This is a genomic window from Allosphingosinicella sp., from assembly GCF_036387615.1.
Classification (GTDB): Bacteria; Pseudomonadota; Alphaproteobacteria; order Sphingomonadales; family Sphingomonadaceae; genus Allosphingosinicella.
The window spans coordinates 1-57,479 of record NZ_DASVTH010000057.1 but is presented as its reverse complement, the minus strand read 5'-3'; the positions used below and the strand labels follow the sequence as shown (position 1 = coordinate 57,479).

Below are 57,479 nucleotides of genomic sequence, written 5' to 3'. Positions count from 1 at the left end.
GCTCGACCCTTGGGCACTTAGAACTGACCGGGACGGCCCGGTGCCGCCGAATATGCCAGCCAAGACGATGAACTACGCGCCGCACGTTAATCTTATTTAAGCTTCTGCAGGATTATTAACCATTGCAGCGCTGATCCGAGCTTCGACCTGAAGCGGCTCACTGCCCCGGGGGTCTGATCGAACCCATCGATCACCCCATGGGAAGCTTAGCTACGTGTGTACCCTCGCCGCTGCGCGGGGGACGTCACGCCTAAAGACGCGGCGGCGAACGAGGTTAGCTATGTTCAAGGTGAGCGTGACGACAGCTGCGTTGCTGACATTGAGTCAGGCTGCGCTAGCACAGCAGGCGCCAAGTGCGGGTACCCAGTTACAGCAAATTCCGCCCCAGCCCCTTCCTCGGAAGGCCGAGCCCGGGATCACGGTAGAGCGGTCGACCTCTCCCTCGGAACCCATTGAGGGCGGCGCCACGGTCCGGGTGGCTTCGCTGCGCATCACGGGCAACACCCTCTTCAGCGAACGCGAGTTGATCGCTGCCGCCAATGTGGTTCCCGGCACCGAGCTTACTCTGTTCGAATTACGCAAGTCCGCTGCAAGGATCTCCGATTACTACAACAGCCGGGGCTATTTTCTCGCCCAGGCATATCTGCCGGCGCAGGACATCAAGGATGGAGCGGTGACCGTTGCCGTTGTCGAAGGCAATTACGGCAAGCTCAATGTGCGCAACAGGGCCAAACTCTCCGACCGAGTGACGACCGACATTCTGAGCGGGCTCGACACCGGGTCCCCGGTCGCGAACGCGCCGCTCGAACGGCGTCTCCTGCTGCTGTCCGACATTCCGGGAGTAGTCGTGAAATCGACGCTCGCGCCCGGCGCGCTGCTGGGCACGTCCGACCTCATCGTCGACATTGCTCCGGGCCGCCGCGTCACCGGCAGCGTCGAGGCGGACAATGCGGGCAATCGCTACACCGGCAATTACCGCGCCGGGGGCTCGGTCAACCTCAACAACCCAACCGGGCTGGGCGATCTTCTCAGCCTTCGCCTGCTCGTTTCAGAAGGTGGTCTGGCGTACGGCCGCGCCTCGTATCAGGCTCTCGTCGGCGACGGAGCCGTAGGGTTGGCTTACACCCACTTGCGCTACGAGCTCGGACGCGAATTCGAGAGCCTCGACGCGGACGGCAGCGCCGACATCTTCAGCGTTTTTGGCAGCTATCCGCTGGTGAGATCGCGCGGCGCCAACTTCTATGCGCTCGCCGGCGTCGATGTGAAACTGCTCGAGGACAGGATCGGCCTGGTTTCGGCCGAGTCGGACAAGCAGGTCGAAGTCGCGACCCTTGGCTTCAGCGGCGACTCCCGCGACGATCTCGGTGGCGGCGGCTGGAATACCTTCTCCGGCGGCGTGTCGGTCGGCAATCTCGACATCCAGAACCCGGCGGAACGCGCGGCTGACGCGCTCACTGCGCGCAGCGATGGGGGCTTCGGCAAGCTCCAGGGCAGCGTTGCTCGCCTGCAAACGTTGAGCGGGCCACTCTCGCTTTACGCTTCGCTGCGTGGGCAACTCGCCTTCGACAATCTCGACAGTTCCGAGAAACTGCAGCTGGGCGGCGCTTATGGCGTGCGCGCCTATCCAGAGGGCGAGGCTTACGGCGATCAGGGTTATATCGGAACGATCGAAGCGCGGCTGATGCTGGCCCCATGGGCGGCGGCGCTGCCCGGCCAGCTCCAGCTGATCGGCTTCGTCGACGCAGGTGAAGTCGACTATTCCGAGGACCCCTGGTTCGCTGGGTCGAACCACGCCAGTCGCAGCGGCTTCGGCGCGGGCCTCACCTGGTTCGGCCCGCACGATCTGGTCCTCCGGGGTAGCTACGCCCACAAGCTGGGCGATGCGGAAACGACCTCGGGGCCCGACAAGCCCGGCCGCGCCTGGTTCCAAATCTCCAAGCTGTTCTGATGGCCCGATCAGCAAAATCGCGGCTCACGCCGCTTCCGATGAAGAAGGACGCCATCATGAACAGCAAGTATGAAACCGGAACGCCTCCCCCAGCCAGCGGCCCCCGTTGGAGGAGAGCCTTGTCCGCTTCCACGGCCATCGGTCGGCTGGCGAGCCTGGCCGTTCTTGGAATGGCGGCCTCTGCGGCCGCACAGGCGCAGAACCTCCCGACCGGCGGCTCCGTATCGTCCGGCAGCGCCACGGTGTCTGCGGGCTCGAACGGCCTCACGATTAATCAGACGAGCCAGAATGTCGCCCTGAATTGGCAGACCTTCTCGATCGGCGCCGACAACAACGTCACGTTCGTTCAGCCCAACAGCAAGTCGGTCGCCCTGAACCGCGTGCTTGGCGCCGATCCCTCGGTCATCCTTGGAGGCCTCACCGCCAACGGCAAGGTGTTCCTGATCAACCCGAACGGCATCCTGTTCGGGAAAGGCGCAAACGTGAACGTGGGCGGCCTGGTCGCCTCGACGCTCGGCATCTCCGACGCCGACTTCATGGCCGGCCGCTACGCCTTCTCCGGAAGCGGGGGCGCGGTGCTCAACCAAGGCTCGATCAACGCCGACGGCGGCTATGTCGCTTTGCTTGGGGCGAGCGTCAGCAACCAGGGCGTGATCCAGGCCAATTTCGGCACCGTCGCGCTTGCAGCGGGCGAAGCGATCACGCTCGACGTGGCCGGTGACGGGCTGCTCAACGTCGCGATCGACAAGGGCGCCGTCAGCGCCTTGGTCGAAAATGGCGGCCTCCTCCGCGCCGACGGCGGCCGCGTCCTGATGACCGCACAGGCAGCCGGCGCGCTGCTCCGGACCGTCGTCAACAACAGCGGCATCATCGAGGCTCGCACGCTCGAAAACCGCAACGGCACGATCATGTTGCTGGGCGACATGCAGAGCGGCACGATGAACGTGAGCGGCGTGCTCGACGCCAGTGCCGTCCAGGGCGGCGACGGCGGCTTTATCGAAACGTCGTCCGCCACCGTGAACATCATCGACGGCGTCAAGGTCACCACGGCCGCGCCGCTCGGTCAGACCGGCACCTGGCTGATCGATCCGCAGGACTTCACCGTCGCTGCGACCGGCGGCAACATCTCGGGCGCCACGCTTTCCGCTCAGCTCGTGACCAGCAGCGTGGTCATCAGCACCCTCGCCTCTGCAGGAGACAATACGGGCGGCGCCGGCGACATCCACGTCAATGATGCGGTTGCCTGGACGGCATCCGGCGCGCCGACGACCCTGACGCTGAACGCGGTTCGGGACGTCAACATCAACGCCGCGATCACCGCCACCAACGGCAATGTCGTGGCGTGCTGCGGCCGCGACGTGAACGTCAATGCGCCGATCACGACCACCAACGGCAGCGTGCTGCTCAACGCCGGCCAGAATGTGAACGTCTTTCACGCGATCACGACCACCGACGGCAACATCGCCCTGTGCGCGGGTCACGACGTCCACATCGATGCCAAGGTCACGCTCACCCGGGGCACGACCATACCGGCTCAGAGCCTTGGTCTCCCGGTGGGTCTGACTCTGATCGCCGGTGCTGACGGGACGGGACCAGGCGTCGGCGGGGGAACGATCATCTTCGCTCCCCTCGCGCCTCCTATCACGGTCACGGTGGCGCCGGTTACGATCAACTACAATCCGGTATCCTATTCCGCGCCCACGGATTTCGGCACCAAGTTCGTTCTGACCGAGGGCGCCTCGCTCACCCAACGCATGCTGTTGTTCCCGAAGGGAGACAAGGTCTTCGACGGCACGACCAGCACTACCCTGGCGGGCTTCAATACCAATGCGGTTTCGGGCGTCCCCACCGGCGTCACGCTGGTGGCAGGCGCGGGCGCGACCGCTGCCTTCGACAGCAGCGCCGCCGGGTCGGGCATCGGGATCAGCTACTCTGGCTACAGCCTCGCCGGGCCGAACGCCGATCGATATGCGCTGGCGAGTTTCTGCTGCGCCGCCGGCTTCAACACCACGGGAACGATCACGCCAGCCGCGGCGCCTCCTCCTCCTCCTCCCGTCGTCGCGCCGCCGCCGGTCGTTGCGCCGCCGCCTGTAGTCGTGCCGCCGCCGGTGGTCGCGCCGCCAGTCGTTGTGGCGCCGCCGGTTGTGGTGGCGCCGCCGGTTGTGGTTGAACCGCCGGTGGTTGTGCCCCCGCCGGTGATCGCGCCACCCCCCCCGCCTCCGGTTGCAGAACCGCCTCCTGTCGTGACGCCACCGCCCGTCGTAGCGCCCCCGCCCGTGGTGGCCCCGCCTTTTGTCGCGCCGCCTCCCGTGATTGTGGCGCCCCCGCCAGTGGTCGTCGCGCCGCCCCCTCCGGAGGTTGTGACGCCGCCGCCGGTGGTCGTCCCGCCTCCACCCGTCGCGGCGCCTCCGCCCGTGGTCGTCGCCCCACCGCCGGCCGTAGTGCCGCCCGTGGTGACGCCCGCGCCGGTGGTCGTGCCTGCCCCGGTAGTAACCCCGCCCGTCATCCCGCCCGCCGCGCCCCCGGCCGCCGCGCCGCCCGTCGCTACGGTGCTGGTGCCCCTGATGCAAGCACCCGCAGCGCCGGTCGCCGCGCCCCTTGCCCCGCAGCTTGCGGTGATCGGTGGCGGAGTTCGGATGCCGACCCTTCAATTGGCCGCGATCGAGGAGCTCGACCGCCCGATCGAGCGGGCAAGCAGCGAGGTTGGGAAGAATGCTTTTCTTCCCGTAGCGCAGCCGGTTCAGCCGGCGCCCAGCCCGGTGGTCCCGGTTTATCCGCGCAAGCAGGCTCGTCATTAAACGCCAAGTGCCGGCCGCGCTCAGGACAGGAGTGTTTCTCCTCGTCCTGGCCGCTGCCGGCCTGGGCTCGTCTCCAGCCGTCGCGGCTGGAGCTCCGCCTCGGGCACACGCCCCCGCAGCTCAATGGGCTGCAGACTTCGATGGCGAAGCCGCATCTCCGGTCGTGCGGGAGCTGCTGCACTGGATCGCCACCTCCGCCGACAATCGTGCCCTGCCGTTCATGGTGATCGACAAGCTGAACGCGAAAGTCTTCGTGTTCGATCGCCAAGGAAAGCTGCAAGGTGCCACAGCCTCGCTGCTCGGCTTGGGTCGCGGCGACGACAGTGCCCCCGGGATCGGGCAGCGCAAGCTGGCGACGATTAGCCCCGAGGATCGGACCACGCCGGCCGGGCGCTTCGAGGCAGCGCTGGGGCATGATTTCGAGCAGGATATCCTCTGGATCGATTATGACGCGGCGCTCTCCCTTCACCGCGTGATCGCCGGAAATCCCAAGGAGCGCCGGCACCAGCGGCTTGCATCGCCATCGCCGCTCGACAACCGAATTTCATACGGGTGCATCAACGTGCCGGCGAAATTCTACGATGCCATAGTTGTTCCGGCTTTCACCGGGACAGTCGGCATCGTCTACATACTGCCCGAAACAAAGCCGCTCGGAGCAGTTTTCGCCATTCGTTGAATCAGCCCTCCGGGCGGAGGTTCAATCTCGGCCTGCGGCGATCTCGCGCTTCAGCAGCGCCAACCTTCGGCGCAAGGTCGGGTGAGTTCGTGCTCCGGGCGCGGACGGGCTGGCCCCGGCTACATCGGTGAGAAATTCGCCGGCGCCGGTGAGATCATAACCTGCCGCCCTGGCCAGCCTCACGGCAAGCCGGTCGGCTTCTTCCTCAGCTTTCTGCGTCCCTCGGGCCGCAGCGCCCGAGGGGAGGAAAAGCCTGCCTTGCCGATCGGGAGCGGAAGCCAGCCGCCGCCCATGATGAAGAAGATTATGCGCGAGCTCATGGGCGATCACCAAAGCGAGGTCGTCATCGTCCCTGCACCGCCGAAGAATGCCCACACTGACCACCACTCGCTCCCCGTCTGCCCAGGCATTCACGACATCAGCCGGGAGAAGTTCCACATTCGCTGGACAGCCGCGATCGGCGAGGAATCGCACGTCATGTTCGCCGCGCGAGCTGCGGACGCGAAGGACGATCTCACCGTTCTCCAATGCCTGAGCGATCATCCGCTCGGCGCGCTCGACAGGGGCGCGGCTCGGGCTCAGCGGGGCTGCCGCGTTCGCCGCCAGGGCCTGTCCGTTGATGGCGATCAGGCGGTCGTCGGCCGCGAGGCCGGCCCTTGCCGCCGGGCTGCCTTCCACCACCGCCATCACGTTCACATTCGCGCCGAGGCCAAAATGGCGAGCCGCTTCCTGGCGATCGGCCGCTCCATATTGCTCCAGACTGTGCAGGATGAGACCGTGCTGCGGGGCGAGGATATCCGCGCACCTGGCCGCGTTGGCGAGCGAGAGTCTGTACGCCACGCTCGCCACTCGCAAATCCTGCGTCCGGAGGGACTCAAATCGCGCAGGAGAGGATTGGCTGGCCGCTATCGCGGAAGCTCCCCAGGCGACACATAGCGCCAACGCAGGAGCGAACCACGAGAGGGGGCGGGCCCTGAGGCACGTATTGGCTGAACTCATTCCGCTGATTAGGACCGATTCGTAGCGGCCGGGAACCTGCAAAGGGTGCCTGCCCCGGATCGTGTCGGCCCGGCACATGGGCGATCCTGCTCGTTAATCAGCTCAGAATTGTTCGCTGTCGCGACAACGGCCGAGTGGGAGCGGATAAATTACAGCCGATCCCGAGCGGAGACGGCCGGCTTAGGCTACCTGCCAGCCCTGCCCCGGCGGCTTCCTCATCGCGCAAGCACAGCTCGTGCATGTGCTGACGAACTGGCCGAACTCCCAGTGGCTGGCGCGCAGGTCGGCCGTATGCCGCCCGAAGAACTTGTGGAACAGAGCCGCCGGCCCTCTCGCAGCAGCGTTGCTCAATGTATCGTGCCCGGTGAAGGGGGGCTGGAAGCCTCGAGCGCACGGTCCCGATACACTGCGGCGGCTTTCAGGTGGCCAGCGCTTTCGGCGGGATCTGTCGCTTGGCCGGCGAGATATACGGCCCCTTGCTCGAGAGCGGCATAGTAGGCGCCATCGTGCCAGTCGCTTATCGGTGGGTTGATGCGAAGTTTGCCGTGAAGGCCGGCGCGATGTCCATCGATCGGCTGGGCTTCTGAGCTCTTTGCCTTCTCTGCCACGGCCAAGGACAGCCTCTTGCGGCCGAGCCAGTTTGAACGTTCCATCGGTGATCACCTTCTCCAAGCGAGAGCACCAGCAGTGTCTCTCAGTCACGGGACGCTTGCGAAAGGATCAGGTGATGAGCCCTGTTTGCACGGATGGAGCGAACTAGCGACCCAATTGTGCTGAGATGCTGGTGAAACGGGGCTGAGTAGCGGCCGTCTGGCTCGTGAGCCTTGAGGATCGGGGCAGTGATTACGAAAACCACTGCCCCGCCCTCGATACGCTACGGAAGGGGCTCGCCGGGGCCGGTGCTTGGCATACAGCGCCAACTCAGCGCCGGCCGGAGCGAGCGAGACTGCTATGGGAGACTTTGCGTGTTCCGGGCCTTAACGAGTGCGACAGCGCTCGTTCATCGCTTTGGAAACGGCCTTTCCACTGCTGCTTCAACAGGAACGATGCCGATTCGCCTTTCTCGCCAGCAAACAAAACTATTCTGGTTTGGTCCGCAGATGAGCCTTGCGACGCTGGAGAACCCGCTGAGCTTTGGAATTGATCTCCGTGGACTGCTGCAGTTCCTCCCGCAGCGCATCCTCCTTTGCTGAGATTTCGGCGATCTCCGTTTCAGGATTGTGTGTCATGTTAGCTCCACTTGGATTGGCGGCGCCTGCCCTGGCGCGAACGTCCAGCCTCACACCAGGCGGCAGGCACCGCTGGATTCAGTCATCTTCGTCATCGTTTCTGTCGCCTTGCTCAGTGCGGGACTCATCGTCATCGTCGCCCTGAGGAGCTCCACAAGCTGAAAGAGTGAGCAGCGCAACGGCTGCGGTGGCGACCAGGATCTTCATCTTCTGCTCCTCCTCGACTGCGCAGCGCAGCCTGTGCTTAGGTCGGTAGAGTCTCGAGAGTGCGGGCCTCGAATGCCGCAAGCGCTATGTCCATGCGATCGATCACAGACTGGAAGAAGCTGGCGTGCTCCTTTGTCACGTCCACATCCGCTGCAACATCCGAGCGGTCGAAGTAGGTATCGCCACCCTCATTGATGCTCGCCAACAGGCGCACCGCGTCGTGACGAGTTTGGCGGCAGGCCTCGATGGCCCGACGATCAATATCCGTAAGCAGAGTTCCGATGACATCGCCTCCGTGCGTTTCGCTAGGCGTACAGGAAGCGATATGCTCGCGATAGGTGGCCTCGTAACCAGAGGACGATTGCCAGGATACGCGACCGGTAATCGAAGCACCGAAGTTTTCCAAAACGGTTAAATGAACCTTGGCCCTGATCGCCGTTCAGGAATATCAAAGGTCGCGACGCGCTTACTTCCCGAAGACGCAGTGCGTCAAAGGAGCAGACGATGAAGAAGATCACTTTGAGCGTGGCCGTGATTTCAGCGCTGGCCGCCTCCGCACCGGCCGCCGCGCAATATTCCGGCACCGGTTACGAGGCCGGCGCTGATGCGAACGGCAATATCGCCGCCCGCGTCGGGCAGCTGCGGATGCGCTTGCAAGCAGGCGTCCAGAGCGGAACGATCAGCCGGCAGGAAGCGGGACCGCTTCGCCAGCAGCTCCAACAGCTGAGCCAACTGGAGCGGCAGTATAGCGTGAACGGAATTAGCGGTCGTGAGCGAGCCGACCTCCAGCAACGCTTACGCACCTTGCGCCAGCAGCTACGGGTGGCGGACGGCGGCAACCAGCGATGGGACCGTGACAACAGCGAAGACGGCTACGACCGTAACGGCCAATACAGCCGTAGCGCCGATTACGGGCGCGACGGCCGATATGGCCAGTATGACCGGAACGACCGCGTCGACGGCAACAATGACGGCTATGACGATCGCGATTACGCCCGCGACGGCCGCTGGGATGACGACCGGCAGGGCGACGATTATCGTCAACCCGTGCAGCGCGGCGGCCTTGCCGGCGTGGTGGATGCTCTGATGGGCGGCCGTGGGCTCCGGGTCGGCCAGCGGGCGTCCGAGAACCTCTACGGCGTACCGAGCGAATATCGCGGCCAATATCGCGATGGCAATGGCGCCTATTATCGCTCGGACGGTCGGCAGATCTACCAGATCGACGCGCGCACCGACACCGTGGTGCGGGTATTCCCGATGGGTCGCTAATCCGGCTCACCCTCAGCAATCAGTGAAGGAGGAGTGCCCCGGCTCGCGCGCCGGGGCGCCTCGATCCTTTCGAATTTGGGCTGTTCAAGCATGAGTGATGACCCGGCTCAGCGGGGTCGAGGGGCTGATCCGCAGCACAGGGGGCGACAAGAATCACGAAGAGGCGATGGACCAGCCGAATAAGAAGGAGGCCTCTTAGAGCAGGTGCCTGCCGGCACAGTATCCCGGACGATCTTCTTAAGTCTCGTCCTCGTCCGTTTCGTCCGCGTTCCACTCCTCGATGGCTTCTGCGCGGGAGGTGCTTCTCGTCTCAGCAACGGCGTCCAGCTCGTCGGCCCGAGTCTCCCACGCGGAAGCGCTGCGCTCGAGGCGGAGACGGCCATTCTCCGTGTCCATCGCTTCAGCCCGTACGCGGTCCTGCACCGCATGATTCCTGCACGCTGCCGGAGAGTCTTGGTCGCTTTTCATGCCGCTTCGCCTTGAGTTGGACAGTGAGCACCAGGTCTGTTTATCACGCGATGCGGGCGGCCGGCGAACTCGGCGGGCGCGCAGCGCGGTTGCGCCTGCGGCCAGGAGAACAGGGCTCGGGACATCGCACTCCAGAAGGGTTTGCTGAAGATGTCGACCATAGCAAGCGTGCGGAGCGCCTCACCCATGTCGGCGTGCTCGCCGCTCACCCTGCGGCTTTCCTCGTCGTCGGCGGCTACGTAGCGCTTTGGTTTGTGCTTGAACGAGAGACGCTCGACCTGCACGGCCTTGCCACGATCGCTACTTGGGTCATGACCCTATTCATACAACGAGCAACTCACAGGGACACTCAGGCGATGCATGCCAAGCTCGACGAGTTGGTCTACTCCCACCAAGGCGCCCGCAACGAGGTCAGCAATATCGATCAGCTAGAGCCGGAGGAGGTTGAGGTGCAGCGCGGCGCGTCCGGCCCTGCATCAGAGCGCGGGACCTTCTGATCCGGATGGCAAACGCGACCGTCGACCAGCACCGGAAATCGACGTGAACGATGGTCACCGGGGAGTGCCGGTCCACCCGGATTATACCAGTGCGATCGGACTGGCTGTTTTCTCCTTTGCAAGCCTGGAATGGAACGCCGTTTGGTGCTGCGAGCGCATCGAGCCTGGAAGTGTAGACAGCCTCGAGGATCGTACGGCCGGCCGCGTTGCCGACACGCTCCTCCACCTCGTGAAGGGGCTCAAGCCTTCCAAAGAGCAGCTCGAGCTTGAACAAGCCGCAGCCGACTTTCGCTTTCTGGTTGGCACCCGGAACAACCTGGTTCACGCCAAGCCGGGCACGGCCGCCGATGGCGCCCATGTTCTACTCAGGCATGGTGATCAGTGGACGCTCGCAGAACTCATCCGTGTGGCCGCTGCCTTTGAAGCATGCAGCACCCGCTTGAACCGCGCATCGCGGCGATTGTTTGGTGATCAGCCCGACTGATCGGGCATCCCGATCTCCGCCATCGGCTGAAAACCGACATTCATCCACAGGAGCTGGCGGTCCGCTCTTTAAGCGCTCATCGAAGCTTCTGACGGTCCGACAGTGGCGTCTAGCTGTCATTCGTTATCCGTGAACGAATGGCCGGAACCCCCCAACCTGGTGACAGAAAGCGGACCGGCTGGTTCCCACCACCTTGGGACAAGTGGCTGACTAGCTGCTGCTGACCCCCTTGGGCCCATCCCGGACGACGCATCGCGGCGTCGAAATGTCTGCCTATCTCAGTTGGGCCGCTGACAGGGACATATGCGTTCCGACCACCTGCCTGAGGATCGAGGCTCAGATCAGGGTGATCGACGCGACTGAATCGCCGAAATCCGAACCAAACGGAGCAGGAGACAGGACAATGGTAATCGACCTCCGGATATCTACTTAGGGATAATATCCGAATTTTAGGCCCATGCCGCCCCCTGTAACTCCTCTTCGCATTCGAAGCATCGAGCGAGGGGAGAACCGACATGCGTCATGAACAGCTTGCAGCCAAGGACAGCTTCACCAAAGTCGACATCGCCGCAGTCTGGCCGGCCAGCGGCCAGATCGCACCTCTGCCGGTTCTCGACATTGACGAGGCCCCTGCCGGAAGCCCGTTCACGCCGACGCCGGCTGCGGCGGATGTTCCGGCCGCCGTCGGCGGGCTGATCGTCACGTCGTACGCCGCGCTCCTCGGGTCTTTCGCCCTGGCGACGGTAAACTCCGCGCAATCCGCCTTCATGATCGCGATCTGCGGCTTGTTCCTGGTTGCATACTTCACGGTGCCGTACCTCTTCTTCCGTCAGGAGCCGAAAGCCGGTCCGCGACCATCGCTCGGTCTCTTCCTGCGGCAAGGGATGGATACCTTCACGGGACGCAGCACGGGCACGGCCGCACTCGTGCAGATGCTGGTGGTGCCGGTGCTGCTGACCTTCGGCGCGCTCGCAATGGGAGTAATCGCCGCAATCTACCTTTAGGAGGAACGCGCCGCCTCGAGGCGCGTGCTAACCGGCGAGCCTGGCGATGGTGGCCATGCGCACCAGTTCCGACAGGCTCGCCGCTTTCATCTTTGTCATCACATTGGCGCGGTAGACCTCCACTGTCCTGGCGCTGATGCCGAGGTCGTTCGCGATCACCTTGTTCGGGTGCCCTTCGACCAGCCCGTTCATCACTTCCGTCTCCCGCTGTGAGAGCGTTGCGATCCGGGCCTTGACCCCCTCGCGTTCCGCATCGGCCTCCTCTTCCCCCGCCTGGCGCGCCAGTGCCGCGCGGATCGCATCCAGGATGGCATGATCGCTGAACGGCTTTTCGAGGAAGTCGGCCACGCCAGCCTTCATCGCCTGGATCGCCATTGGCACGTCGGCATGGCCGGTGATCACTATTACGGGGTCCTTGACGCCGAGCTCCTTCAGGCGGCCAACCAGGTCGACCCCACTCATCTCGGGCATACGAACGTCCGTGACGATGCAGCCATGGTTCATGGTTGCGATCGACTCCAAGAAGTAACGCGCGGAGGGGTAGGAGCGAACCTGCATCCCCGCGCACTCGACCAGGAACGCGAGCGCCTCCCGAGCGGAGTCGTCGTCGTCGATCACATGTACCACCGGCTCAGTCGCCATCGAGCAGATCCTCTCCTTCGATCCTCTTCAACGTGAACCGGAAAACGGTGCCGCCGCCCGGATTTTCCTCGGCCCAGATGCGCCCGCCATGAGCCTCGACGATGGTCCGCGAGATGGAGAGGCCGACACCCATGCCGGTGCGCTTGCTCGTAACGAAAGGCTGAAACAGCTGACCCGAAATGTCCTGGCTTATGCCCGGGCCCGTGTCGGCGACCGAAACAACCGCCATCTGCGGCTCGGCCGGCGCGAGGGTTACCGTTAGCTCACGCGTGGCACCACTGTCGGCCATTGCATCGATCGAGTTGCGGATAAGATTGAGCACCACCTGCTGAACCTGGACCTTGTCGGCGAGCACGAGATCGACCTCCCGGTCGAAGTCGAAGCGCACGCGGACGCCATGCTCCTTGGCTCCCACGAGGCCCAGCGCGCTTGCCTCCTCGATCAGCTTGGGCAGGCTCTCCACCGTGCGTTCGGTGTCGCCGCGGGCGACGAAATCCCGCAACCGTCGAATGATCTGGCCCGCCCGCAGCGCCTCGTCCGCCGCCCTGTCGACGGCATGCGCGACCCGCTCGTGCGGCACGTCTTCCCGCTCGAGCAGCATCTTGCTGCCCTTGAGGAAGTTGGCGATCGCCGAGAGAGGCTGGTTGAGTTCGTGCGCGAGCGACGAGGCCATCTCGCCGAGCGCCGTCAGCCGGGACACGTGCACCAACTCGGTCTGAAGCTCCTGCAGTCGGGTTTCGGTCTGCTGGCGCTCAGTAAGGTCCCGCACGAACCCCGTGAAGAAGCGGCCCTCGTCGATCCGCATCTCGCCCACCGCGAGTTCCATCGGGAAGGTCGAACCATCCTTCCGCTCACCAACTACGACGCGACCCACGCCGATGATGCGCCGCTCGCCAGTCCGGTAATAACGATGCATGTAGCCGTCATGCGCCTCCCGGTAGGGCGCTGGCATGAGTAGGCTGACGTTCCGGCCCGCAATCTCCTGTGCAGTCCAGCCGAACAGCCGTTCGGCGGCCTGGCTGAAATTGCGGATCGATCCAGCCTCGTCGATCACGACCATCGCGTCAGGGACGGTTTCCAGGATTGAGCGCAAATGCGCCTCGCGCCGGGCGAGATCCTGGGTGGTCCTTTCCTGTGCCGAGCGCGCCCGCTGAAACCATTCGCCGCCCGTCGCAACGGCGGCGCCGACCAGCAGGAAGGCGCCCGCCGCAATCATATTGCCGGCTTCCAGTCCGCCGGCGACGCGATCGATCGCAAGCCCGGCCGCTGCGCCGGCGAGAGTGGCAAACAGGCCCGGCCACAATCCGGCGAGTGCGGCCGCAAAGACGACTGCAGGCACGAAGAAGATAAAGGTCGCCCGCTGCCCCAGATAAGGATCAAGGCCCCAGCGCAGTGCCGCCCCGGCAATCACGACCGCGATCGCCAGGGCGCACGCCACCAGCCGCCCCGCGCGCGCAAACCTTTCGCCGATCTTCGCTCCGTGCCGGGCAAGTACCATCGGGGTCTCAGATAGCGGCTCACCGGCGGGTCTGCGACCTCCGGGATTCTACTTAGGATAAAGACCCGAATTCCGGCAGCGGACTCGTGCGGCTAGATCGAATGTACAGCGGCAGGGTGAGAAACCGGCGCCGCAACAAGGAGAACTCGGATGACCGCCCCTCGTATCGACCTCACCGTTCACCATCGTCCCAAGGGCCTATCGGACCGCATCGCGTTCGGCTTCACCAAGATGCTGCGCTGGACCGCCGACACTTTCTTTGCCGAGCGCTACGGCCACCGGGCGGTGGTTCTGGAAACCGTCGCCGCCGTCCCAGGCATGGTCGGCGCCACCATCAACCACCTCGCCTGCCTGCGCCGCATGTGCGACGACAAGGGATGGATCAAGACGCTGATGGACGAGGCCGAAAACGAGCGCATGCACCTCATGACCTTCATCGAGATCTCCAAGCCCACTCTGTTCGAGCGGGCGGTGATCATCGGGGTGCAATGGGTCTTCTATCTGTTCTTCTTCGCCCTTTACCTGATCAGCTCCAAGACCGCACATCGCGTGGTCGGCTACTTCGAGGAAGAGGCGGTGATCAGCTACACCCACTATCTCGCGGAGATCGACGAAGGACGGTCCGAGAACGTGCCGGCGCCCGCGATCGCAAAGCGTTATTGGAGCCTTCCGGCCGACGCCACCCTGCGGGATGTGGTGCTGGTGGTTCGCGCCGACGAAGCGCACCATCGCGACGTGAACCACGGCTACGCCAACGAACTGGCGGGACTTCCGGTCGGCCAAGTCGCCCCGTGCCCTCCCCATGTCGAGCTGCAGCCGACCTGGAAGCAGGCCGCCTGACGACACGAGGCGGCGGTGCTCCGCCGCCTCCCGCCGGGATATGGACATGCCCTCTCGCCCCAAAATCCTGCTCGTCGACGACGATCCAGCCATACGCGCGTCGCTTGCCTTCTCGCTGGAGCTGGAGGGGTTTCTGATCGAGACCTTCGACTGCGGAGAGAATCTCGTGGCGAAGCCCGACTTTCCGCCGGTTGGCTGTCTGGTGCTCGACTACCGCCTGCCCGGCATGGACGGGCTCGCCGCATTGAGAGCGCTGCGGGCTCGAGGTATCGCTCTGCCGGCAGTCCTGATCACCAGCGCTCCCAGTCGCACCGTACGCAACGCAGCAGTCGAAGCGGGGGTGGCCATCGTAGAGAAGCCCCTTCTGTGCGATGCGCTGACCGCGGCCGTGAACGCCGGCGTTCGCTCATTTCCACAAGCCGCCTGAGGGCCTTATGATTGACCAAGCAGAATATCAGGGCATCACCGAGGAAGCGCTGCGCGATCTGGTCGAGCAGTTCTACGCCAGCGTCCGGGCCGATCCGCTAATCGGCCCGACCTTCGACGCAGCAATATCCGACTGGCCTGAGCATCTCGACAAGCTGCAGGCATTCTGGTCCTCGGTGATGCTCACGAGCGGTCGTTACAAGGGCAGGCCGCTGCCAGCGCATATCAAGCATGCCGACGCGATCGACACCCGCGCATTCGAACGGTGGCTCGCTATCTGGAGGCAGACGACAGATCGCCTCCTCGATCCCGAAAGCGCCGCCCTGCTGCAGGCAAAGGCGGCCAGGATCGCCGAAAGCCTGGCCCTTGGCATTCAGTTCAACCGGGATCCCGGGGCAGGGTTCACTAGCGCCCCCAGAGCGGCCGCATGCTGAAGGTCGATCCGGAGCCGGCTCGAGCTCTGCCGGAACCGGCACGTAGAATCCCGCCGGAAATGAGTGTCTACAAGCGAACGCCCCAGTTCCGTTCAGACACCGTGCCCGCAGCCCTGCTGCGCGCGCATTCGACGAAGGCGGACACCTGGGGCCGCATCCGTGTCGTCGAAGGGACACTGATCTACCGGGTCGTGGACGCGCGGCGGCAGCGTCGAGAGTGGGTTCTCACGCCGCTCGATCAAGGGGTCGTGGAACCCACTATTCTCCACGAGGTCGAGCTCACCGGTGCAGTGACGTTCTTTGTGGAGTTCTTGCGCGAGCCGATCCTCCCCGAGTGACTTCGCCGCCGACCCGTATCTAAATCAGAAGAGTTTACCGGATGAGCTTCTTAGGAGGTCCGCTTCCGGGAAGAGCCTGAGCAATCCTGAACGACCGAAGCTCGCGCGTCGCCGCCCAAAAAAGGCCTCGCAGATCGGCCGGATCGGCTCTCTGCATGTTGGAAAAATGACAAAAGAACTAGCGCACCCAGGCAGCGGCCAGAACCGTCAACTCCATTGCCAGCGCCGCCACGGCACATGGCGGCGCTTTGCTTCTACTGGGCCGGCAACACTGATCAGAGCCGAACTACGATTTCAGGTCCACGCTGGGCGCGCAGGTTGGGGCGATAGCGCTTGCGCTTCTGCGCCTTCGACAGCAGGCTGCGGCGATATCGAAGCCGAGGTCTTGGACCCTTGACGCGGAAGGCAGAAGAGGTTCGGAGCTGAAGATCAGTTGGACGTTCTGGTGACGCAAGCGCAGCAGGATCGTCACAGGGCACAGCCCTCAGGAGAGCGATGTGGGTAGAACCTATCCCGTTCCGGACGAGTTCGCGCAAGGCGCCCTCATCAAGGCCGCCGATTATGAGGCCATGTACCGGCGCTCCATCGAGGATCCGGAAAACTTCTGGGCCGGCGAGGCGCGCAGGCTCGACTGGATCCAGCCTTTCACCATCGTCAAGGATACAAGCTTCGACGAAGAGGATTTCCGAATTCGCTGGTTCGCGGACGGGGTGCTCAACGTCTCGGCCAATTGCCTCGACCGGCACCTCGCCGACCGCGGCGACCAGATCGCGATCATCTGGGAAGGCGACGATCCGGCGGAGAGCCGCCACGTCAGCTATCGCGCGCTGCACGCCGAAGTCTGCCGGCTCGCCAATGCCCTGAAGGGTCTCGGCGTCCGCAAGAGCGATCGGGTCACGCTCTACATGCCGATGATTCCCGAAGCCGCGGCCGCGATGCTCGCCTGCGCCCGGATCGGCGCAATCCACTCGATCGTGTTCGGCGGCTTCTCACCCGACAGCCTCGCCGGGCGCATCCAGGATTGCGACAGCCGGATCGTGATCACGGCGGACGAGGGCGGGCGCGGCGGCAAGACGGTGCCGCTCAAGGCCAATGTGGACAAGGCCCTGGAAAGCTGTCCCGGGGTGGAGAAGGTGCTGGTTGTCCGCCGCACAGGAGACGGTCCGGGCCTGCAGGACGGGCGCGACCTCGACTATGGCGAGGCGCTTGCAGCGCAATCGGAGGACTGCGCGCCCGAACCGATGAACGCGGAAGACCCGCTCTTCATCCTCTACACCTCCGGGTCGACGGGCAAGCCCAAGGGCGTGCTCCACACCACGGGGGGATATCTCGTCTGGGCGTCGATCACGCATCAGTATCTGTTCGACTACCGCCCGGGCGAGGTCTTCTGGTGCACCGCCGACGTCGGCTGGGTCACCGGCCACTCTTACGTCGTCTATGGTCCGCTCGCGAACGGGGCGACCAGCCTCATGTTCGAGGGCGTTCCCAACCATCCCGATTTCGGCCGCTTCTGGCAGGTGTGCGACAAGCACCAGGTCAACATCTTCTATACCGCGCCGACTGCCATCCGCGCGCTGATGCGGGAGGGCGACGCTTATGTAAGCCAGGCGAGCCGTTCGTCGCTCCGCATCCTCGGCTCGGTCGGCGAGCCGATCAACCCGGAAGCTTGGGAATGGTATCATCGCGTGGTCGGCGACTCCCGCTGCCCCGTGGTCGATACCTGGTGGCAGACCGAAACCGGCGGGGCGATGATCGCGCCGTTTCCTGGCGCAACGCCGCTGAAACCCGGTTCGGCCACCAAGCCGTTCTTCGGCGTGCGCCCCGAACTGGTCGATGCCGAGGGCAAGCGCCTCGAAGGCACGGCGGACGGCAATCTCGTCATCACCGACAGCTGGCCCGGCCAGATGCGGACGGTGTGGGGCGATCACGCCCGCTTCTTCCAGACTTATTTCAGCACCTATCCGGGCAATTACTTCACCGGCGACGGCTGCCGGCGCGACGAGGACGGCTATTATTGGATCACGGGGCGCGTCGACGATGTGATCAATGTGTCCGGGCATCGTATGGGCACGGCCGAGGTCGAAAGCGCGCTTGTCGCCCACCCCAAGGTCGCGGAAGCGGCGGTGGTCGGCATGCCGCACGACATCAAGGGCCAGGGCATCTACGCCTATGTGATCCTCAACGCGAACGAGCAGGGCAGCGAGGAATTGCGCCGGGACCTGGTCAGCTGGGTCCGGCGCGAGATCGGGCCGATCGCAACGCCGGACGTGATCCACTTCGCGCCGGGACTGCCCAAGACCCGCTCCGGCAAGATCATGCGCCGCATCCTGCGCAAGATCGCCGAGAACGACACCGGGAGCTTGGGGGATACCTCCACCCTCGCCGATCCAGGCGTCGTCGACAGCCTGGTCTCGGGGCGGACGAGCGGGGGCAGTCCGTAGGCGCACGGCACAGAGCAAGCGCAACTGGGCAGCGCCTCAAAGGACTGTCGCTTGAGCCTTCCATTGGAGTTACTTCGTCAGCTCAGTTCCATCTCCTCGTCGTCAACCTTGCCGAAGCGCAGCGTGAGGAGGTCGAGAAGGTAATTCTGGTGCAGCCGCCACGGCCGCTTCGAGCCCTGCTTCGGGAGCAGATGGGCGGCCCGCTGGATGTAGCCCGAGGTGAAGTCTACGAAGGGAGTCTCCTCCACTCCGGGGCCCCAGCGGGGAACGGCACTGCGCGCGCCGCGACGATCCATGTGGCGCAGGAGCCGGCAGAGATAAGCAGCTGTGAGGTCGGCCTTCAGCGTCCAGGAGGCATTGGTGTAGCCAAAGGCATAGGACAGGTTCGGCACGTCGCTGAACATCATCCCCTTGTAGCTGAGCTTGGTCGCGAAATCGGTGGGTGAGCCGTCTATCGAAACCGCGATGTCGCCGAGCAGTTTGACCTTGAGCCCGGTCGCCGTGACAATTAGGTCTGCCGGGAGTTCCGCGCCCGAGAGCAGCTTTATCCCAGACGGCGTGAAGCGTTCGATCTCGTCCGTGACCACGCTGGCGCGGCCGTCGCGGATCGCGGCGAACAGGTCCGAATCGGGCACGAGGCAGAGGCGCTGGTCCCAAGGCCTGTAGCTGGGCGCGAAATGCCTCTCGACGTCGCGATCGGGGCCGAGCTCCTGACGGATGAGGTCGATGATCTTGTCGCGCGTCCTGCCCGGGCGCCGGCGGGCGAGTTGGTAGAAGATCATCTGCAGGGCTACATTCTTGGCGCGGACCAGCCGCGAGGCGAGCTTTGCCGGGAGGAGACGGCGGAGCGCGGTTGCGATCGGGTCGGTTGAGGGCAAGGACACGATGTAGGTCGGCGAGCGCTGGAGCATGGTGACCTGTGCGGCGGTCTTGGCGAGCGCGGGCACGAGCGTCACCGCCGTCGCGCCACTGCCGATCACGACGATGCGTTTGCCGGCATGGTCCAGCCCATCCGGCCAGAATTGCGGGTGGACGATCCGCCCCGCAAAATCGGCCGCATCCGGGAACTCAGGCCGGTGCCCTTCGGCATAATCGTAATAGCCCGAGCAGATGTGCAGCCAGCTACAGGTAAAGCGCACCTTCGCGCCCGTGTCGCTCCGCTCCCCCTCCACCGTCCAGCGCGCCTCTGCCGAGCACCAGGATGCGCTTGCGACCCGGTGCGACAAGCGGATGTGCGGATCGATTCCGCCCTCGCGCGAGGTGTCGCGGATATAGTCCAGGATCACGGGACCGTCCGCGATCGCCTTGCCGTGAGTCCAGGGCCGGAACACATACCCGAGCGTGTACATGTCCGAATCGGAGCGGATGCCGGGATAGCGGAACAGGTCCCAGGTCCCGCCGATCGCTTCCCGGCTCTCCAGGATGAGCAAGCTCTTGCCGGGGCAGCGATGCTTGAGGTGCCACGCCGCGCCGATGCCCGAAAGGCCCGCGCCGACGATCAGGACGTCCACATGCTCCGGCTCTGCTTCACCTGCCACCGGAACAGGCGTAAAGCAGTTCGGTCAGCCTGGGGAGGGGAGCCATGACCGTCATCATCCGCGAAGCCGATATCGTCGAGAGCGTCGCCGACGCGCTCCAGTATATCAGCTACTATCATCCGATGGATTATATCCGGGCGCTGGGCGTCGCCTATGAGAAGGAGGAATCCCCCGCGGCCAAGGACGCGATCGCGCAGATCCTGACCAACAGCCGCATGTGCGCCGAGGGCCACCGGCCGATCTGCCAGGATACCGGGATCGTCACCGTGTTCGTCGAATGGGGCCAGCAATGCCTGCTCGACAGCGACAGCAGCCTGCAGGAGGTGATCGACGAGGGGGTCCGGCGGGCCTACCTCCACCCGGAAAATCGGCTGCGCGCCTCGATCGTCGCCGACCCGGCTTTCTCGCGCAAGAACACAAAGGACAATACGCCGTCCGTCCTGCACGTCGAGATGGTGCCGGGTCACCATGTCCACATCACGGTCGCGGCAAAGGGCGGCGGCAGCGAGAACAAGACCAAGTTCGCGATGCTGAACCCGTCCGACTCGCTGGTCGATTGGGTGCTGGAGATGGTGCCCAAGATGGGTGCCGGCTGGTGCCCGCCCGGCATGCTCGGGATCGGCATCGGCGGCACCGCGGAGCAGGCGATGAAGCTTGCCAAGAAATCCCTGATGGACCCAATCGACATGGCCGAACTGAAGGCGCGTGGCCCGGCTGACGATACCGAGCGGCTCCGGATCGAGCTGCACGACAAGGTCAACGCGCTCGGCATCGGCGCTCAAGGGTTGGGCGGCCTCACCACCGTGCTCGACGTCAAGATCGAGGCCTGGCCGACCCACGCCGCGTCCAAACCGGTGGCGATGATCCCGAACTGTGCGGCCACCCGCCACGCCCATTTCGTGCTCGACGGCTCGGGCCCCGCCTATCTCGAAACCCCCAAGCTCTCCGACTGGCCGGAGGTTCACTGGACTCCGTCGAAGGAATCGAAACGCGTCGATCTCGACACGCTGAGCCCGGCCGAGGTGGCGACCTGGCAGCCCGGCGATCGCCTGCTCCTCAACGGCCGCATGCTGACCGGCCGCGACGCCGCCCACAAGCGCATCCAGGACATGCTGAGTCGAGGCGAGCCGCTGCCGGTGAGCTTCGCCGGGCGTGTCATCTACTATGTCGGGCCGGTCGATCCGGTGCGCGACGAAGTGGTGGGCCCCGCCGGCCCGACCACGGCGACCCGCATGGACAAATTCACCGAGATGATGCTGGCCGAAACCGGCCTCATCGCCATGGTCGGCAAGGCCGAGCGCGGGCCGGTCGCGATCGAGGCGATCAGGAAGCACGGGGCCGCCTATCTGATGGCGGTCGGCGGCGCGGCCTACCTGGTCGCCCGTGCGATCAAGCAGGCACGGGTGGTCGGCTTCGAGGATCTCGGCATGGAGGCGATCTACGAGTTCGGCGTGGAGGACATGCCGGTGACGGTCGCAGTCAGCGCGGACGGCCGCAGCGTCCACCACATGGCCCCGCTCGTCTGGCGCGAGAAGATCGCAAGGATGGCCGCGGCGGAGATGGTGCCGGCGGAATGAAGCGTCACCTCAGCACCGCCGGGTGACTGACAGCTTAGAACGGCAACCAGCGGTTCTTTTCGCTGAAGCGCATGTAGCCGACGTTCGCGCCGAGCCTCAGGCCGACGCCGAGCCGCACCGGGATCAGCACCACGTCGCCGCGACGCAGGTATGAAGCGGTGAAGCCGCCCAGCGCATAAGCGTGGCCTTCGGCGGCCGGGTAGCGCTTGAACAGCTCCTGGCTGTCGTGAAGATTGTACACCAGCACGAACACCTTGTTCGCGTCCGCCCCGAAATCGAAGCCGAGCGTCGGGCCGGTCCAGAACACCGCCTTGTCGCCCTCGACCTGGTGGCGCATCGTGCCTGACCCGTAGCGCACGCCAGCGACGAACGCCCCGCCGGCCTCGCGCCCGGCGATGTAGGCGACCGGCTCGCCCTGGTCCTTGAGGATCTTTTCGATCAGCCCGGCGAGGCCCTCCGCGCCCTTGCCGAACACGCCCTCGGCGGCGCTGAACAGGTCTTCGCGATCGACCGTGTCCTGGACCGGCGCGAGCTTGGTCTGCGGTGTCGCCGGCGTCTCTGGGGCCGCTTGTCCGCTATAATAGGGCTCGGCGGGCTCCGCTTGCCGTGTGCTTTCCTGGGATCCGGGATCGACGGGCTGATATTCGGGGACGGGCTGCGCTTCGGCGGCCGCCTCGATCGGCGCAGCCTGTCGCGGATCGTCGGCATCGACCTGCGCCGGCGCCGCCGCAGCCGCGAACAAGCCGGCCACGGCGGCCAGCTTCAACAAGAAGTGATTGAACATGACGCAAACCCCCACACACTAAGGATTCGGAGGCTAATCCGCTTCGGCGCGCTCCCGCAACGATCCTCGCGACGAGATGAGTCCGAATTGCGCCGGAATGCTTGCTCCTGATCGGTTGAACCCGCCGGAAAGCGCCGCTATAGCCCCGCTCTCGGCGCTCGGAGACGTGGGTGAGTGGCTGAAACCAACGCTTTGCTAAAGCGTCATACGGGAAACTGTATCGAGGGTTCGAATCCCTCCGTCTCCGCCAGAATAGTTCCGCCTCCACAGAAGATCGCCCGCGCGGTCCGATTGGACCTTTGCGGGCGATCATGACCGCAGTGAACTTCACCCGCCAGCGTGCAGGCAGCGTAGGTTGCCGCGACTGGATAGCGGTCCGCCCACCCGCTATAGGCACGCGCTTCCGCCATTCACCGGGACGCCATGCTCAGCCTCCAATTCATCCGCGACAACCGGCAGGTTGTCGAACAGGCGATCGCCGCCAAAAATGTGCGCCTCGATCTGGACGCTTTGCTCGCGCTCGATGGTGAGGTGCGGGCGATGAAGAGCGAGGTCGACGAGCTTCGGCGCCAGCGCAATGAAATCAGCGCAGGCTTCAAGACTGCACCACCCGCCGAGCGACCCGCGCTAGGCGCCAAGGCTAAGGAGATGGGTGCACGAGCCGCAGCGGTGGACAACGAATTGGCTCTTAAGGACGCGCTCCTGCAACAAATGCTATTGAGAACGCCGAACGTCCCTTGGGACGGCGCTCCGGTCGGCCCGGACGAGAACGCCAATCTTGTCGTCCGTAGCGAAGGCACACCGCCCCGCTTCGACTTCGAGCCGCTCGATCATGTCGCCCTTATCGAGAAGAACGATTGGGCGGACCTGTCGCGCATCACGCAGGTCGCAGGCACGCGCCAATATGCGTTGAAGGGGCGGCTGGCCCTGCTCGAGCAGGGCCTGATGTTCTGGGCGCAGCAGCGGCTGGCGGAGAGCGGCTTCACGCTCATGACGGTACCGGCGCTGGCCCGGCCGCAAGCCTTTGTCGCCACCGGTCATTTCCCCGGCCACGAGGAGGAAGCCTATGAGGTGCCCAAGGACCAGCTCTACCTTGCGGGCACCGGCGAGATCGCGCTGACCAGCCTGCATTCGGGCGAGATTCTCGAAGCTGCGCAGCTGCCGATCCTGTACGCCGGCTACTCGCCTTGCTTCCGGCGCGAGGCGGGCAGCGCCGGGCGAGATGTGCGCGGGCTGCTACGCGTTCACCAGTTCCTAAAGCTCGAACAATATGTGATCTGCGCCGATGACGAGGCGGAGTCCGCCCGCTGGCACGAGCGCTTGCTCGCCAATGCCGAGGGCATGCTGCAGGCACTGGAAATCCCTTATCAGGTGATCGAAACCTCGACCGGCGACATGGGGCTCGGCAAATATCGCATGAACGATATCGAAAGCTGGGTGCCGACGCTGGGCAAATATCGCGAAACGCACAGCTGCTCGACGCTGCACGATTGGCAGGCGCGGCGCGCGAACCTGAGATGGCGCGACGAGAACCGTAAGGTGCGTTTTGTTCACACGCTCAATAACACAGCGCTCGCCTCGCCGCGTATCCTGGTGCCACTGCTCGAAAATCATCAGCAGGCGGACGGCCGCGTCCGGCTTCCAGCCGCGATCCAGCCCCTCATGGGCGGCGAGTATCTCTGATCCGGACGAGCAGGCCCCGCCCGGCTGGCGGCGCCTGACGGAAGCCGGGTCGCTGGTCGCGCGGGCCTATCGAGCGTTCGGGCGGCTCGGCGAACGCGGGCCGGCCGATGGCGCGCCCCTGATGGTTATCCCAGGTTTCCTCGCCACCGACCGCACCACGCTTGGCCTGCAACGCGCGCTCGCAGGAGCCGGCTACCGCGTGACCGGCTGGGGCATGGGCCTCAATCGCGGCGTTACCGAACAGACACTGGACTGCCTCGCCGAGCGCATCGCGCGACACGGACGCGGCGGCCCGGTGATCCTGGTCGGCTGGAGCCTCGGCGGCATCTACGCCCGCGAAGTCGCCAAACACCGCCCCGACCTGGTTGATCGCGTGGTGACGCTCGGTTCCCCCTTCTCCGGTGATCGTCGCCGCAACAACAATGTCTGGCGTCTCTACGAAGCCGTCGCCGGCCACCCGGTCAACGCGCCGCCGATCGACACCGACCCGTCCGGGAAGCCGCCGGTCCCCACCCTCGCCCTCTGGTCCCGGCGCGACGGCATCGTCGCGCCCGCGGGCGCCCGCGGGCAGCAGGGAGAGGCTGACGCCGAACGCGAATTGGACTGCACCCACATGGGCTTTGCCGTGAGCGCCAGGGCCTACCCGAAGATCATCGCTGCCGTTCGTGAGTTCCGCGGGTAGGTATTCTGATAAAGCCTACGCCTTGTCCGAACTGGGCAATTGGCCTTGCTCCAGAAACGGCGCGATCACCTCCGGTGGCACACGCAACGGACGCCCGCTCCGCCGGTCCATGACCGCCCAAGTAGTCTTGGCGCGCACCCGCGGCCGGCCATCCTCGCCGACAAACTCCATGTGTCGGTCCATGCGCGCGCCGCGCGGGGCTTCGGCCACCCAGGTTCGGCCTGTCACGCTTTCACCGGGGCCGAGGCTGCGCAGATAGTCGATTTCGTGCCGGACGATCACCCAGAGATAAGCCGCGTGGTGCTCAGGCGCTGCCACCTCATGCCAGTGCGCAACGGCGATCTCCTGAATCCAGCGCACCCAGACCGCATTGTTGACGTGCCCGAGTTCGTCGATGTCGTCCGGCCCCGCGGTGATCCGGCGCTCGAAGACGATCATAGAAGCAGGACCTTGCCGCTTGCGTCCCGCCTGTGTGGTACGCCTGCGTCGGTAAAGAGCGCGGCGAGCGCCGCCATCGGGTCGGGGTGGCTTGACTCGAGAAAGGCTCGGATCGCTGCTTCTGCCCGGTTGTTCCCGGCCAAGCGGCTAAGCGCGGCAAGCCAGATCTCCTGGTCCACCACCTTGCCGCGATTGGCAGCGATCAGTTCCCGCCAGAAGCTGAAAAAGTCACCCCCCGCGTGACCGGCATATCGCTCCGCGACCAGGCCGAACATGGCGCCGCACCCATAATAGGCTTGGCCCTCGTTGCGCTCGATAGCAGTCCGAAGCGGCTTGCCCGCGACGTACTTGACGCAATCGTCGAGCAGGTTCTGCAAGCGCCCGCGGGCGTCATAGGCGGGGTCAAGCGCGGCCGTGGCTCGAAGCGCGAGCAGGTCGGCTCCGCCCTCCATGACCCAGGCCTGGTGCGGCCCTGGCGCGCGCACCGTCTCGCCCAGCCAGAAATGCGCAGCCTCGTGCGCGATGAAGCCACGCCCGGCATTGCTGACTGCCGGGTCGGCCCGCGTCACTGCGTCGCCTTCGAAGGTCATGACCACAAGTCCAGTGAGGACGCTGCCGCCCATACTGCGCAGGCCCTTGGTCGGCCCGGCCCAGCTCACCATGACCGTCGGCTTGGGTCCGAGCCGGGGGCCGAGTCGAGCGGAATAAAAGCCGAGCAGGCGGGTGCTGGCGCTCACCAATTCGGTCTTCAACCATTCCGGAAGCTGCGGATCGACTACCGTCGCGATGTCGATGGTTTCGACCGGTGCGCCTCCTCCGAACAGAACGTAGGAGCGGCCGTTGGTGAGCGTGACCTCCGGCTTCCGCCGCCCTTCGTGCAGGATCCGTCCGGCGCGGTCACGAAAAGTGGCGCGGGTGAAGCCGGTCTCGATCCTTGCCTGCCCAAGGTCGAGCGGCAGCTCTTCGGCTGCCTTGACCGACGCTACGGGGAACAAATCGAACTGGTCGCTGAACAAAGCGACGCCGCCGTCGGTGAAGATCAGGGCCGGATCGTAGTTGCTGAGCAGATCCTCACCGAAAGGCGAGAAGCGAATGCGGACGCGGCGCGGCACCGTCCCACGCTCCGCCACCAGCACATCATAAAAGCCGCGGCGCTCCAGACGGACGCCGGGTGTCTCCACCGTCCAGGAGGCTGCTCGCCACGATCGATCGCCGACGCGTGTCAGGCCGGACGCGACAAACGCCCAAACCGGCGCGTCTCTGTCGAAGCTGAAATCGGCCGTCCACCGGCCGCCGCTTCGCTCAACCGCGACCCGCGCGTGAGTCGGCCCTTTCTCCTCAGCGTGCGCACCGGCCGGAGCCGCCAGCATGACGGCCCCGATCAGAGCGGCGCACGCGAGCTTGCGCATCAACGGCCGGCCTGCTCCAGTTGCGTGAGGACGAACGCATAAGCCTCGGCATCCTCGCGCAGCGATTCGTACCGGCCCGATTTGCCGCCATGCCCTGCGCCCATGTTGATCTTGAGCAGCAGCAGATTGTCGTCCGTCTTGGTCGCGCGCAGCTTGGCCGCCCATTTGGCCGGCTCCCAATAGGTGACGCGCGGATCGTTGAGCCCGCCGGTGATCAGCATCGGCGGGTATTTCTGCGCCTTGACCTGATCGTAGGGCGAATAGGAGCGGATCAGCTCGAACGCGGCCTTGTCCTTGATCGGATTGCCCCATTCGGGCCACTCGCCGGGAGTGAGCGGCAGGCTTTCGTCCTGCATCGTATTGAGCACGTCGACGAACGGCACGTCCGCCACCGCCGCGCCCCACAATTCCGGGTTCGTATTCACGACCACGCCGACCAACTCGCCGCCCGCTGATCCGCCGTTGATCGCGATCCTGCCGGCGCTCGTGAAGCGCGCGTCGATCAAGCCCTTGGCCGCGTCGACGAAATCGTTGAACGTGTTGGTCCGCTTGGTCAGCTTGCCGTCCAGGAACCATTGATAGCCGAGGTCGTCGCCGCCGCGGATATGCGCGATCGCGAAGGCGTAGCCGCGGTCGAGCAGGCTCATCCGCGACGCGCCGAAGCTCGGCGGGATCGCATAACCGTAAGCGCCATAGGCATAGAGGAACAGCTTGCCCGTCCCGTCCTTCGGAAAGCCCTTCTTGTAGACGATCGAGACCGGCACCTTCTTGCCGTCGCGCGTCGGCAGCATCAGCCGCTCGGTCGCGTACTGGCTCGCGTCGTAGCCCGACGGGATCTCCTGGACCTTGAGCGTCTCCAGCCGGTCGGTGTCCGGATGATAATCGTACACGGTCGAGGGCGTCACCATCGAGCTGTAGGAAAGGCGATAGGCGGCCTGGTCATATTCCGGATTGCTGCCGAGCGAGACGGTGTAGCTCGCCTCCGGCAGCCGCACGCGCTCCTCCTTGCCGTCATAGGAGCGGAGCCGGATCTGATCGAGCCCGTCGAGCCGTTCGGTTATGGCGAGGTGATCCTTGAACGCGCTGATCCCGCGCACGTAGACGCGGTCCGATCCTGGGATCACCGTCTTCCACATGTCCGGCTTGTCGCGAGAGGCTTCGGCGACGCGAAAGTTCACATGATCGTCGTTGGTCCGGATCCACAGCTTTCCGTGGCTTGCATCGACTCCATATTCGCGGTTCGTCTTGCGCGGCGAGATCAGGACGGGAGGCGCTTCGGGGTTGGAAGCCGGTACGAACCGCACTTCGCTCGTCGCATTGTCGCTGGTCGCGATCAGGATCAGCTCGCGGTCCTGCGTGAGCGCGACGCCGACCGAAAAGCCCGGATCCTGCTTCTCCTCGTACAAGGTCTTGTCCTGCGCGACAGGCGTGCCGAGCCGGTGCAGACGGGCACGGTAGCTGCGCCAATTCTCGTTCACCTCGGTGAACACGACCGCCTTGCCGTCCGCCGACCAGACCGGGTTGCCGATACCGACTTCGGTCACCGTCTCGAGATCCTTGCCGGTCGCAAGATCGCGGATGCGAAGCTTGAAGCGCTCCGAGCCATTGTCGTCGACCAGGATGGCGGCGAGCTTGCCGTCCGGGCTCACCTCCATCGCGCCGAGGCGGAAATACTCCTTGCCCGCGGCTTCGGCGACTTCGTCGAGCACGATCTGCTCGGCGCCGCCACCGACCGGCTTGCGGTACCAGGTGCGGTACTGCGCGCCCGGCTTGAACGCCCACCAGTAGAGCCAGTCGCCGTCCTTGGCGGGCACGCTCGATTCGTCCTCCTTGATCCGGCCCTTCATCTCCTGGAACAGGCTCTCAACCAGGCTTTCGTGCGGCTTCATCGCGGCTTCGAAATAAGCGTTTTCGACCTTCAGATACTCAAGCACGTCGGCGTCATCGACCTTGGGATAACCCTGGTCCTTCAGCCAGTGATACGGGTCCTCGACACGATATCCGTGCCGCTCATAACTATAGGGGCGCTGCGCGGCCTTGGGAGGCGCGGCAAGTTTGGAAGCCTGGGTCATCTGTGCTTTCTGGGCTGATGCTGGGGCGGCGAGGAGCAACGCGGCCAACAGGTATAGTCTCACCGCAACCACTCCCGCTTAGGCTGAGCTCATCGAAGCGCTGCCCTTCTTCTACTCTCCGTAAAGGCAAGCACAGGGCTTCGACAAGCTCGGCCCGAGCGGTAAGGGAGAGAGCGAAGGAGAGACCATGTCCAGCTACGCCGATCGCCTGCAAGCTCTAAGGGACCAGCTCAAGGCCGACCGCCTCGACGGCTTCGTCGTCCCGCTCACAGACGAGCATATGAGCGAATATGTGGGCAGCTACGCCCAGCGGCTCGCCTGGTTGACCGGGTTCCAGGGCTCGGCCGGCGCCGCCGTCGTGCTACCGCAAGACGCCGCGATCTTCACCGACGGCCGCTACACGCTTCAGGTGCGCGAGCAGGTGGATGGACAGCATTGGAGCTACCAGTCGGTGCCGGAGACCAGCATCGCCGGCTGGCTGGAGGAGCACGCTCCGCAAGGCGGTCGGATCGGCTACGATGCCTGGCTGCACACCAGCGATTGGGTCGGCAAGGCGCGCGAGGCGCTTGGCAAGCGCGGCGCCGAGCTTGTCGCGATCGGCAGTAACCCGATCGATCGCATCTGGGCCGATCGGCCGCAGCCCTCCACCGCGCGGCTGGTCGTCCACCCGGAGACTTACGCCGGCAAGAGTTCGGCTGCCAAGCGCCAGGAGATGGCGGATTGGCTGCGCGAGCAGGGCGCGGACGCGGCCGTGCTGTCCGCTCTCGACTCGATCGCCTGGACCTTCAACATCCGGGGCGCCGACGTCGATCATACGCCGGTCGCCCTGTCGTTCGCCCTGGTTCATGATGACGGCACCGCGGACCTGTTCGTCTCGCCCGACAAGCTCACCGATGAGGTCCGCCAGCATTTCGGCAACGGCGTGCGCGTCCATGGGCGCGAAGCGTTCGAACCGCATCTGGGCTCGCTGTCGGGCAAGACGGTGGTCGCCGATCCGGAGCGCGCCGTTGCCGCAATCTTCGAGGCGCTCGATGGCGCGGGTGCGAAGGTGCTGACAAGGCGCGATCCCGCCGTGCTTGCAAAGGCGATCAAGAACGAGGCCGAGGTCGCGGGCCATCGCGCGGCCCAGGCGCGCGACGGTGCGGCGATGGTGCGGTTCCTTTACTGGCTTTCGTTGGAAGCTCCCAAGGGCAGGCTGGACGAGCTCAGCGCGGCGGCGAAGCTGGAAGAGTTTCGCCGGGCGGGCGGCGATCTTCGCGATCTCAGCTTCGACACGATTTCCGGGGCGGGGCCGAACGGCGCGATCGTTCACTACCGCGTCACGGAGGAAACCAACCGCCCGCTGGAACCGAACTCGCTCTACCTGGTCGACTCCGGGGCACAATATCCGGACGGCACGACCGACATCACGAGAACGGTGGCGGTGGGTGAGCCGACTGCCGAAATGCGCGACCGCTTCACCCGCGTCCTGAAGGGCCATATCGCAATCGCGCGCGCCGTCTTCCCGGAAGGCACGCGTGGCAGTCAGCTCGACAGCTTCGCCCGCCAGCCTCTTTGGGAAGCCGGCCTCGATTATGCCCACGGCACCGGCCACGGCGTCGGCAGCTTCCTCGCAGTCCACGAAGGCCCGCAGCGGATCGGCGCCGCCAATTACCCAGGCTCCGGCTGGGACGAGCCGCTCAGAGCCGGCATGTTCCTCTCGAACGAGCCCGGCTATTACAAGGCGGGCGAATACGGCATCCGCATCGAGAACCTGGTCATGGTCGAACAGCGCGACATCGCGGGCGCGGAAAAGAAGATGTTTGGTTTCGAGACCCTGACCTTCGCCCCGATCGATCGGAGCCTGATCGAGGTCTCAATGATGGCTGCAGATGAGCGCCGATGGCTGGACAACTATCACGAACGGGTGCTGCAGTTGATCGGCCCACAGCTGGAATCGGAGGTGGCGGCGTGGCTCGAGCTACAATGCCGGCCGTTGGAGACTTAGAATGAACCGGCAGCGCCTAAGATCGATTGCCCTCCTCGTCATCGTGCTGGTCTGCATGGCGGTCGTCTTCGGCTGGTTTCGCTGAGCGCAGCTGCCAAGCCTGAGCCTTTCTTCGGCGCAGGTTCTGACGAAGCGCTTCCGCCAGCCGGTTCGCCTTTTCCTCGTCCTTCGTCATCCTTGCAGGGCTAGCCGCGTGCGCCTCTCCTCGCAACTTACCTTGACGGGCCGCCCGCCAGCAGCCATAGCGCCGCCCGTCCTCCGAGGGCCCCCACGAAGTACCAGCTTCGATGGGAACCGCGACAGGCGATGCTGCCGTAGCTCAGTGGTAGAGCGCATCCTTGGTAAGGCTGAGGTCGTGAGTTCAATCCTCACCGGCAGCACCAGCATCTTCATAGGCTTACTTGGCTTTTCCTCGGGGCGACGACCTGGGTAGCACCTCGGTCCCACCCGGACGCTTTGGTGTCATAACGCTCTCACCTGGGCTGCCCCTGCCAACGTGGCATATGATTGTTTTTTTCTGTGGCACTGAGCGCCTGGTTAGAAGCCATCAACGTGATCGCGCGGGGCTCAGCCCATTCCTGTTGTTCGTGCTGCGCACAATGCCGTTAGGTTACTGAGGGGCTCATGAAGTATCAGCCAGAAGTCGATGGTTTGCGGGCTCTAGCGGTCGTGCCGGTAGTGCTGTTCCATGCCGGCTTTCCGCAGTTTGCGGGCGGTTTTGTCGGTGTGGACGTGTTTTTCGTGATCTCCGGTTACCTGATCACCGGGATTATTCGCCAAGATATTGACCGGGGTAGCTTCTCGATCCTCAATTTCTACGAGCGGCGGGTGAGGCGGATCATGCCGGCGCTGATGTTGGTAATCTCCGCCAGCCTTGGCGGCGGCCTGATCTTGTTTCTACCATACCAGCTGGAAGCGCTTGGCTGGTCGGCGATCAGCGCGATCGCCTTTACTTCCAATATGTGGTTCTGGACGCAGACCGGCTACTTCGCTGGCGGTGGGGACCTTGATCCGTTGCTCCACACCTGGTCCCTTGCTGTTGAGGAGCAGTTCTATCTTTTCTTCCCGCTCGGCATAGCAGCACTCGTCAAGCTGCGGCGCCGCGTCCTGCCCTTTGTGGTTGCGGTGTTCGCACTGTCCCTCGTTATGGCTGAGTTGCTCGTGCACCGTATGCCGTCCGCCGCGTTCTATCTACTGCCGACCCGAGCCTGGGAGTTGATGGTGGGCGCCATGCTATCGCTCGGCGCGATGCCGCCGCTGAGGCGCGAAGGCTTCCGTGACGCTGCTGCTCTGGCAGGGCTTACGCTGATCTTAGGGCCGGTGTTGCTCTACGGGCCACAGACTGTCTTCCCTGGGCTGAGCGCTTTGCCCCCGTGCCTCGGTGCCGCGATGATCATCGCAGCGGGTAAACAGGGTGGCGGACGCGTCACTGACCTCTTAGGCAGCCGGCTGCCAGTCGGGATCGGGCTTATCTCCTATTCCCTATATCTTTGGCACTGGCCGATTTTCGTGTTCAGCCGCCAACTCGGTGCCAGCCCGGAGCTTTCGGTGGGAGCGGCGTTGGCTGGGATAATACTATCGGTCGTCCTCGCCTGGGCAACCTGGCGCTATGTGGAGGCGCCGTTCCGCAATCGCGCGCGCCTTTCCCGCAACAGTATATTCCGCATAGCGACGAGCCTGGCGGTGCTGGTCGGCGCAGCCGCCGCAGGCGCCACCACCGGCGTCCCCGCGCGATTCGAACCTCGCGCGTTGGGTCTATTGCGCGGGCGGGAAGATGTCCCGCCTCAAGTGCACACCTGCATTATCGACGCCGGTAACGACAGTGCTTGCCCGCTCGGGGCGGGCGGCGCGGCGGATTTCGCGGTATGGGGCGACTCGCACAGCGCTGCTCTCGGCGGGGCTATTGACCTCGCCGGCATGGCGCGGCGGCGCAGCGGCTTGTTATTCGCATTCAACGGCTGCCCGCCCGGCGTTGGTGCTCCGAGCCCGACGATCTCGCCGCCGGACCAGCTACGCTGCCGCGAGCGCAATGACGCGGTGCGCTCTCGGCTGCTCCGCGACCCCGGTATAAAGACTGTGATACTGTCTGCTTATTGGCAGAACTACCTCGATCGAGCGCCGGGCGAGCTGCTCGCAGCTGTTGGCCGCACAGCTCACGAACTCAAGCAGGGAGGCAAAGAAGTGGTGGTGCTCGCTAACCTGCCGGTACCGGGCTACAATGTGCCTTGGGTAACTGCTCTGGCCAGCCATCGAGGCCACACGCCGCCCCCGCCCCACCGGCAACCTCGGGTTGATCCCCGTTTGGCCGGCATGATCGTGCGGAGCGGCGCCCGACTGATTGACATGTCCAGGCCCTTCTGCCGGTCGGACAGGTGCGATGTACAAGAGCGCGGGACGCCCTTGTTCTTTGATGGCAATCACGTGTCACAAACTGGGAACCGGACACGCATAGCACCTTACTTGCTCAGGCAAGGCGCGCTCTGATGCACGATTTATCAGACTCGGTGCTACCCGGTGCTACTCAAACGTTAAGCTAGCATAGCAGCAATGTGCGAGGCCGTTGTCTTTGCTGGCGTTATTGCTCGCTTCCGAACTGGCTTCATAACCTTTTTAAGGCTGAGGTCTTGAGTTCAATCCTCACCGGCAGCACCATCGCCGATCTCGCGATCCTTTGTTCGAACCCACCGAATTGGCTCGCGCTAGGGTGCGAGCAGCAGCCTCGCGCTGCCGACAATCAGCCCATCGCCGATCGCCGCCCAGACAATGATCTCGATCAGGATGGCCATGAGCAGTGCCGCGCGCGTCGAGGTGCGAGCTGCGATCAGGCAGCCGGCAACCACGGATAGGGTGCCGGCAATGGCGTTCAGGACCGTATCGCCCGCATAGCTTCGGCTTTCGCCCGGCGGGTTGAACAACGCGATCAGGGCCGGCAGGTTCTCGACCGCCTCCCCCGCCACGCTGCCGATCACCGCCACCAGCGTCACCAGCGCAAGCGGCCAGCGCGGCTGGAAGCGGCGGACAAGGGTGAACAGGCCCAGTCCGAACGTCACGTGCAGCAGCGAATACCAGTCGGCCAGCTGCTGCGAATCCTGGGCCGGCGCCCATAGCCGGACAACGCCGCATGGGCAGACCAGCGGGCGCCCGAGCACCAGGAGCCAGGCCGTGAGCAGGGCAAGCGCGACCATTGCGGCTGCCGCGCACAAAGGTATTGAACCGGTTGCTCGATGGCTTCGAAGGCAAACTGACCAACAAAAAATGGTCGGCTCTGACGAAATCCTCCCCCGACACAGCTTTGCGTGACCTCAACGACTTGGTCCAGCGCGGCGTGCTCGAACGGGATGCGGGTGGGGGTCGGAGTACGAGCTACTCACTGGCGTCGGAGAGTTCGTAACTCTTCAATGCCGTCGCTGCTGCGGCCGTCATCCTGACATAGTCGGGCTTCCCCGTGCCGAGAACAGGCAGAGCTTCCAACAATCGGATGTCCCGGGGGACCATCAGCTCGGTAACACCGTTCGCACGAGCCCAGGATTGGAGCGCCTTCGCATCCGCATCCTTGCGGGTCGTGAACAGCACGAGCTGCTCGCCCTTGCGCGGATCGGGCCTGGTGACGACCGCATGATCGGCATCTGGCCAGAGCGCGGCCGCATAACCTTCGACCGCGGGCAGCGACACCATCTCGCCGCCGATCTTGGCGAAGCGCTTGGCGCGGCCGCGGATCGTGATGAAGCCATCCACGTCGATGGTGACGATGTCGCCGCTGTCGTGCCACCCGCCCTCGGGGGGCTGCAGCACTCCCGGCGCATCCGCCTTGAAGTATCCGGTCATGATGTTGGGCCCGGAGATGGACAGCCTGCCGCCCTCCTCAATGCCAGGGACAGGGTCCAGACGAGCGGCGATGCCAGGAAGCAGTCGGCCGACCGTGCCGGCGCGGAAATGCATCGGCGTATTGACCGCAATCACCGGTCCGGCTTCGGTCGCGCCATAACCTTCAAGAATACGGAGGCCGAACTTCTCCGAATAAACCTTGCGGGTCTCGTCGCGCACGCGCTCGGCGCCGGCGAAGATGTAGCGCAGCGAATAGAAGTCGTAGCCGTGCGCCATCCGCGCATAGCCCGACAGGAAGGTGTCGGTGCCGAACAGGATCGTCGCGTTGGCGTCGTATGCCAGCGCGGGGACGATGCGGTAATGCAGTGGGCTGGGGTAGAGGAGGGTCCGCACACCATTGAGGATCGGCAGCAGCGCCCCGCCCGTGAGGCCGAAGCTGTGGAAGACGGGGAGGGCGTTCAGCACCACGTCCGAAGCATTGAAGTCGATGCGTGCGGCGAGCTGTTGGCAATTCGAAAGCAGATTGCGGTGGCTGAGCACCACGCCTTTGGGCAGTCCCTCTGATCCGCTGGTGAACAGGATCACGGCCGCCGCATCGGGGCCGACCTGCTTTCGCCGGTGGACTCGGCGGGCGAAGCTGGACGCAACGAGCGCGCGAAGCTTTGCTCCCGTCCGGATCGCGGAGCCGATATCCTCGAGGTACCGGATCTCAATGCCGTTCCCCTCAAGGCCCGCTACCACCTCGCCGAGCTTGGCCTGATCAATGAAAGCACGAGCCGTCACGATCGTGCGCACCTCCGCCGCAATGCAGGCCGCTTTGAGGTTGGTGAGCCCCGCCGTGTAGTTGAGCATGGCGGGCACGCGCCCAGACGCTTGGAGCGCGAAGAAAGTCACCGCCACTCCGGCGACATTGGGGAGCAGCACGCCCACCGCCTCGCCTTTGGCCGTTATCCGCGCCAGCGGCCGCGCAAGCGCAATGCTGCCGGTGACGAGCCGGTTATAGCTCATAGGTTCGCGCTTGATGTCCTCCACGATCGGCGCCTTGCCGCCATCAATTTTGCGCGCGTCGAGCAGGGCTTCGAACAGGGTGCGATCAGTGTTCGAGGTGGCGAAGATCATCTCGCTCATCTCGTCATAGAGGCGGCGGCCGGCGATCGCGCGGCGCTGGCGCGCGCTCATAGTGCCGTCGATCCCGAAACGCCGCGGGGGCAGGATAGTCAGCCGGATCTTCGGGAAGTTGCGAAGCCGCACCTTGCCGCGAAGCCGGGAGAAGGGCGAATATTGCGCGCCGTCGATGCGCACCGGAACGATCGGCGCATCCGATTTGTCGGCCACCATGCCCGGCCCGTCGAACACTTTCATCAATGCGCCGGTGACGGTGATCCGTCCTTCCGGGAAAATCACGAGGGTGCGCCCTTTCTTGACCGCCCGGACCATCGCCTTGGCAGACATCGGGTTGGTTGGGTCGACCGGGAAAGCATCGAACAGGCCCAGGAAGGGCCGCACCCACCATGCCTTGGCGATGCGCGTGTGCACGGCGAAGGTCGGCTTGCCAGGCAGGAAGGCGGCGAGCAGCAGCCCATCGAGGAAGGAGACGTGGTTCACCACGACAACCGCCCGCTCGCCCGGCTGCGGCATGTTCTCTTCGCCCGTCACCTCGACCCGGTAGAGCAGCCGCAAGGTGGCGCGGGTCAGGCTCTTGATCACCGTTTCGGGAAGCAGCCAGCACGAGACCAGCGCCACCCCCAGGGTTGCAAAGCCCAGGATCGCGATGATCGCCGGGATGCTCACGCCCGCGCCGAGTAGCACGGTCAGGACCGCGACCATCGCCACCGTTACGACCGCGTTGACGATGTTGTTCGCCGCGATGGTGCGCGAGCGCTCCTCGGCAGGGCTGTGCGTCTGCAGGATCGCATAGAGTGGCACTATGAATACGCCGCCCGCAAAGGCGATGCCGGCGAGGTCGACGAGAATGCGCCAGCTGCCCGCGCTGGCGAGGAACTGAGCGATGCTTGCGCCCGCGGTTGCAATCTCGAAGCCGCTCGTCGAGCGCCAGAGGTCGATCATGAAGGCGGCAAGCCCGAGCGCCGCGACGGGCACGTAGCGGGCCGAAACCTCGCCCGCGAGGAGCTTGTTGACGACCACCGAGCCCAGGGCAACGCTGACCGAGAAGACCAGCAGGAACAGGGTGGCGACCTCCTGCCGCGCGCCGAGCACGCCGCTGACCAGCGGAGCGAATTCGGCGAGCAGGACCGCGCCGACCGCGAAAAACCAGCTGATGCCGAGGATCGACAACCACACGCCGCGCCCGTGCCGCGCCGATTTCAGGATCTGCCAGGTGCTGCGGAAGATGTTGGGGTCGATCTTCAGCCCCGGCGCCGTCGCCGGTGCTGACGGTACGGCAAGGCTCACTACGAAGCCAACCACGGCGAGGCCCGTGGCGACCAATCCCGCCTCCCACGGCGGAATGACACCGCCAAGCAGCTGACCGCCCAGGATCGCGAGGAACGTTCCAGCTTCGATGAGGCCGGTGCCGCCCATGATTTCTCGCTCACCGAGGTGCTGCGGCAGGATCGAATATTTGACCGGCCCGAAGATGGTGGAGTGGACCCCCATCAGAAATAGGCTGGCCAGCAGCAGCGGTACCGATTGCATCCAGAAGCCGGTGAGCGCGAGCGCCATGATCGCGATCTCGGCAAGCTTCACAGCCCGCACCAGCTTGGCTTTGTCCCAGGCGTCGGCGAGTTGCCCGGCTAGCGCCGAGAAGAGGAAGTAGGGCAGAATGAAGAGCCCCGTCGCGACCGTCGCGAGCATCTCCGCCTTGGCGGGTTCGGCGGCGTAGAGGCCGAAGTTCGCGAGGAACAGGAGAGCGAACTTCAACAGATTGTCGTTGAACGCGCCGAGGAACTGCACGACGAACAAAGGCGCGAAACGACGCTTGCCGAGTAGCGACAGATCAGGTGCGGACATTTGGATTCCCCTGGAGACAGGTGTGAGCGTAGCCGGCAGTCATCGCAAGCTGCTTGAAGGGCGCACGCCGCCCAGCGATCGGCTGTAGAGCCAGCCGATCCCGATCAGGCTGAGGCCGAGCGCCACGAAGGAGGCGATGCGCATCAGCCCCTCCAGGCCTGAGGCGTCGAGCAGGAACACCTTGGCCACCGCGGCGAGCATCAGCACCAGCGAGGCAATCCGCCAGTCGCGCGCCCCCGACCTGATGCCCCAGAGGAGGAAGCCGATCGCGAGGAGCACGGCAAGGATCGAGCGAGCGATATTCTCTCCCGCTGAGAGCTCCCATCCACTAAGGACCGTCCCTTCCGCCCAATGCCGGAGAGAAGAGAAAGCGAGCAGCAGGATGAGCAGCATCTGCAGCAGCGCCCTTGGCCGTTCGAACCGGGAGGACAGCTCCGGTTCAAACCTCCGACCGGCCCACAGCAGAGCGAGCGCCAGCCCGTAGCCCGGCAGCAGCAGGTTGAAGATCGGCACCGTGCCGACAGCCTGATTGGCCCAGAGCGGGTTGTGCAGGAGCACAGTGAACACTCCGAAATGCGCGAGTCCGGCAGCGCAAAGCGCGAGCGCCGCCGGTCGGGAGCCCAGTTTCCAGGCGGCGACGCCTGCCACCACCAGCAAGGCCTCCCAGACCGTGCGTTCTGCAAAGCCAAGGCGGATGAACTGGTCATCAAACCCGATACTGAACAGCTGCTTGAACAGGATGTGCAGGCCAATTGCCCCGAGCAAGGCCGCAAACCCGAAGGCGATCTTGCGGGCTCGGATGCAGATCTGACTTGTGCCCATCCAGAGGGCGCCGCCGATCAGTGCGCTAGGCAGGAGCAGGCGAAGAAGCACATCGCGGACGATCGGGAGTTCACCAACAAGCACCGGATCGCCGCCGAGAGCAGGAATGGCAGATTCGCTCCAATGCAGCATGGGGAGGCCCGCCCAGGCGGCACTTACGCCCAGTAGAGCCGCCATGGCCGGCAGCAGCGTGCCTGGAGCGAGCCTGCGACTGGCGGCGGCAAGGGCCAGAAGCCCGGCACCCGGTACGAGTGGCAGAACAGACAAGGGCGCGATCTGCGCCATAGCGCCGTACGCCACCAGTGCCGCTGCTGATTGCGCCGCCGCGCGCGCGCCATCCAAGCGAGCATTCCATGCGAAGGCTGCGGCGACACAGGCAAGACCTGCCCAGCGCAGAAAAGCATGAACAAGGGGCACCTGCTCGGGCAATCCGAAGAGGCGGTGCACTTCGGCTCCGTACAAGGGTGCGGCGGCTAGCAGCGGCACGGAAGCGGCGGCAAAAACCCAGCCGCTCCACTCGACCCGCTCGTCCTCTGCCCTGAGGCTGAGAAGAAGCAGCATGACGGCCACTCCTCCGACGAGCAATGGCAGTAGCCAGCTTGGGGCGACAAATGCGCTGGCAATGGTGATGAGCAGGCCCGTTGCGGTGGAGAGCAGGGCAAAGCGAGCGTCGCTGCGCCGCTCGGGCTTCGTCCAACCCAGCAGCGCCGCAATTGCCGGGAGGCCAGCCGCGGAGAGCGCGACCAAGCCCAAAGCCAGATCGACGCTGCCGTCGGCGCGGTAGAAGTGCAAGGAAGGGAGCAGCGTCGCTGCCATCGCCAGCCCGGCGATCTGGATCGCTTCTGGCAACCCGCCGGTAGGGCGCCACAACCGGAGCAAGAGGGGGCCGCCGTAGATCGCACCGGTCGCCACCAGGATCATGGCGAAGTGCGCGGGAGCCGGATTGGTCCAGGCTCCCAACAAAAGCAGCGCGATGCCGAGTCCGACGGCCGGCAGGTGCCTGAAGCCTTCCTCGCGGCGTGACAGCCAAAGGATGGCAATCGAGATCAGGCCAAAGAGGCTCCAGTGCAGCAGCGCGAAGCCGCCCGTGGCAACAAGGGCCGCCATCTGCGCCGCGGCCGCGACACTGCCTATCACGCGTATAATGGCGGCGCCGCCGCTCGGCAGGGCAACAAGCGGGAAGGCGATGCCGACAGCGATGACATAGAAACCGATGGACAATGTGGACGCGGTATCCAGCGCACCGCCGAGCAGCAGGACCGCGCCCCATCCCAGGCCACCCACGAGTGCGCTGATGCCAAGCCACGTCCAGCGCTGCGCTCTCGAAAGGGCGGACAGGCCGCCAACGGCAAGAGCGAGGTAAAGGGTGAGCAAAGGCACGTTCGGCTCGCCGGTTCCGACTAGAGCGGGGGCGGCGAGGCCGCCGACCAGGCCCAGCATGGCGCTTGGTGCGCCGAAGCGCAGCGACAGCGCCATCGCGAGGGCTGTCACCGCAGCCATTCCAATGAATGCGGGGAGCGGCCCGATCAGTGCGTAGACGTTCACCGCGACCAGGATGCTTGCGTACAGGCTCGCAATGCCCGCCCCCGCCAGTGACTGGCGCACGCGGGGATCACGAACCCGGACTTCCATGCGAAGCGCCGTCTCGGCAGCTCCGATGAGTGCGGCTCCGAACATCAGTCCGGAAAGGAAGCGGATGAGCGGCGAGAGCAGGCCTGCTTCGATCGAGTAGCGGACGATGAGAACGCCCGCGACCGCGAGGGTCACGCCGCCGGCCCAGATCGGCAACTTGCGACCGAACAGTTCCTCGAAACTTGACGCGCGCTCTTGCGGTTCGGGGTCATTGAGGTCCGTCTGCTGCGCAGGCGCTGGATCCGGTATCCAGTGAGGGACCTCGGGCACCACGGATTGGGGAGCGGGCTCAGGCGCCGCCGCTACTTCAGGGTGCGGCGCTTCGGGCTCGAAATCCAGCCGCACGGGATGAGCCTCCGCTGGACGCCCAGTGTCGAGGCCAGCGGCCACCCTTTGCATCGGGGCTTCAGGCATCGCGAAGCCGGGCACCGAAGCGGCAGCCTGGACCTCGTTCAAGCGCTGTTCGAGTTGCGCCATCCGCGACCAGAGTTGAGCGATGGCGATGAACACGGCGGCGAATACGAGCACTTCGAGCATGCGGCTTCTCCGGATCAATTCCGTCCGCATAGCAGTGAATTGATCACCGTTCAATTAAAATATTAGACGCTGTTCAGTTTTTTCTGTAGCGCGGTTGAATGGGTAGACGATCCGACCACAGCCGCGCTGAACTCGAGCGGATTATCGTTGTTGAGGGGCACCGCCAAATTGCGGAGGTAGGTTTCGCGCGCTTCTCTGCGCGGGAGGTGGCGAAGCGGATCGGCTACTCGATCGGCACGATCTACAACGTGTTCGGAACCCACGACCGCCTGATCCTGGCAATCAACACGCGCACATTTGGCCTTTGGGCGGCACATCTGCGCGCCCGCCTAGAAGCTAAGCAGGCAGACCGCATTCAGGTGCTTGTGGAAGGCTATTTCAGCTTTGCCCGCGAAAATCCGAACCTGTGGATGGCGATCTACGATCATCGCCTCCCTCCCGACGCCGTCATGCCTGAGGAATTCGAAGAGCAACGCTCGGAACTCACCGAGATCGTGACCGCCGAAGTCGCGGCCGCGCTTCCGGAGGCCGTCCGAGAGAGCGCTCCGCGGCTTGCCCGATCGCTGATCGCCACCGTTCATGGCCACTGCACCTTCGCGCTCAACGGCACGTTTGCGTTGATGGGCGAAGCGGACCCGCTAGAACTCGCCTTGGCGCGCGTCCGCGAATCTATCGCCGCAGCAGCAGCTCAGCTCGTGGAAGCGGTAGCGAAGTAATGTTGGTTCTGCTCATCTCAAAGCTCACCAGAACCGGCAGAAAGCGTCGTTGCATGACAAACCGCCTAGCCGCTTCAAACCAAGCCGGACGATCGCCGTTGAACCTTGTTACGCGCGTGACCCCTTTTGCGAGGGACGACTGCTAGATACCATTGATTCAACAGGTTACGTTGCCTTGAGATGATTTAGCCCCTGAGTCGTGGGGCGCGCGCGCTTTCAGGTGCGCGAGTTGGGGGGATTGGTAGTGCGCCTTTCGCTAACACTGGTGGCTGCTTCGCTGTTCCTGGCCAGTGAGGCCCACGCGCAGAACGACCGGATCACTCGCGGCCGCGCGCCGGCATGGGTTACTCCATCCGAACCGCTCGCCGTCCCGGATGATGCTGGCGGCGCCATCTTCGTACGGCGCCAGGACTTCTTGATTCACCTCACCGCTCAGGGACAAGAACAGTATTTCGGCTACCGGATCAGGATCCTGCACGCGAACGCGTTGCAAGCGGGCAATGTGTCACTCGCATGGAATCCTGCTGCCGGTGCTCCGACAGTGCACTCGGTAAAGGTCTATCGCGGCGGCGAGACGATCGACGTCCTTCAGACCACGTCGTTCGAGATCCTTCGCCGGGAAGAGCAGCTCGAAGCGGCGCGGCTTGATGGCCTATTGACCGCTGTGTTGCGGGTTCCCGATCTGCGGGTCGGTGACGAACTCGAGGTCGAGATGACGACACTTGCGAGCGATCCGTCGCTGGCAACTAACGATGCCGGAGTGCTGCTACTCGCCCCGAGCCCAGGGCCCGGCCGCTATCACCTGGGCCTGAGCTGGGACAAGAACCAGAAGCCCGGCCTGAAGATCAGCCCAAAGATGAAGGGAGCGGCGCTTTACCGGGAGAGCGGGGTCGACTTCCGGTTCGACAATCCGGAACCGCTAACTTCGCCAAAGGACGCGCCCGCTCGCTATGAGCGGCTGCGAACCGTTGAATATAGTGACTTTGCCGATTGGCGCGCCGTCTCGCGGCATTTCGCTCCCCTCTACAAGAAAGCGGTACAGCTTCCGAACGGGTCGCCGATTAGGCGTGAGGCGGCGCGTATCGCGGCAGCCCATGCGACCCCGCTTGATCGGGCCCGTGCTGCGCTCAAGCTCGTGCAACAGGATGTCCGATACATCTACGTCGGTCTGAATGGCGGCAATCTGACACCCGCAACCGCAGAAGAAACTTGGCAGCGCCGATATGGCGACTGCAAGGGCAAGACCGCACTCCTGATGGCGCTTCTTAGCGAACTGGGCATCGAGGCAGAGCCAGTGCTGGTCAACTCGAGCGGAGCTGACGCCGTCCTCAATGAGAGGCTGCCGAGCCCGGGTCTGTTTGATCACGTGGTCGTCCGTGCGCGAGTCAGCGGGCGTTGGTACTGGCTGGACGGGACACTGCCGCCGGTCGCGTCTCCGACATTGACTCCGATCATCCCATTCGAATGGTTCCTGCCGCTCACTGCCCAAGGACATCCGCTTGAGCAGATCGAATGGAAGCCGGCGCGAACCGCCGATGAGATAATCCTACATGAGATCGACGCGCGGGCAGGCTTCGATAAACCCGCCCGAATCACGGGTACGACAATCGCGCGCGGTGTCAAAGGGCTGCAGGCCCAACTGCAATTCTCGTCAGTGGCCCCCGCTCAGATGCTTGCTGCGTTCCGGCAGGAGCTCGTCGGCAACACCTGGCAGGCGATTGACGACGTTAAATGGCGGTATGATGAAAAGGCGGCGGCGAGCGTCCTGACGATCAGCGGGACCGGAATCGTCGATTGGGATGACGACGGTAACGGGGAGAAGTCGCTCGCACTGCCCGGCGGCGGGTTCAACCCGCCGGAGAAGCGCCTTCGAACAGCCGATCAGGATCAGACGCTGCCGTTCTACACGAAGCCTGAGTTCTCATGCCATGCAACGACTGTTCGGCTGCCCACTTCCACCCAAGCCAAGCAGTGGTCGTCAAAAGCCAGCTTCGACACGCGGATGTTCGGGCGGAACTATTATCGGGCCTTTGAACTGCGCGATGGCGCGATCCGGATGGTGCGAGGCTCCCGCGTCGAGCAGCGGGAAATTGATGCGGCTACCGCCAAGCGCGACAACGAGCGGATCGCGGCGTTTGACAACAGCATGGGCTGGATATCCTACGATCCCGCAGGAGAGAGGATGTCAGTCGGTAATGGGCAAGCCGTGCCTGCCACCTTCGAGTACGATTGGACGAGGGAAGACGCGCCCTGCACCAGCGGTGCAGCGCGCAACTAACAAGCCTCCGCGGGCGAGGGCTAGCCGGAGCGGCGATGAAGGCCTGATTTCCACCGCGATGAGCCGACCCTTGGGTCTGCTGCCAGGCTTGGCTGGATGCCACCTGCTCCCGGTCCAGAGTCGCTGCCTGCGCACAAGCTGCTTCGGATCAGAAATCTGGACGAGTTCTCCGCGCTTGATCCGCAGAGCAGGTCGGCAATGGCATCCTCAGCATGAATGATGCACATATCTGATCGTGAGGGATGCGGCGAAGGAGTGGCGGGTGAACACGCGCGATTTCGCTCGCCTAATCGCCCGCGTACATCAATCGGCCATGATCATTCCTGCTAGTGGCTGAATTCAGCGACGATCCAGATGCGCGGCTGGTTTTCTTGGCCGCCGGTGGAGATCGCGATGCGTTCGCCGAGCTGCTGCGGCGGCACTACGGCCGTATCCACGGGCTGGCATGGCAGCTGACCGGATCGCGCGCCGATGCGGAGGACATTGCGCAGGACGTCTGCTGCATACTGGTCGAGAAGATTGGCAGTTTCCGGGGAGAGGCCAAATTCACCACCTGGCTGTGCGGGATCGTGGTCAACGCCTGCCGGGACCTGCGGCGAAGGCGGAGATCGTTCCTCGGCTTCACCGATCGGGTGGCGGAGCTCACCGGGATAACGCGCGCTTCGGGCGACGACGATCTTCACAACGCGCTTTGGCTGAAAAGCGCGATCTCCAAGCTTAAACCAGTTTACCGCGAAGCCGTGGTGCTGGTCGCCGGTCAGCAGCTCACCCATGCCGAGGCGGCGGAAATCCTGGGTGTGGCGGAGTCCACGATATCATGGCGCATGCATGAGGCACGCCGAATGCTGACCGCGGAATAACTTCAAATAATCTCCCCCGGCTCCCAAGGATTCCCCGATGAGCCGCGTCCCAGTGACATGCGGGCGATCGTGCACCGCTGTTGTCAGGGAAACATTTTATGTCGCGCCTCCGATCTTCAGCCGCACTTGGCCTGGCCGCCATCCTATTGTCGTCCTGTGCCGGATCCGGCGCCGATGACACTGCCACGGCAGCATCCGATGTCGTTGTCACCGGCTCACGGATAGAGACCCGTAGCCAGACGCAGGACGAGGCCAATGCCGACGTTGCCGCCTATGCGGCGCTCCCGTCCGCGCCGCCGCCCGTTGCGCAATCACAGGCCATGGGAATGTCGGCGACCAGCCGAGGGGTATCGCCGATGCTCGCGCCCGAAATGGGCATCCACTTGTACCGGCCGCCTTACCGGGATGTCGGGCGCGACAAGTTCACCGCAACGACCGAAAACCCGTTCAAGGTCGTCGAAGGAGAGCCGGTCTCGACCTTCTCGATCGATGTCGACACCGCGACCTATTCGTTCGTGCGCGCTTCGTTGGGCCAGAATGTGTTGCCGCAGCCGGCGGCGGTGCGGACCGAGGAGATGATCAACTACTTCCCCTATGATTATGCCCTCCCACGGTCCGCCGACCAGCCGTTCAGCACCAATGTCGCGGTGTTTCCCAGTCCCTGGACCGCGGGACGCAAGCTCGTCCGGATCGGCATCCGCGGCTATGAGATCACCCGTGCGGCCCGGCCCCGCGCCAACCTCGTCTTTCTGATCGACACGTCTGGGTCAATGAACGCGCCCAACAGACTGCCGCTGGTGAAGCAGTCGCTCCGTCTGCTGCTGGACCAGCTTAACGGCAACGACCGCGTGTCGATCGTGACGTACGCCGGCAGCGCGGGCACGGCGCTGCTGCCGACGCCGGCCAGCCAGAGAGACAGGATCCTGGCGGTGATCGACCAACTCGGCGCGGGCGGAAGCACCGCCGGAGCGGAAGGCATTCGTCAGGCCTATGCGCTCGCCCAAAGCAGCTTCGACCCCCGCGGCGTCAACCGCGTGATCCTGGCGACGGATGGCGACTTCAATGTCGGCATCACGAACCAGGAGGAACTGAAAGGTTTTGTCGAGCGCGAGCGCGGCAAGGGCGTGTTCCTTTCGGTGCTCGGCTTCGGCATGGGCAACTACAACGACGCCCTGATGCAGACGCTTGCCCAGAACGGCAATGGTGCCGCCGCTTATATCGACACGGTCGCCGAGGCGCGCAAAACCCTCGTCGACGAGGCGACCTCGACGCTCTTCCCGATCGCAAAGGACGTGAAGATCCAGGTCGAGTTCAACCCGGCCACCGTCGCCGAATATCGGCTGATCGGCTATGAGACGCGCATGCTCAATCGCGAGGATTTCGAGAATGACAGAGTCGATGCAGGAGACGTCGGCTCGGGGCAGACGGTGACTGCGCTCTACGAAGTCGTGCCGGTCGGCGGCCCGCGTGCGATCGGCGATCTGCGCTACGCCAGGCCGGCGCCTTCAGCCGCTCGAGCGGGCAGCGCGAACGGCTCCGAATATGGCTTCGTCAAGATCCGCTACAAGCTGCCGAAATCGGACACGAGCCGCCTGCTCTCCACTCCGATCGACAGACGGCAGGAAGTCCGGCGGTTCGAGGAAGCCCCGCAGGATGCGCGTTTTGCCGCCGGTGTGGCCGCCTTCGCCGAATTGCTCCGCGGCGGTCGCTACACCGGCTCGATGACCTATGACGACGTGCTGAGGATCGTCATCCCCACTCGGGGCAGCGACGATTTCGGTTACCGCTCGGAATTTGTCCAGCTGGTCCGCGCGGCGAAGTCGGCGGGGGCAATGGCTGCGCTGGAGCGTTAGGCTGAAATCCGGCCGGGCGCGGCGTTCTCTATCGCCGCGCCCGACTGCCATCGCGCCGCCGCAAGGCAATCTCGCGAATGAACACGCATTCGACCGGCTCAGGATTGAGCGTATAAGGCCGACAGATGTCCTCCAGCCCCGCTATTCCCGCAGGTTCTCGCCCAGCTCGCCTTGTGAACCTTGGCGGTGGCCTCGGGCGAGCTGACGGAGCGCGGTGATGGGCCTCGACCCGGACCTGTCGGCGATGCTGCCCGAACCGCCGCCGCCTCGACCCGCACACCGCGAGACGGCGATCGAGACCGCGTTAGCGCGGTTCGACTCTGTCGGCGATCTGAAGCTCGACATGGCTGAACCGCGTGTCGATAGGCCGGCGCGGTGGGGCGCGCGAATTCGCCGCCCCCATGTCGCTGCCCTCGCAACCGTAGCTCTCGTGGCGGCTGTCGGCCTGCCGATGTGGCTGGAGCCTGGAGATCCGTGGTCCCCCGCGGCACAGGAGGTCGGCGGCCCAGCCACGGCCGACATCTCCGAACCGGGCGCGGTTCAGCCATCCGCGCCCTCGGCGACTGCCGCCGATGTTGCGCCGGCGCCTGCGCCCGAGGCATCGTCGCTGCCTACCGTTCTTGCGGACCAGGGCGTCGACCGCCCGTCATCTCGGGCTAAGACCAGCCCGGCGGCGGACAGCGCATCGTCCTCACCAACTATGGGCATCGCCGCTCCCGCCCCCTCCGCATCAGCGCGAATCAACCAGGCAGAGAGCGCAGCGCAATTCGCCCAAGCCGCGCCCGCTCCGTCGTCACCACCGGCGGCGGTCGCCCAGATGCGCAGCCAATCGACGCGTGCGGCGCCCGAGGCAGTCACAGCCATGGCACAAGCGTCGGGCGAGAAAATCGTGGTCACGGGATCGAGAATAGCCGCCCCGGCATCAAGGTCGGCGGTCGGGAAGCAGGCCGGCCCAGGTGACTGGAATGCGTGCACGCTGGACGATCCCAATCGCAGCCTGAACGCGTGCAAGCGGCTGGCCGATCCCGCCGCTCCAGGCTTGGCCGGGCGCGCGGCCGCCTATCATGCCGACGGTCTCCTGCTGGCCTGGCGAGGCGATTATGCAGGCGCTATCAAGGCTTTCGATCAAGCGATCCAAACCGCGCCGCAACTCTCGATCGCCTATCTGAACCGTGGCCTGGCCCATCGGCGCCAAGGAGATTCCGGACGCGCGCTCGCCGACCTGAACCGATCAGTGCGCTATGCTCCCAACGCCGCACGCGGATATCATCATCGCAGTCTGCTGCTTCGCGAGCGGGGCGAGGTGGGCCCGGCCGAAGCGGATCGGGATCGCGCAGTGGCGTTGGACCCGCGCTACAAGGCTTTGGCCCAGTGAAGGGCTGATTTGGAAGGTCGGCAGCTTTAGCCCGGATCTTGCTCACAGCGTTCAGGCAAGAGCAGATCCCAAGAAGGCAATCTACGGAGTCTCAGGGAAAGCGGGTGTCTCCCGGGGACGAGCCTCCGGCTGGCAGGTGGATGTCGTCGCATGTGAAAAGAACAGCTTCTGAAACCAATGTCGCTGTCATTTTCGATGAAGTGGATTATATTCGTATATCACTAAAACAGATCGTCACTGGGAAGGTGACTACCTGCCAATTTGGCAGAGCATTTGGTCCGATTCAAAGTGAGAATAGGTACTCAAAGCCTGGGGGAAGGTTTTGGGTAATTGGAGCAGCCCCGAGCCAGCTGGGATACCTGCCTCCAGGCTCAAGAGCCTGTTTCACTTATAAATACCTTGACCGAGTGGGCCCGAGCTTCGAACGTGGTCGCCTGATGGTCCGAAGGCGCCGTCAATTGGGAGCGCTATGGTTCGCAGCTCATACATGTGCTGTTGCATAGCGAGTTGGACGTGGCCGTGACGCAGCATTTTTTCGAAACGCCGATACTTAACTCGCCCTATGCCGCTCCTGACCAGCACTGGGAGTTGGACGAGGCGGGTCAGCCCACTAATCAGATTCTGTCGCATAGGCGCAAGAGCGCGCTGATTTCACCAATCCCTAAGCCGAAGAAGACTAAAGCCAAGGGACAGGCGGAGCTGTATGCAACCGGTGATCCGCTAGGCGTCGACCAGGAGTACAATCCTACTGAGATCATCAACGGCATCCGTTCGGCCGTTGAGAGTTGGCGGGGGCTCCCTGAGAGCCAGTGGAGCGTCACACCGACGACGGCGCGGCTGCTCCGGCATTGGCGCAGCCACGAATTCGCCAATCAGCGGCCCTTCTTCTGCCAAGTCGAGGCGGTTGAGACGGTAATTTGGCTAACGGAAGTTGCGCCGCGTTCGTCCGCGCAGGGCCGCCGATTCTGGGCCCACCTCGAGGCTGCCAATCAGGCGTCCAACCCTGAGCTGATACGCCTCGCGCTCAAGCTCGCCACCGGTGCCGGCAAGACTACGGTGATGGCAATGCTGATCGCGTGGCAGACCGTCAACGCTGTCCGCCATCCGGAAGCCAAGCGCTTCAGCAAGGGATTTTTGATCGTTGCGCCGGGCATTACCATCAAGGACCGGCTGCGCGTCCTCCAGCCCAACGATCCCGACAGCTACTACCGTTCACGCGAGATTGTGCCCGAGGACATGCTCGGAGAGCTGGGCCAGGCCAAGATCGTGATCACCAATTATCACGCCTTCAAGCGCAAGGACCAAGTCCCTCTCAACAAGGTGCAGGAGGCGGCGCTCGCGACGAAAGCAAAGCCGGAGACCGATGGCGCGCTGGTGCGGCGCGTGGCTGGGTCGTTGATGGGCATGAAGAACGTCGTCGTGCTCAACGACGAAGCGCATCATTGCTACCGCGAGCGGCCGCTGTCCGACGAGGAACGCAAGGCGCTTAAGGGCGACGACTTGGACGAGGCGAAAAGCAACAACGCGGCTGCTCGGCTGTGGATCTCGGGGCTGGAGGCGGTCAAGCGCGTACTCGGCATCCGGCAGGTCTACGACCTCTCCGCCACCCCCTTCTTTCTGAAGGGCTCCGGCTACCGCGAGGGCTCGCTGTTCGGCTGGGTGATGAGCGACTTCAGTCTGATGGACGCGATCGAGTGCGGGATCGTGAAGCTGCCGCGCGTACCGATCATCGACAACGTGCCCGGCGGCGACAGCCCCAAGTTCCGCGACCTGTGGGAGGAGATCAAGAAGGGATCCACGCAGCTGCCGAAGAAGGGGCGGTCCGGCGCGGGTGCCCTTAATCCGCAGCTGCTGCCCCCGATCCTGCTGTCGGCGCTCGACGCGCTTTACGGCCATTATGAAGAGACGCAGCGGCTCTGGCGCGAGCATGAGGTCGGCGTCGATCCTGTGTTTATAGTGGTTTGCAACAACACGGCCACTTCAAAGCTCGTCCACGACTACATTTCCGGATACGAGCAGGTGCTGGGCGACGGTTCGACGCGCCTTGTTGCCGGCAAGTACCCCTTGTTCCGCAACGCTGACCCGGATCGACCGGACGTTACCCCGATGCGGACCCTGTTGATCGACAGCAGTCAGCTTGAGTCAGGGGAAGCGATCAGCGACGAGTTCAAGCGGGCGGCAGCCGCGGAGATCGAGCGGTTCAAGGATGAGTTGGTCCAACGCACGGGCAACCATCGCGCAGCCGATGGCGTCGCGGATGAGGCGATCCTGCGCGAGGTGATGAACACCGTCGCCGCAAGGGGCAGCTCGGCGAGCATATACGCTGCGTCGTCTCGGTCTCGATGCTCACCGAAGGCTGGGACGCGAACACCGTCACCCACGTGCTGGGGGTCCGCGCCTTCGGCACGCAGCTCCTGTGCGAACAGGTGATCGGCCGCGCTCTTAGGCGCCAGTCCTACGCGGTCCAGCCGGACGGCAAGTTCAAGGTCGAATATGCCGATGTCTTCGGCATTCCCTTCGACTTCACCGCGCAGGCGGTGAAAGCGCCCCCGGCCAAGCCCGACAACCTCGTCACGGTGCGCGCTGTGAGCCCCGATCGCGACCATCTCGAAATCCGCTTCCCGCGTGTCGACGGGTACCGTGTTAACCTGCCGCAAGAGCGGGTCACCGCGCGCTTTGAGGCCAACTCCGGCTTCGAACTCAATCCCTCGGAGGTCAGCGCGACGGAGACAGTTAACTCGGGGATCATCGGCGAGACGGCCGACTTCACTCTGAACCATCTGGACGGCGAACGGCGCTCCACCATTATCTTCAAGCTGTCGAACTACGTCATTGAGCGCTACTTCACAGATGAGGACGGCCGGCCCAAACTCCACCTCTTTCCGCAGATCAAGTTCATTGTGCGAACGTGGATGGACAATCATCTGCGCTGCACCGGTGGCACCAAGGAGGCCCAGCTCCTCTACCAGGTGATCACCGAGAAGGTCGCAAGCCGCATCCACGACGCCATTACGCGGGCCAACAGCGGCGGCGGCGCCGTCAAGGCGCGAGGACGGCGGCGGAGCGCCGGTTGACCAATGTGCCAAGAAAATGGCCAAGCAGGTCGAGGGTGGGCCGGTTGAGATTGGCAGTGCCCCCAAAGCTCGTGTCGAACCGGTGCAGCGGGATGGTCGCCGCGAATGCCAGCGCGGCTGTGATGTCGATATCGGAGAACCGCTCGGCCTTGGCAGCTTCGGCGGCATGAAGTTCGGCCTGCTGCTGGGCGGCGCCTTTCAACCGTGCCATGAGCGCCAGCCGCTTCGCTTCGGCACCGGCGCGCGCTTCCTGCATCTTCTCGAATTGATCGCCGCACCATTTCTTCACGCGCTTGCTCGTTATCCTGTCCGATCCGACCCCGTCGGAATGTTGCTATGATGTTCCATCTAACCCGATCTGCGTTGCATGGCCACGCCACAGGATCATCCAGAATGGACCATTTGGCGCATCTTGTGCCAGTTCGCTGACGCGCGGCAGGCGCGCTTCCGCACTTCAGCCAAGATATCGATATTCGCGATGCCAGGACAGCGCGGCGGCGGCGGGCGGGGCATAGCCGCGCTGCGGTGCGCGGATCGGGACGCCATGGAGATCATAATAATGTTTGCCGTTGTCGAAGTCGGCCTTCAACCGGTGGCTGACCTCGAAGCGCAGATCCTCGGAGACGGTGACATAGCCGAGATCGAACAGCCGGTGGATATCGGTGCGGAGCAACAGCCCGTTGGTGGGCTCGTGTGCGCCGCCATTGGCGAAGGTATGGATATGGGCCGCATCGAGGATCGGGAGGGTTCGTTCGCCCGAGACCGCGCAACGCCGTTCATAGGCGTCGGTGACCGCCAGGCGAAAGGCGCCTTGCCCGAGGCGTGGCCGGACCAGCCGGGGTGCGCCGAGCCGTTCGCTGTGGAGAGCCGGCGGCGCGACCGCCGCGATCCGGTCGGCAACGGCGTCCCATAACGCCGCGCCGTCCGCTTCCTCGGTGCTGAAGCGCTTGCCAGCGACGATGTTTCTGGAAAAGCTCGCCGGCACGGGAATCCATTGATCGCGCGGCAGGAAGAAAGGCTGGGTGAGAATGCGGCAACCGATGACCGGGTCCTGGCGCGGATCCATCAGATCCTTGTCGCGACGATAATGTGCGATGCGGTGACGCATGTCGGCGAGGCTGACGATGCCGTTCTTGGCGCCGAACGCATCCCAGGCCATCGATACGGCACATTGGACGCGTGGCTGAACACGCCGCCGCCGACAATATAGTCGTTGGGGCTATGCAGCTTGAACAGGAACAGCTCGCCCGGCATGAGCGCGCGGAAGGCCTTGCCGCCGCTGGGCTGCCAGAAGTTCACCTCATCCGGCTGCGCGGCTGATAGAAGGTAAAACCAGCTCCGGTCGGTGATCGCGACGAACATCGTGACCATGAAGCGAAACCTGTCGGGACCGTCGCGATTTGGCAAGCAATACGAGCTGGTTGGTGTCGCTTTGCGGGCCATAAATGATCCGCCAAGTCAGCTCATGGGCCATTTATGATCCATGACAGCCTCGGGATATCTTGACACAATCCAGAACGGTCCATAAATGGCCCGCGAAGTCGCGTCATGCTACGTTTATGGACCACCTTATGCCAAAGCCCGTCAACCGTGCCGCGTCGCGCTATGCCCAGGACGCGATTGCGTTGCTGGGCAACAGCATCCGGGTCGCCCGCATCGAGCAGGGATTGCGCATGGACGAGACCGCGGAACGCGCCGACATCTCGAGGGCCTTGCTCCGCCGCATCGAAGCCGGTGATCCGGGCAGCTCGATCGGTGCCGTATTCGAAGTCGCCGCGATCGTCGGCGTCCCGTTGTTCGAAGCCGAGCGGAGCCGGCTGGCGACGCATCTGGCGCATCAGACCGACAAGCTGACGCTGCTCCCAGGAGCCGTGCGCACGCGCCGCACCGCGGCGGTCAAAGATGATTTCTGAGGTTCGCCACGACGAGGCCTATGTCTGGATCTGGCTTCCCGACGCCGAGGAGCCGGTGGTGGCCGGCCGGCTGAGCCGGGCCGGAAAGAGGATCGTGTTCAACTATGGTCGATCCTATCTCGACCGCAGTGATCGGATCGCCATCTATCATCCCGAGCTGCCGCTTGAGCCCGGCATCCTGCCGCTGGTCTCGGGGCTCTCGATGCCGAGTGCGATCCGCGATGCCTCACCCGATGCCTGGGGCCGTCGCGTCATCATCAATCGTACGCTCGGCAAGAAGGCCGACAAGATCGATGGGACCGAACTCGATGAGCTGACTTATCTGCTCGAATCGGGCTCGGACCGGATCGGCGCGCTCGATTTCCAGCTGTCGCCGACAGACTATGTGCCGCGCCAGCGCCAGGCGGCATCGCTCAGCGAGTTGATGGAATCGGCCGAGCGTGTCGAGAAGCGACTGCCGCTCACGCCCGAGCTGGACCAGGCGCTCCAGCACGGGACGTCGCTTGGTGGCGCGCGCCCCAAGGTCCTGATCGATTCCGGCGGCACCAAGTTCATCGCCAAATTCTCGGCGAGCAACGATCTGCACAATGTCGTGAAGGCGGAATATGTCGCGATGCGCCTGGCCACGCTGGCCGGCCTGAACGTCGCGCCTGTCCGGCTCGAGCGTGCCATGGGCAAGGACGTCTTCATGGTCGAACGCTTCGACCGTCGGCACGACAAGGGCGTGTGGCACCGGCGCGCCATCGTCTCGGCGCTGACTATGCTCGAGCTCGACGAGATGATGGCACGCTATGCCAGCTATGAGGATTTGGCCGAGATCGTCCGCCACCGTTTCACCGAGCCGACCGAGACGTTGCGCGAGTTGTTCGCCCGGCTGGTCTTCAACATCCTGTGCGGGAATACCGACGATCATGCGCGCAATCATGCCGCCTTCTGGGACGGGCAAAAGCTCGCCTTGACGCCGGCCTATGACATTTGTCCGCAACTTCGCACGGGCGGCGAAGCGGGACAGGCGATGCTCATTCTCGGCCAGGTCAATGCCAGCCAATTGCGGCATTGCCTCGACGCCGCATCCCGCTTCCTGCTCTCTGCGGCCGACGCGCAGGCAATCGTCCGGGACCTGGCCGACGCGATCCGCGCGCACTGGGATCCTGTCTGCGACGACGCCCAGCTGAACGCCGGCGAGCGCGAAATTCTCTGGAACGGCGCCTTCTTGAAACCCTATGCCTTTGAAGGCCTGCCGCCCGAACTGGCGGGGATCTGAGATGCCGGTCTGGACAGAACAGCAGCTCGCCGCGGCCATCGCCGCCAATGAAATCGGCGTCATCACGCTCCGATACGAGCATATTCGACAAGTTTGGCTGCAACCTGAGCTACCGAGCGCTTCAGCGCCTGGACCAGTTCAAGGGCTCGGGTGTCGCCGTGGTCTTCTCCGACTTCATCGCCGGCGAAGTCAGAGCGCATATCGCGAAGGAAGCGCGCGACAACGCAGCCAACCTCCGGGCTGCGCTCAACCAATATCGCAAAGCCTGGCATCGAGCAGATTCCTTCCGAGATCGCGTGCACAAACACTGCGGACATTCGCTGACGCGTCCTGCGCGCTGTCTCAAGGGAACCCCTCGCTTCGACCTTGCGCAAGGTGGCGAGCACGAGTTGAGCATCAATTTGCGCGATTGGGAGTGATCCGAGGCTGGGAAACGCGTCACGCTCAAGCGAGCGCAGCACATCTGCGGCGTGAACCGGCGCCCACCGGACCTGCTGCTGCGCATGCCACCGTCGGCCGATGACCTCGAAAGTGGCGTCCCGCTCAGCAACGGCCGAGACGCGTCTCTTCATCGCTTCGACAGTGGGATCTCGGTCAGCTCGTAGTTCGCGTCGCGCCTCATCGCGGCGTTTCCGTGCCTCAATCAGCGAAATCTCTGGATAGGGGCCAAAGACGAGCCGCCTCTCCTTTCCCCCAAAACGGTATTTCATTCGCCACGACTTGAAGCCGGTCTTCGTGACAAAAAGGTAAAGCCCGGCAGAGTCTGCCAGCTTGTAATCCTTGGCGGTGGCCTGAGCTTTCGTGCTTTGAGGTCCGTCAGCATGGATGCCCCCTGTATGAGAGGTCAGTGTCCCCAGAGTGCCCCCGAGTACGTTGCGATTGTAACGGATCAACTGGGACGACGCTGGACTATAAAGCGCCGTTTTCCATGCGAATTCAAGGTCTGGCGGGGCCGTATGGGATTGCTGGAAACAGCAATGTGGCGGAGCGGGAGGGATTCGAACCCTCGATACGCTTTTGGCGTATACTCACTTTCCAGGCGAGCGCCTTCGACCACTCGGCCACCGCTCCGCATGCTCTGGAAAGAGCGCCCTCTAGTCGGCGGCGAAGCGCAGGGCAAGCGCGTCGGCTCGGTGCGCCAGGGCGATGTCCTTGGCCGTGAGGCCGCCCGCGCTGTGGGTCGTGAGGAGCATGTCGACCCGGTTCCAGACATTGCTCCATTCGGGATGATGGTCGGCGCGTTCAGCCTCGAGTGCGACGGCGGTCATGAAGGCGAAGGCCTCGATGAAGCCGGCGAAGCGGAAGCTGCGGCGGATCGCGTCGCGGTCGGCGTCATAGGACCAGCCGGAAAGTGCGGCGAGAGCGCTCTCGCGCTGCGCGTCCGTCAGCCTGGCTGCCATGGTTCATCTCCTCTGGTGGCGCGCGGCGCGCTTTCTGCTATGTCGCGCGGGTAGTGACGGAAGGTCAAACCTTTGCGCCGGACGCGGCGACGATCGAGCGGCTTGCGGAAGTCGCGATCGCCGGGCTGCCCGAGCTGTTCCGCCGGCATTTGGACGGGGTTGTGCTCCGGGTCGACGAGTTCGCCGAGGAGGAGGTGCTGGAGCAGTTCGGGATCGAGGATCCGTTCGAGCTTTCCGGCCTCTATACCGGTCGACCAGTGGGCGAGCAGAGCTCAATGGCGTCGGGCGAACTGCCGGCCGTGATCCACCTCTACCGCCGGCCGCTGCTCGACGAATGGACGGAGAGCGGGGTTAGCCTGGAGGAGCTCGTCACCCATGTGCTGGTGCACGAGGTCGGCCATCATTTCGGGCTTTCGGACGAGGACATGCACGCGATCGAGGATGCCGCCGGGTGAGGCCTGAGGCCTTGCTTTTGTTGGAGGGGGTGGCGCTGGTCCGGGGCGGGCGGCTGTTGTTCGAAGGCGTGAGCCTCGGCCTGGCACCGGGTGGCGCGGCGGTGATCCGGGGTCCGAACGGGGTCGGCAAGTCGAGCCTGATGCGGGTGGCCGCGGGACTTCTGCGGGCAAGCGCGGGGCTCGTGCAACGCAAAGCGCCGCTTGCGCTTGCCGACGAAGCGGCGGCGTTGGACGTACGGCTGACGGTCGCGCAGGCGCTCGGCTTCTGGGCGCGGCTGGATGGGGCGCGGGCGGAGGACGGGATGGAGCCGATGGGCCTCACCCGCCTCGCCGACGTGCCGGTGCGGATGCTCTCGACGGGCCAGAGGAAACGGGCGACGCTGGCGCGGGTGATCGCGAGCGGAGCACCCTTGTGGCTGCTGGACGAGCCCGCCAACGGGCTGGATGCCGAAGGGCAGGAGCGGCTGGCCGCGGCGATGGCAACCCATCGCGGGCGGGGCGGGGCCGTGCTCGCGGCGACGCACCAGCCGATCGGGCTTGAGGATGCCGAGCAGCTGACGCTTGGATCGGCATGATCGCGCTCACCTTACGCGAACTCCGGCTGGCGGCGACCGGCGGCAATGCGCTGCTTCCGCTGATCTTCTTCCTGCTGGTCGCGACCTTGTTCCCGTTCGCGGTCGGGCCGGATGCACCTTTGCTGGCCCGGACCGGCGGCGGGGCGCTGTGGATGGCGGCTTTGCTGGCCGCCTTGCTGCCGGTCGATCGGCTGGTCGAGCCGGACCGGGCGAGCGGCGTGCTCGACCAGCTCGGGGTCCGCGGGATCGGCGAGGAGAGCATCGCGGTGGCGAAGCTTGCCGGCCATTGGCTGAGCTTCGGGCCGCCCTTGATGCTGGCTGCGATTCCCGCCGCCGCGCTGATGAAGCTGCCTGCGGATGTCTTCTCGCGGCTGGAGCTGGGGCTGCTGGTCGGGACGCCGGGGCTGGCCGCATTGACGCTGATGGTGAGCGCGCTGACCGCCGGTCTGCGGGGCACCGGGGCGCTGGCGGGCTTGCTTATGCTGCCGCTGGCGGTGCCGATCCTGATCTTCGGGGCGGGGCTGATCGAGCGAGGGGCCGAGACGGGCGCGATTAAGCTGCTCGCCGCGATATCGCTGCTGCTGGTTGCGGCGGCGCCGTTCGCGGCCGGCGCGGCGATCCGCGCGCGACGGGACTAGCTCCGGCTCCAGCGGGCAAAGATCGCCGTGGGGAGGAGGAGGCCTCGCGCTTCTTCCCGCACCGCCATGTCGCCGCACTCGACGCGGCCACCGAGCGGAGCCAGCGCCTGGCTCAGCAGTTCGCCGATCGCCAGGGCCGACATGCGGACCGCATAGACGGTGAGGACCAGAAAGCGGCTGTCCGCGTCCAGCAGCCTGGCGCAATCGGCGACAAGGGCGGGCAGGCCTTCTTCGAGCTTCCAGACTTCGCCGGCGGGGCCACGGCCGAATTTGGGCGGATCGAGGATGATGCCGTCATAGCGCCGACCGCGGCGGACCTCGCGGGCGACGAATTTGGCGGCGTCGTCGACTATCCAGCGGATCGGGCGGTCGGTCATGCCGGAGAAGGCGGCGTTGACCTTGCCGGCCTCGACCGACTTTTTCGAGGCATCGACGTGGGTGAGCCTGGCACCGGCGGCCGCCATGGCGAGCGTGCCGACGCCGGTATAGCCGAACAGGTTGAGCGCTTCCGTGCCGTCCCCGAGCCGCTCACGCATCCAGGCCCATTGCGCCGCCATGTCGGGGAAAAAGGCGAGGTGGCGAAAGGGGGTGCATTGCGCGCGGAAGCGGACCTCGTTCCACGCCAGGTCCCAGCCGTCACGCGGCACCGGGCGGTTGAACTGCCAGCGGCCGCCGCCTTCCTCGTCGGAGCCGGGGATGAACTCGCCGTCGGCTTCCCAATCGTCGAGCGCCGGGGGCCAGAGCGCCTGCGCCTCGGGGCGGATGAAGCGGTGCGAGCCGTAGCGTTCGAGCTTGCGGCCGTGGCCGGAGTCGACGAGCCCGTAATCGGCCCACGGTTCGGTGATCAGCGTTTCGAGCACTTAAGCCTCTCTCCCCTTGCGGGAGAGAGGTTGGAGAGAGGGGTGCGTAAGCACCGGCTCGATG

The 57,479-nt window shown here is 64.6% G+C and carries 50 protein-coding genes, 3 tRNA genes and 1 pseudogene; 32 read left to right on the top strand and 22 right to left on the bottom strand.

The window, feature by feature from the left end; genetic code table 11:
• The first annotated feature begins 475 nt into the window (after positions 1-475).
• From VF631_RS12040 to VF631_RS12030, 3 genes are all read left to right on the top strand, one after another.
• A complete protein-coding gene (locus VF631_RS12040) occupies positions 476-1,948 on the top strand; it encodes a ShlB/FhaC/HecB family hemolysin secretion/activation protein (protein ID WP_431850555.1) in 1,473 nt (490 codons plus the stop codon).
• 119 nt (positions 1,949-2,067) lie between these two features.
• Positions 2,068-4,746, top strand: coding sequence for a filamentous hemagglutinin N-terminal domain-containing protein (locus VF631_RS12035; protein ID WP_431850554.1), 2,679 nt, complete (start codon positions 2,068-2,070; stop codon positions 4,744-4,746).
• A gap of 31 nt (positions 4,747-4,777) precedes the next feature.
• Entirely contained in the window at positions 4,778-5,422 is a 645-nt protein-coding gene (locus VF631_RS12030) for a L,D-transpeptidase (protein ID WP_431850553.1), read from the top strand.
• Between the two features lie 21 nt (positions 5,423-5,443).
• Here the strand turns inward: VF631_RS12030 and VF631_RS12025 are convergent, their stop codons facing one another.
• Positions 5,444-6,271, bottom strand: a complete 828-nt coding sequence (locus VF631_RS12025; protein ID WP_431850552.1) for a M48 family metalloprotease — start codon at positions 6,269-6,271, stop codon at positions 5,444-5,446.
• A 602-nt stretch (positions 6,272-6,873) separates the two neighbouring features.
• Between VF631_RS12025 and VF631_RS12020 the strand changes: the two genes are divergently transcribed.
• The gene (locus VF631_RS12020; protein ID WP_431850551.1) at positions 6,874-7,008 is read left to right on the top strand and encodes a hypothetical protein; all 135 of its coding nucleotides are present in this window, start codon (positions 6,874-6,876) and stop codon (positions 7,006-7,008) included.
• 492 nt (positions 7,009-7,500) lie between these two features.
• On the opposite strand, the gene VF631_RS12015 is transcribed toward VF631_RS12020, so the two are convergent.
• The 3 genes from VF631_RS12015 to VF631_RS12005 all read right to left on the bottom strand — a co-directional run bounded on the left by VF631_RS12015 (position 7,501) and on the right by VF631_RS12005 (position 8,263).
• Entirely contained in the window at positions 7,501-7,650 is a 150-nt protein-coding gene (locus VF631_RS12015; protein ID WP_431850550.1) for a hypothetical protein, read from the bottom strand.
• Between the two features lie 78 nt (positions 7,651-7,728).
• Entirely contained in the window at positions 7,729-7,857 is a 129-nt protein-coding gene (locus VF631_RS12010; protein ID WP_431850549.1) for a hypothetical protein, read from the bottom strand.
• Between the two features lie 37 nt (positions 7,858-7,894).
• Positions 7,895-8,263 carry a hypothetical protein gene (locus VF631_RS12005; RefSeq protein ID WP_431850548.1) on the bottom strand — a complete coding sequence of 123 codons (369 nt, stop codon included), beginning with the start codon at positions 8,261-8,263 and terminating at the stop codon, positions 7,895-7,897.
• 98 nt (positions 8,264-8,361) lie between these two features.
• On the opposite strand from VF631_RS12005, the gene VF631_RS12000 reads away from it, so the two are divergent.
• On the top strand, positions 8,362-9,126 hold the full coding sequence (locus VF631_RS12000; RefSeq protein WP_431850547.1) for a hypothetical protein: 765 nt from the start codon (positions 8,362-8,364) through the stop codon (positions 9,124-9,126).
• A 237-nt stretch (positions 9,127-9,363) separates the two neighbouring features.
• Here the strand turns inward: VF631_RS12000 and VF631_RS11995 are convergent, their stop codons facing one another.
• Positions 9,364-9,594, bottom strand: coding sequence for a hypothetical protein (locus VF631_RS11995; protein WP_431850546.1), 231 nt, complete (start codon positions 9,592-9,594; stop codon positions 9,364-9,366).
• 23 nt (positions 9,595-9,617) lie between these two features.
• Here VF631_RS11995 and VF631_RS11990 point away from each other — a divergent pair, with 23 nt between their 5' ends.
• The 3 genes from VF631_RS11990 to VF631_RS11980 all read left to right on the top strand — a co-directional run bounded on the left by VF631_RS11990 (position 9,618) and on the right by VF631_RS11980 (position 11,579).
• Positions 9,618-10,091 (top strand): low affinity iron permease family protein, encoded by a 474-nt coding sequence (locus VF631_RS11990; RefSeq protein WP_431850545.1) that lies wholly within the window; start codon positions 9,618-9,620, stop codon positions 10,089-10,091.
• Between the two features lie 43 nt (positions 10,092-10,134).
• On the top strand, positions 10,135-10,575 hold the full coding sequence (locus VF631_RS11985; RefSeq protein WP_431850544.1) for a hypothetical protein: 441 nt from the start codon (positions 10,135-10,137) through the stop codon (positions 10,573-10,575).
• 515 nt (positions 10,576-11,090) lie between these two features.
• Positions 11,091-11,579, top strand: coding sequence for a hypothetical protein (locus VF631_RS11980; protein ID WP_431850543.1), 489 nt, complete (start codon positions 11,091-11,093; stop codon positions 11,577-11,579).
• A gap of 27 nt (positions 11,580-11,606) precedes the next feature.
• Here the strand turns inward: VF631_RS11980 and fixJ are convergent, their stop codons facing one another.
• Positions 11,607-12,221 carry a response regulator FixJ gene (gene fixJ / locus VF631_RS11975; RefSeq protein WP_431850542.1) on the bottom strand — a complete coding sequence of 205 codons (615 nt, stop codon included), beginning with the start codon at positions 12,219-12,221 and terminating at the stop codon, positions 11,607-11,609.
• Complete coding sequence (locus VF631_RS11970; protein ID WP_431850541.1) at positions 12,211-13,659, bottom strand: PAS domain S-box protein; 1,449 nt, start codon at positions 13,657-13,659, stop codon at positions 12,211-12,213. The genes fixJ and VF631_RS11970 overlap by 11 nt, the downstream gene beginning before the upstream one ends.
• Positions 13,660-13,869: 210 nt before the next feature.
• Here VF631_RS11970 and VF631_RS11965 point away from each other — a divergent pair, with 210 nt between their 5' ends.
• The 5 genes from VF631_RS11965 to acs all read left to right on the top strand — a co-directional run bounded on the left by VF631_RS11965 (position 13,870) and on the right by acs (position 18,198).
• Positions 13,870-14,559: an alternative oxidase gene (locus tag VF631_RS11965; protein WP_431850540.1), complete on the top strand. Its 690-nt coding sequence runs from the start codon at positions 13,870-13,872 to the stop codon at positions 14,557-14,559.
• Positions 14,560-14,605: 46 nt separating this feature from the next.
• On the top strand, positions 14,606-14,986 hold the full coding sequence (locus tag VF631_RS11960) for a response regulator (RefSeq protein ID WP_431850539.1): 381 nt from the start codon (positions 14,606-14,608) through the stop codon (positions 14,984-14,986).
• Between the two features lie 7 nt (positions 14,987-14,993).
• On the top strand, positions 14,994-15,419 hold the full coding sequence (locus VF631_RS11955; RefSeq protein WP_431850538.1) for a group III truncated hemoglobin: 426 nt from the start codon (positions 14,994-14,996) through the stop codon (positions 15,417-15,419).
• Positions 15,413-15,757 carry a DUF1971 domain-containing protein gene (locus tag VF631_RS11950; protein WP_431850537.1) on the top strand — a complete coding sequence of 115 codons (345 nt, stop codon included), beginning with the start codon at positions 15,413-15,415 and terminating at the stop codon, positions 15,755-15,757. The genes VF631_RS11955 and VF631_RS11950 overlap by 7 nt, the downstream gene beginning before the upstream one ends.
• 497 nt (positions 15,758-16,254) lie before the next feature.
• Positions 16,255-18,198, top strand: coding sequence for an acetate--CoA ligase (acs, locus tag VF631_RS11945; protein ID WP_431850536.1), 1,944 nt, complete (start codon positions 16,255-16,257; stop codon positions 18,196-18,198).
• Positions 18,199-18,275: 77 nt separating this feature from the next.
• On the opposite strand, the gene VF631_RS11940 is transcribed toward acs, so the two are convergent.
• Complete coding sequence (locus VF631_RS11940) at positions 18,276-19,736, bottom strand: flavin-containing monooxygenase (RefSeq protein ID WP_431850535.1); 1,461 nt, start codon at positions 19,734-19,736, stop codon at positions 18,276-18,278.
• Between the two features lie 44 nt (positions 19,737-19,780).
• Between VF631_RS11940 and VF631_RS11935 the strand changes: the two genes are divergently transcribed.
• Positions 19,781-21,313, top strand: coding sequence for a fumarate hydratase (locus VF631_RS11935; protein ID WP_431850534.1), 1,533 nt, complete (start codon positions 19,781-19,783; stop codon positions 21,311-21,313).
• Positions 21,314-21,347: 34 nt separating this feature from the next.
• Here VF631_RS11935 and VF631_RS11930 read toward each other — a convergent pair whose 3' ends face one another.
• Positions 21,348-22,097 (bottom strand): DUF1134 domain-containing protein, encoded by a 750-nt coding sequence (locus tag VF631_RS11930; protein ID WP_431850533.1) that lies wholly within the window; start codon positions 22,095-22,097, stop codon positions 21,348-21,350.
• Between the two features lie 160 nt (positions 22,098-22,257).
• On the opposite strand from VF631_RS11930, the gene VF631_RS11925 reads away from it, so the two are divergent.
• From VF631_RS11925 to VF631_RS11915, 3 genes are all read left to right on the top strand, one after another.
• Positions 22,258-22,347: transfer RNA gene (locus tag VF631_RS11925), tRNA-Ser, on the top strand.
• Positions 22,348-22,520: 173 nt separating this feature from the next.
• Positions 22,521-23,780 carry a serine--tRNA ligase gene (gene serS / locus VF631_RS11920; protein ID WP_431850532.1) on the top strand — a complete coding sequence of 420 codons (1,260 nt, stop codon included), beginning with the start codon at positions 22,521-22,523 and terminating at the stop codon, positions 23,778-23,780.
• A 121-nt stretch (positions 23,781-23,901) separates the two neighbouring features.
• On the top strand, positions 23,902-24,462 hold the full coding sequence (locus VF631_RS11915; RefSeq protein WP_431850531.1) for an esterase/lipase family protein: 561 nt from the start codon (positions 23,902-23,904) through the stop codon (positions 24,460-24,462).
• 15 nt (positions 24,463-24,477) lie between these two features.
• Here the strand turns inward: VF631_RS11915 and VF631_RS11910 are convergent, their stop codons facing one another.
• Genes VF631_RS11910 through VF631_RS11900 form a run of 3 tightly spaced genes read right to left on the bottom strand, consistent with a single transcriptional unit; the run spans position 24,478 to position 28,381 of the window.
• Positions 24,478-24,900 carry an acyl-CoA thioesterase gene (locus tag VF631_RS11910; protein WP_431850530.1) on the bottom strand — a complete coding sequence of 141 codons (423 nt, stop codon included), beginning with the start codon at positions 24,898-24,900 and terminating at the stop codon, positions 24,478-24,480.
• On the bottom strand, positions 24,897-26,309 hold the full coding sequence (locus VF631_RS11905) for a M1 family aminopeptidase (RefSeq protein ID WP_431850529.1): 1,413 nt from the start codon (positions 26,307-26,309) through the stop codon (positions 24,897-24,899). Before VF631_RS11905 ends, VF631_RS11910 begins: the two co-directional genes overlap by 4 nt.
• Positions 26,309-28,381 (bottom strand): S9 family peptidase, encoded by a 2,073-nt coding sequence (locus VF631_RS11900; protein ID WP_431850528.1) that lies wholly within the window; start codon positions 28,379-28,381, stop codon positions 26,309-26,311. The genes VF631_RS11905 and VF631_RS11900 overlap by 1 nt, the downstream gene beginning before the upstream one ends.
• 187 nt (positions 28,382-28,568) lie before the next feature.
• Here VF631_RS11900 and VF631_RS11895 point away from each other — a divergent pair, with 187 nt between their 5' ends.
• The 3 genes from VF631_RS11895 to VF631_RS11885 all read left to right on the top strand — a co-directional run bounded on the left by VF631_RS11895 (position 28,569) and on the right by VF631_RS11885 (position 32,852).
• Positions 28,569-30,368, top strand: a complete 1,800-nt coding sequence (locus VF631_RS11895) for an aminopeptidase P family protein (RefSeq protein ID WP_431850527.1) — start codon at positions 28,569-28,571, stop codon at positions 30,366-30,368.
• A 308-nt stretch (positions 30,369-30,676) separates the two neighbouring features.
• A tRNA-Thr gene (locus VF631_RS11890) sits at positions 30,677-30,751 on the top strand.
• 241 nt (positions 30,752-30,992) lie between these two features.
• Positions 30,993-32,852, top strand: a complete 1,860-nt coding sequence (locus VF631_RS11885; RefSeq protein ID WP_431850526.1) for an acyltransferase family protein — start codon at positions 30,993-30,995, stop codon at positions 32,850-32,852.
• A 215-nt stretch (positions 32,853-33,067) separates the two neighbouring features.
• Here VF631_RS11885 and VF631_RS11880 read toward each other — a convergent pair whose 3' ends face one another.
• Entirely contained in the window at positions 33,068-33,553 is a 486-nt protein-coding gene (locus tag VF631_RS11880; protein ID WP_431850525.1) for a DUF2585 family protein, read from the bottom strand.
• Between VF631_RS11880 and VF631_RS11875 the strand changes: the two genes are divergently transcribed.
• Positions 33,553-33,759 (top strand): DeoR family transcriptional regulator, encoded by a 207-nt coding sequence (locus VF631_RS11875; RefSeq protein WP_431850524.1) that lies wholly within the window; start codon positions 33,553-33,555, stop codon positions 33,757-33,759. The two genes, VF631_RS11880 and VF631_RS11875, sit on opposite strands and share 1 nt — an antisense overlap.
• Here the strand turns inward: VF631_RS11875 and VF631_RS11870 are convergent.
• Positions 33,732-37,163, bottom strand: coding sequence for an acyl-[ACP]--phospholipid O-acyltransferase (locus tag VF631_RS11870; RefSeq protein WP_431850523.1), 3,432 nt, complete (start codon positions 37,161-37,163; stop codon positions 33,732-33,734). The genes VF631_RS11875 and VF631_RS11870 overlap by 28 nt on opposite strands.
• 39 nt (positions 37,164-37,202) lie before the next feature.
• Entirely contained in the window at positions 37,203-40,154 is a 2,952-nt protein-coding gene (locus tag VF631_RS11865) for a DUF2339 domain-containing protein (protein WP_431850522.1), read from the bottom strand.
• Between the two features lie 98 nt (positions 40,155-40,252).
• Between VF631_RS11865 and VF631_RS11860 the strand changes: the two genes are divergently transcribed.
• The 6 genes and pseudogenes from VF631_RS11860 to VF631_RS11835 all read left to right on the top strand — a co-directional run.
• Positions 40,253-40,870 (top strand): TetR/AcrR family transcriptional regulator, encoded by a 618-nt coding sequence (locus VF631_RS11860; RefSeq protein WP_431850521.1) that lies wholly within the window; start codon positions 40,253-40,255, stop codon positions 40,868-40,870.
• A gap of 220 nt (positions 40,871-41,090) precedes the next feature.
• Positions 41,091-43,148, top strand: a complete 2,058-nt coding sequence (locus tag VF631_RS11855; protein ID WP_431850520.1) for a DUF3857 domain-containing transglutaminase family protein — start codon at positions 41,091-41,093, stop codon at positions 43,146-43,148.
• A gap of 329 nt (positions 43,149-43,477) precedes the next feature.
• Positions 43,478-44,008, top strand: a complete 531-nt coding sequence (locus VF631_RS11850) for an RNA polymerase sigma factor (RefSeq protein WP_431850519.1) — start codon at positions 43,478-43,480, stop codon at positions 44,006-44,008.
• A gap of 98 nt (positions 44,009-44,106) precedes the next feature.
• Positions 44,107-45,861 carry a vWA domain-containing protein gene (locus VF631_RS11845; RefSeq protein WP_431850518.1) on the top strand — a complete coding sequence of 585 codons (1,755 nt, stop codon included), beginning with the start codon at positions 44,107-44,109 and terminating at the stop codon, positions 45,859-45,861.
• A gap of 217 nt (positions 45,862-46,078) precedes the next feature.
• Positions 46,079-47,236, top strand: coding sequence for a tetratricopeptide repeat protein (locus tag VF631_RS11840; protein WP_431850517.1), 1,158 nt, complete (start codon positions 46,079-46,081; stop codon positions 47,234-47,236).
• Between the two features lie 519 nt (positions 47,237-47,755).
• A pseudogene (locus VF631_RS11835) lies at positions 47,756-50,283 on the top strand (BPTD_3080 family restriction endonuclease); the annotation flags it as partial.
• On the opposite strand, the gene VF631_RS11830 reads toward VF631_RS11835, so the two are convergent.
• The 3 genes from VF631_RS11830 to VF631_RS11820 form a co-directional block, all read right to left on the bottom strand.
• On the bottom strand, positions 50,276-50,599 hold the full coding sequence (locus tag VF631_RS11830; protein WP_431850516.1) for a hypothetical protein: 324 nt from the start codon (positions 50,597-50,599) through the stop codon (positions 50,276-50,278). The pseudogene VF631_RS11835 and the gene VF631_RS11830 sit on opposite strands and share 8 nt — an antisense overlap.
• A gap of 165 nt (positions 50,600-50,764) precedes the next feature.
• The gene (locus tag VF631_RS11825) at positions 50,765-51,469 is read right to left on the bottom strand and encodes an HNH endonuclease (RefSeq protein WP_431850515.1); all 705 of its coding nucleotides are present in this window, start codon (positions 51,467-51,469) and stop codon (positions 50,765-50,767) included.
• A complete protein-coding gene (locus VF631_RS11820; protein WP_431850514.1) occupies positions 51,376-51,681 on the bottom strand; it encodes a hypothetical protein in 306 nt (101 codons plus the stop codon). The genes VF631_RS11825 and VF631_RS11820 overlap by 94 nt, the downstream gene beginning before the upstream one ends.
• A 200-nt stretch (positions 51,682-51,881) precedes the next feature.
• Here VF631_RS11820 and VF631_RS11815 point away from each other — a divergent pair, with 200 nt between their 5' ends.
• Both VF631_RS11815 and VF631_RS11810 read left to right on the top strand, forming a co-directional pair.
• Positions 51,882-52,223, top strand: coding sequence for a helix-turn-helix transcriptional regulator (locus VF631_RS11815; protein ID WP_431850513.1), 342 nt, complete (start codon positions 51,882-51,884; stop codon positions 52,221-52,223).
• Positions 52,213-53,487 (top strand): type II toxin-antitoxin system HipA family toxin, encoded by a 1,275-nt coding sequence (locus VF631_RS11810; RefSeq protein ID WP_431850512.1) that lies wholly within the window; start codon positions 52,213-52,215, stop codon positions 53,485-53,487. Before VF631_RS11815 ends, VF631_RS11810 begins: the two co-directional genes overlap by 11 nt.
• Positions 53,488-53,549: 62 nt before the next feature.
• On the opposite strand, the gene VF631_RS11805 is transcribed toward VF631_RS11810, so the two are convergent.
• From VF631_RS11805 to VF631_RS11795, 3 genes are all read right to left on the bottom strand, one after another.
• On the bottom strand, positions 53,550-54,380 hold the full coding sequence (locus tag VF631_RS11805) for a tyrosine-type recombinase/integrase (RefSeq protein WP_431850511.1): 831 nt from the start codon (positions 54,378-54,380) through the stop codon (positions 53,550-53,552).
• An 87-nt stretch (positions 54,381-54,467) separates the two neighbouring features.
• A tRNA-Ser gene (locus VF631_RS11800) sits at positions 54,468-54,558 on the bottom strand.
• A gap of 23 nt (positions 54,559-54,581) precedes the next feature.
• The gene (locus VF631_RS11795) at positions 54,582-54,887 is read right to left on the bottom strand and encodes a 4a-hydroxytetrahydrobiopterin dehydratase (RefSeq protein WP_431850510.1); all 306 of its coding nucleotides are present in this window, start codon (positions 54,885-54,887) and stop codon (positions 54,582-54,584) included.
• Positions 54,888-54,940: 53 nt separating this feature from the next.
• Between VF631_RS11795 and VF631_RS11790 the strand changes: the two genes are divergently transcribed.
• From VF631_RS11790 to VF631_RS11780, 3 genes are read left to right on the top strand one after another with little or no spacing between them, the layout of a single operon-like run.
• Positions 54,941-55,342, top strand: a complete 402-nt coding sequence (locus VF631_RS11790) for a metallopeptidase family protein (RefSeq protein ID WP_431850509.1) — start codon at positions 54,941-54,943, stop codon at positions 55,340-55,342.
• 11 nt (positions 55,343-55,353) lie between these two features.
• Positions 55,354-55,917 (top strand): heme ABC exporter ATP-binding protein CcmA, encoded by a 564-nt coding sequence (ccmA, locus tag VF631_RS11785; RefSeq protein WP_431850508.1) that lies wholly within the window; start codon positions 55,354-55,356, stop codon positions 55,915-55,917.
• Positions 55,914-56,555 (top strand): heme exporter protein CcmB, encoded by a 642-nt coding sequence (locus VF631_RS11780; RefSeq protein ID WP_431850507.1) that lies wholly within the window; start codon positions 55,914-55,916, stop codon positions 56,553-56,555. The genes ccmA and VF631_RS11780 overlap by 4 nt, the downstream gene beginning before the upstream one ends.
• Here VF631_RS11780 and VF631_RS11775 read toward each other — a convergent pair.
• The gene (locus VF631_RS11775) at positions 56,552-57,415 is read right to left on the bottom strand and encodes a class I SAM-dependent methyltransferase (RefSeq protein WP_431850506.1); all 864 of its coding nucleotides are present in this window, start codon (positions 57,413-57,415) and stop codon (positions 56,552-56,554) included. The genes VF631_RS11780 and VF631_RS11775 overlap by 4 nt on opposite strands.
• Between the last annotated feature and the right edge of the window lie 64 nt (positions 57,416-57,479).

What these genes read in the sequence shown, in the direction of transcription:
- VF631_RS12015 (WP_431850550.1), bottom strand. Translation starts at nt 7,650, where the DNA reads ATGACACACAATCCTGAAACGGAGATCGCCGAAATCTCAGCAAAGGAG.
- VF631_RS12010 (WP_431850549.1), bottom strand. Translation starts at nt 7,857, where the DNA reads ATGAAGATCCTGGTCGCCACCGCAGCCGTTGCGCTGCTCACTCTTTCA.
- VF631_RS12000 (WP_431850547.1), top strand. Translation starts at nt 8,362, where the DNA reads ATGAAGAAGATCACTTTGAGCGTGGCCGTGATTTCAGCGCTGGCCGCC.
- VF631_RS11995 (WP_431850546.1), bottom strand. Translation starts at nt 9,594, where the DNA reads ATGAAAAGCGACCAAGACTCTCCGGCAGCGTGCAGGAATCATGCGGTG.
- VF631_RS11980 (WP_431850543.1), top strand. Translation starts at nt 11,091, where the DNA reads ATGCGTCATGAACAGCTTGCAGCCAAGGACAGCTTCACCAAAGTCGAC.
- fixJ (WP_431850542.1), bottom strand. Translation starts at nt 12,221, where the DNA reads ATGGCGACTGAGCCGGTGGTACATGTGATCGACGACGACGACTCCGCT.
- VF631_RS11965 (WP_431850540.1), top strand. Translation starts at nt 13,870, where the DNA reads ATGACCGCCCCTCGTATCGACCTCACCGTTCACCATCGTCCCAAGGGC.
- VF631_RS11960 (WP_431850539.1), top strand. Translation starts at nt 14,606, where the DNA reads ATGCCCTCTCGCCCCAAAATCCTGCTCGTCGACGACGATCCAGCCATA.
- VF631_RS11955 (WP_431850538.1), top strand. Translation starts at nt 14,994, where the DNA reads ATGATTGACCAAGCAGAATATCAGGGCATCACCGAGGAAGCGCTGCGC.
- VF631_RS11950 (WP_431850537.1), top strand. Translation starts at nt 15,413, where the DNA reads ATGCTGAAGGTCGATCCGGAGCCGGCTCGAGCTCTGCCGGAACCGGCA.
- VF631_RS11935 (WP_431850534.1), top strand. Translation starts at nt 19,781, where the DNA reads ATGACCGTCATCATCCGCGAAGCCGATATCGTCGAGAGCGTCGCCGAC.
- VF631_RS11930 (WP_431850533.1), bottom strand. Translation starts at nt 22,097, where the DNA reads ATGTTCAATCACTTCTTGTTGAAGCTGGCCGCCGTGGCCGGCTTGTTC.
- serS (WP_431850532.1), top strand. Translation starts at nt 22,521, where the DNA reads ATGCTCAGCCTCCAATTCATCCGCGACAACCGGCAGGTTGTCGAACAG.
- VF631_RS11915 (WP_431850531.1), top strand. Translation starts at nt 23,902, where the DNA reads ATGGTTATCCCAGGTTTCCTCGCCACCGACCGCACCACGCTTGGCCTG.
- VF631_RS11910 (WP_431850530.1), bottom strand. Translation starts at nt 24,900, where the DNA reads ATGATCGTCTTCGAGCGCCGGATCACCGCGGGGCCGGACGACATCGAC.
- VF631_RS11905 (WP_431850529.1), bottom strand. Translation starts at nt 26,309, where the DNA reads ATGCGCAAGCTCGCGTGCGCCGCTCTGATCGGGGCCGTCATGCTGGCG.
- VF631_RS11900 (WP_431850528.1), bottom strand. Translation starts at nt 28,381, where the DNA reads ATGACCCAGGCTTCCAAACTTGCCGCGCCTCCCAAGGCCGCGCAGCGC.
- VF631_RS11895 (WP_431850527.1), top strand. Translation starts at nt 28,569, where the DNA reads ATGTCCAGCTACGCCGATCGCCTGCAAGCTCTAAGGGACCAGCTCAAG.
- VF631_RS11885 (WP_431850526.1), top strand. Translation starts at nt 30,993, where the DNA reads ATGAAGTATCAGCCAGAAGTCGATGGTTTGCGGGCTCTAGCGGTCGTG.
- VF631_RS11880 (WP_431850525.1), bottom strand. Translation starts at nt 33,553, where the DNA reads ATGGTCGCGCTTGCCCTGCTCACGGCCTGGCTCCTGGTGCTCGGGCGC.
- VF631_RS11870 (WP_431850523.1), bottom strand. Translation starts at nt 37,163, where the DNA reads ATGTCCGCACCTGATCTGTCGCTACTCGGCAAGCGTCGTTTCGCGCCT.
- VF631_RS11865 (WP_431850522.1), bottom strand. Translation starts at nt 40,154, where the DNA reads ATGCTCGAAGTGCTCGTATTCGCCGCCGTGTTCATCGCCATCGCTCAA.
- VF631_RS11860 (WP_431850521.1), top strand. Translation starts at nt 40,253, where the DNA reads ATGGGTAGACGATCCGACCACAGCCGCGCTGAACTCGAGCGGATTATC.
- VF631_RS11845 (WP_431850518.1), top strand. Translation starts at nt 44,107, where the DNA reads ATGTCGCGCCTCCGATCTTCAGCCGCACTTGGCCTGGCCGCCATCCTA.
- VF631_RS11840 (WP_431850517.1), top strand. Translation starts at nt 46,079, where the DNA reads ATGGGCCTCGACCCGGACCTGTCGGCGATGCTGCCCGAACCGCCGCCG.
- VF631_RS11825 (WP_431850515.1), bottom strand. Translation starts at nt 51,469, where the DNA reads ATGGCCTGGGATGCGTTCGGCGCCAAGAACGGCATCGTCAGCCTCGCC.
- VF631_RS11820 (WP_431850514.1), bottom strand. Translation starts at nt 51,681, where the DNA reads ATGGTCACGATGTTCGTCGCGATCACCGACCGGAGCTGGTTTTACCTT.
- VF631_RS11815 (WP_431850513.1), top strand. Translation starts at nt 51,882, where the DNA reads ATGCCAAAGCCCGTCAACCGTGCCGCGTCGCGCTATGCCCAGGACGCG.
- VF631_RS11810 (WP_431850512.1), top strand. Translation starts at nt 52,213, where the DNA reads ATGATTTCTGAGGTTCGCCACGACGAGGCCTATGTCTGGATCTGGCTT.
- VF631_RS11795 (WP_431850510.1), bottom strand. Translation starts at nt 54,887, where the DNA reads ATGGCAGCCAGGCTGACGGACGCGCAGCGCGAGAGCGCTCTCGCCGCA.
- VF631_RS11780 (WP_431850507.1), top strand. Translation starts at nt 55,914, where the DNA reads ATGATCGCGCTCACCTTACGCGAACTCCGGCTGGCGGCGACCGGCGGC.